This is a genomic window from Plasticicumulans lactativorans, assembly GCF_004341245.1.
Taxonomy (GTDB): Bacteria; Pseudomonadota; Gammaproteobacteria; order Competibacterales; family Competibacteraceae; genus Plasticicumulans_A; species Plasticicumulans_A lactativorans.
On the sequence record NZ_SLWY01000008.1, the window covers coordinates 54,732 to 110,408 of the forward strand.

General features: G+C 72.1%; 56 protein-coding genes and 1 CRISPR repeat array (1 of these 57 cut by a window edge). Of the genes, 27 read left to right on the forward strand and 29 right to left on the reverse strand.

The window, feature by feature from the left end; genetic code table 11:
- Positions 1-24 precede the first annotated feature (24 nt).
- The 5 genes from EV699_RS08105 to rsmD form a co-directional block, all read right to left on the reverse strand.
- The gene (locus EV699_RS08105; protein WP_132541286.1) at positions 25-771 is read right to left on the reverse strand and encodes a diguanylate cyclase; all 747 of its coding nucleotides are present in this window, start codon (positions 769-771) and stop codon (positions 25-27) included.
- Positions 772-856: 85 nt separating this feature from the next.
- Positions 857-1,360 (reverse strand): TIGR00645 family protein, encoded by a 504-nt coding sequence (locus EV699_RS08110; protein ID WP_132541289.1) that lies wholly within the window; start codon positions 1,358-1,360, stop codon positions 857-859.
- Positions 1,361-1,485: 125 nt separating this feature from the next.
- Positions 1,486-1,740 (reverse strand): YfhL family 4Fe-4S dicluster ferredoxin, encoded by a 255-nt coding sequence (locus EV699_RS08115; RefSeq protein ID WP_132541292.1) that lies wholly within the window; start codon positions 1,738-1,740, stop codon positions 1,486-1,488.
- Positions 1,741-1,776: 36 nt separating this feature from the next.
- Positions 1,777-2,271: a pantetheine-phosphate adenylyltransferase gene (gene coaD / locus EV699_RS08120; RefSeq protein ID WP_132541295.1), complete on the reverse strand. Its 495-nt coding sequence runs from the start codon at positions 2,269-2,271 to the stop codon at positions 1,777-1,779.
- 58 nt (positions 2,272-2,329) lie between these two features.
- Entirely contained in the window at positions 2,330-2,896 is a 567-nt protein-coding gene (rsmD, locus tag EV699_RS08125) for a 16S rRNA (guanine(966)-N(2))-methyltransferase RsmD (protein WP_243662596.1), read from the reverse strand.
- A 111-nt stretch (positions 2,897-3,007) separates the two neighbouring features.
- Between rsmD and ftsY the strand changes: the two genes are divergently transcribed.
- From ftsY to EV699_RS08145, 4 genes are all read left to right on the forward strand, one after another.
- A complete protein-coding gene (gene ftsY, locus EV699_RS08130; protein WP_132541298.1) occupies positions 3,008-3,973 on the forward strand; it encodes a signal recognition particle-docking protein FtsY in 966 nt (321 codons plus the stop codon).
- A gap of 101 nt (positions 3,974-4,074) precedes the next feature.
- Positions 4,075-4,935 (forward strand): RNA polymerase sigma factor RpoH, encoded by an 861-nt coding sequence (rpoH, locus tag EV699_RS08135; protein WP_132541301.1) that lies wholly within the window; start codon positions 4,075-4,077, stop codon positions 4,933-4,935.
- 113 nt (positions 4,936-5,048) lie between these two features.
- Positions 5,049-6,683, forward strand: coding sequence for an NAD-binding protein (locus tag EV699_RS08140; protein ID WP_132541304.1), 1,635 nt, complete (start codon positions 5,049-5,051; stop codon positions 6,681-6,683).
- The gene (locus EV699_RS08145; RefSeq protein ID WP_132541307.1) at positions 6,680-7,396 is read left to right on the forward strand and encodes a potassium channel family protein; all 717 of its coding nucleotides are present in this window, start codon (positions 6,680-6,682) and stop codon (positions 7,394-7,396) included. The genes EV699_RS08140 and EV699_RS08145 overlap by 4 nt, the downstream gene beginning before the upstream one ends.
- A 10-nt stretch (positions 7,397-7,406) precedes the next feature.
- On the opposite strand, the gene EV699_RS08150 is transcribed toward EV699_RS08145, so the two are convergent.
- The 6 genes from EV699_RS08150 to EV699_RS08175 all read right to left on the reverse strand — a co-directional run bounded on the left by EV699_RS08150 (position 7,407) and on the right by EV699_RS08175 (position 14,083).
- A complete protein-coding gene (locus EV699_RS08150; protein WP_132541310.1) occupies positions 7,407-8,630 on the reverse strand; it encodes a lytic murein transglycosylase in 1,224 nt (407 codons plus the stop codon).
- A 102-nt stretch (positions 8,631-8,732) separates the two neighbouring features.
- A complete protein-coding gene (locus tag EV699_RS08155) occupies positions 8,733-10,058 on the reverse strand; it encodes an ATP-binding cassette domain-containing protein (RefSeq protein ID WP_132541313.1) in 1,326 nt (441 codons plus the stop codon).
- Positions 10,058-10,819 carry an ABC transporter ATP-binding protein gene (locus tag EV699_RS08160; protein WP_132541316.1) on the reverse strand — a complete coding sequence of 254 codons (762 nt, stop codon included), beginning with the start codon at positions 10,817-10,819 and terminating at the stop codon, positions 10,058-10,060. Before EV699_RS08160 ends, EV699_RS08155 begins: the two co-directional genes overlap by 1 nt.
- A complete protein-coding gene (locus tag EV699_RS08165) occupies positions 10,816-11,757 on the reverse strand; it encodes a branched-chain amino acid ABC transporter permease (RefSeq protein ID WP_132541319.1) in 942 nt (313 codons plus the stop codon). The genes EV699_RS08160 and EV699_RS08165 overlap by 4 nt, the downstream gene beginning before the upstream one ends.
- Position 11,758: 1 nt before the next feature.
- Complete coding sequence (locus tag EV699_RS08170; protein ID WP_132541322.1) at positions 11,759-12,631, reverse strand: branched-chain amino acid ABC transporter permease; 873 nt, start codon at positions 12,629-12,631, stop codon at positions 11,759-11,761.
- Positions 12,632-12,931: 300 nt separating this feature from the next.
- Positions 12,932-14,083 (reverse strand): ABC transporter substrate-binding protein, encoded by a 1,152-nt coding sequence (locus tag EV699_RS08175; RefSeq protein WP_132541325.1) that lies wholly within the window; start codon positions 14,081-14,083, stop codon positions 12,932-12,934.
- Between the two features lie 522 nt (positions 14,084-14,605).
- Here EV699_RS08175 and paaX point away from each other — a divergent pair.
- Positions 14,606-15,526: a phenylacetic acid degradation operon negative regulatory protein PaaX gene (gene paaX, locus EV699_RS08180; protein ID WP_132541330.1), complete on the forward strand. Its 921-nt coding sequence runs from the start codon at positions 14,606-14,608 to the stop codon at positions 15,524-15,526.
- Positions 15,527-15,703: 177 nt separating this feature from the next.
- On the forward strand, positions 15,704-16,666 hold the full coding sequence (gene arsS, locus EV699_RS08185) for an arsenosugar biosynthesis radical SAM (seleno)protein ArsS (RefSeq protein ID WP_132541333.1): 963 nt from the start codon (positions 15,704-15,706) through the stop codon (positions 16,664-16,666).
- 7 nt (positions 16,667-16,673) lie between these two features.
- On the opposite strand, the gene EV699_RS08190 is transcribed toward arsS, so the two are convergent.
- The 10 genes from EV699_RS08190 to EV699_RS08235 form a co-directional block, all read right to left on the reverse strand.
- Positions 16,674-17,309, reverse strand: coding sequence for a DUF3047 domain-containing protein (locus EV699_RS08190; protein WP_243662597.1), 636 nt, complete (start codon positions 17,307-17,309; stop codon positions 16,674-16,676).
- A 26-nt stretch (positions 17,310-17,335) separates the two neighbouring features.
- Positions 17,336-18,730: a hypothetical protein gene (locus tag EV699_RS08195; protein ID WP_132541336.1), complete on the reverse strand. Its 1,395-nt coding sequence runs from the start codon at positions 18,728-18,730 to the stop codon at positions 17,336-17,338.
- A 72-nt stretch (positions 18,731-18,802) separates the two neighbouring features.
- Entirely contained in the window at positions 18,803-19,735 is a 933-nt protein-coding gene (hemF, locus tag EV699_RS08200; RefSeq protein ID WP_132541339.1) for an oxygen-dependent coproporphyrinogen oxidase, read from the reverse strand.
- 98 nt (positions 19,736-19,833) lie between these two features.
- The gene (locus tag EV699_RS08205) at positions 19,834-20,688 is read right to left on the reverse strand and encodes a PEP-CTERM sorting domain-containing protein (protein ID WP_132541342.1); all 855 of its coding nucleotides are present in this window, start codon (positions 20,686-20,688) and stop codon (positions 19,834-19,836) included.
- A gap of 229 nt (positions 20,689-20,917) precedes the next feature.
- A complete protein-coding gene (locus EV699_RS08210; protein WP_132541345.1) occupies positions 20,918-21,730 on the reverse strand; it encodes a hypothetical protein in 813 nt (270 codons plus the stop codon).
- Between the two features lie 57 nt (positions 21,731-21,787).
- Complete coding sequence (gene tsaC, locus EV699_RS08215; protein ID WP_132541348.1) at positions 21,788-22,342, reverse strand: L-threonylcarbamoyladenylate synthase type 1 TsaC; 555 nt, start codon at positions 22,340-22,342, stop codon at positions 21,788-21,790.
- A gap of 17 nt (positions 22,343-22,359) precedes the next feature.
- Positions 22,360-24,690, reverse strand: a complete 2,331-nt coding sequence (locus tag EV699_RS08220) for a DNA topoisomerase I (protein WP_132541351.1) — start codon at positions 24,688-24,690, stop codon at positions 22,360-22,362.
- Between the two features lie 78 nt (positions 24,691-24,768).
- Positions 24,769-25,239, reverse strand: coding sequence for a Smg family protein (locus tag EV699_RS08225; RefSeq protein ID WP_132541354.1), 471 nt, complete (start codon positions 25,237-25,239; stop codon positions 24,769-24,771).
- 9 nt (positions 25,240-25,248) lie between these two features.
- Positions 25,249-26,379, reverse strand: a complete 1,131-nt coding sequence (dprA, locus tag EV699_RS08230; protein WP_132541358.1) for a DNA-processing protein DprA — start codon at positions 26,377-26,379, stop codon at positions 25,249-25,251.
- A 14-nt stretch (positions 26,380-26,393) separates the two neighbouring features.
- Positions 26,394-27,548 carry a LysM peptidoglycan-binding domain-containing protein gene (locus tag EV699_RS08235; RefSeq protein ID WP_132541361.1) on the reverse strand — a complete coding sequence of 385 codons (1,155 nt, stop codon included), beginning with the start codon at positions 27,546-27,548 and terminating at the stop codon, positions 26,394-26,396.
- Between the two features lie 191 nt (positions 27,549-27,739).
- On the opposite strand from EV699_RS08235, the gene def reads away from it, so the two are divergent.
- The 9 genes from def (at position 27,740) to EV699_RS08280 (ending at position 37,140) form a co-directional block, all read left to right on the forward strand.
- A complete protein-coding gene (gene def / locus EV699_RS08240; protein WP_132541364.1) occupies positions 27,740-28,252 on the forward strand; it encodes a peptide deformylase in 513 nt (170 codons plus the stop codon).
- Positions 28,253-28,322: 70 nt separating this feature from the next.
- Complete coding sequence (gene fmt, locus EV699_RS08245; protein WP_132541367.1) at positions 28,323-29,273, forward strand: methionyl-tRNA formyltransferase; 951 nt, start codon at positions 28,323-28,325, stop codon at positions 29,271-29,273.
- Positions 29,270-30,643: a 16S rRNA (cytosine(967)-C(5))-methyltransferase RsmB gene (gene rsmB, locus EV699_RS08250; protein ID WP_132541370.1), complete on the forward strand. Its 1,374-nt coding sequence runs from the start codon at positions 29,270-29,272 to the stop codon at positions 30,641-30,643. Before fmt ends, rsmB begins: the two co-directional genes overlap by 4 nt.
- A gap of 12 nt (positions 30,644-30,655) precedes the next feature.
- A complete protein-coding gene (locus EV699_RS08255) occupies positions 30,656-31,237 on the forward strand; it encodes a DUF4390 domain-containing protein (RefSeq protein ID WP_132541373.1) in 582 nt (193 codons plus the stop codon).
- Positions 31,234-33,429, forward strand: coding sequence for a sensor histidine kinase (locus tag EV699_RS08260; protein ID WP_132541376.1), 2,196 nt, complete (start codon positions 31,234-31,236; stop codon positions 33,427-33,429). The genes EV699_RS08255 and EV699_RS08260 overlap by 4 nt, the downstream gene beginning before the upstream one ends.
- Complete coding sequence (locus EV699_RS08265; protein ID WP_132541379.1) at positions 33,426-34,802, forward strand: sigma-54-dependent transcriptional regulator; 1,377 nt, start codon at positions 33,426-33,428, stop codon at positions 34,800-34,802. Before EV699_RS08260 ends, EV699_RS08265 begins: the two co-directional genes overlap by 4 nt.
- A gap of 36 nt (positions 34,803-34,838) precedes the next feature.
- On the forward strand, positions 34,839-36,233 hold the full coding sequence (gene trkA / locus EV699_RS08270; RefSeq protein ID WP_132541382.1) for a Trk system potassium transporter TrkA: 1,395 nt from the start codon (positions 34,839-34,841) through the stop codon (positions 36,231-36,233).
- The gene (locus EV699_RS08275; RefSeq protein ID WP_132541385.1) at positions 36,230-36,820 is read left to right on the forward strand and encodes a class I SAM-dependent methyltransferase; all 591 of its coding nucleotides are present in this window, start codon (positions 36,230-36,232) and stop codon (positions 36,818-36,820) included. Before trkA ends, EV699_RS08275 begins: the two co-directional genes overlap by 4 nt.
- Positions 36,817-37,140: a tetratricopeptide repeat protein gene (locus tag EV699_RS08280; RefSeq protein WP_132541388.1), complete on the forward strand. Its 324-nt coding sequence runs from the start codon at positions 36,817-36,819 to the stop codon at positions 37,138-37,140. Before EV699_RS08275 ends, EV699_RS08280 begins: the two co-directional genes overlap by 4 nt.
- 9 nt (positions 37,141-37,149) lie before the next feature.
- Here the strand turns inward: EV699_RS08280 and EV699_RS08285 are convergent, their stop codons facing one another.
- Positions 37,150-38,055 (reverse strand): lysophospholipid acyltransferase family protein, encoded by a 906-nt coding sequence (locus EV699_RS08285; RefSeq protein WP_132541391.1) that lies wholly within the window; start codon positions 38,053-38,055, stop codon positions 37,150-37,152.
- A 43-nt stretch (positions 38,056-38,098) separates the two neighbouring features.
- Positions 38,099-38,845: an MlaA family lipoprotein gene (locus EV699_RS08290; RefSeq protein WP_132541394.1), complete on the reverse strand. Its 747-nt coding sequence runs from the start codon at positions 38,843-38,845 to the stop codon at positions 38,099-38,101.
- Positions 38,846-39,041: 196 nt separating this feature from the next.
- On the opposite strand from EV699_RS08290, the gene EV699_RS08295 reads away from it, so the two are divergent.
- Both EV699_RS08295 and EV699_RS08300 read left to right on the forward strand, forming a co-directional pair.
- Complete coding sequence (locus tag EV699_RS08295) at positions 39,042-39,578, forward strand: glutathione peroxidase (protein ID WP_132541397.1); 537 nt, start codon at positions 39,042-39,044, stop codon at positions 39,576-39,578.
- Between the two features lie 23 nt (positions 39,579-39,601).
- Complete coding sequence (locus EV699_RS08300; protein WP_132541400.1) at positions 39,602-40,066, forward strand: DUF3429 domain-containing protein; 465 nt, start codon at positions 39,602-39,604, stop codon at positions 40,064-40,066.
- A gap of 4 nt (positions 40,067-40,070) precedes the next feature.
- Here the strand turns inward: EV699_RS08300 and EV699_RS08305 are convergent, their stop codons facing one another.
- Together EV699_RS08305 and EV699_RS08310 are read right to left on the reverse strand one after the other, a co-directional pair.
- Entirely contained in the window at positions 40,071-40,529 is a 459-nt protein-coding gene (locus EV699_RS08305; protein WP_165904079.1) for a DUF1499 domain-containing protein, read from the reverse strand.
- Between the two features lie 96 nt (positions 40,530-40,625).
- Positions 40,626-41,360, reverse strand: coding sequence for a 16S rRNA (uracil(1498)-N(3))-methyltransferase (locus EV699_RS08310; RefSeq protein ID WP_132541406.1), 735 nt, complete (start codon positions 41,358-41,360; stop codon positions 40,626-40,628).
- Between the two features lie 152 nt (positions 41,361-41,512).
- Here EV699_RS08310 and xth point away from each other — a divergent pair, with 152 nt between their 5' ends.
- Positions 41,513-42,280 (forward strand): exodeoxyribonuclease III, encoded by a 768-nt coding sequence (gene xth, locus EV699_RS08315; protein WP_132541409.1) that lies wholly within the window; start codon positions 41,513-41,515, stop codon positions 42,278-42,280.
- A 20-nt stretch (positions 42,281-42,300) separates the two neighbouring features.
- On the opposite strand, the gene EV699_RS08320 is transcribed toward xth, so the two are convergent.
- From EV699_RS08320 to EV699_RS08335, 4 genes are all read right to left on the reverse strand, one after another.
- Entirely contained in the window at positions 42,301-42,537 is a 237-nt protein-coding gene (locus tag EV699_RS08320) for a DUF2798 domain-containing protein (protein ID WP_132541412.1), read from the reverse strand.
- 48 nt (positions 42,538-42,585) lie between these two features.
- Complete coding sequence (gene yddG, locus EV699_RS08325; RefSeq protein ID WP_132541415.1) at positions 42,586-43,458, reverse strand: aromatic amino acid exporter YddG; 873 nt, start codon at positions 43,456-43,458, stop codon at positions 42,586-42,588.
- 116 nt (positions 43,459-43,574) lie between these two features.
- On the reverse strand, positions 43,575-44,456 hold the full coding sequence (locus EV699_RS08330) for a pirin family protein (protein ID WP_132541418.1): 882 nt from the start codon (positions 44,454-44,456) through the stop codon (positions 43,575-43,577).
- Between the two features lie 31 nt (positions 44,457-44,487).
- Positions 44,488-45,087: an FMN-dependent NADH-azoreductase gene (locus tag EV699_RS08335; RefSeq protein ID WP_132541421.1), complete on the reverse strand. Its 600-nt coding sequence runs from the start codon at positions 45,085-45,087 to the stop codon at positions 44,488-44,490.
- A 106-nt stretch (positions 45,088-45,193) separates the two neighbouring features.
- Here EV699_RS08335 and EV699_RS08340 point away from each other — a divergent pair, with 106 nt between their 5' ends.
- The 9 genes from EV699_RS08340 to cas2 all read left to right on the forward strand — a co-directional run bounded on the left by EV699_RS08340 (position 45,194) and on the right by cas2 (position 54,661).
- Positions 45,194-46,117, forward strand: coding sequence for a LysR family transcriptional regulator (locus tag EV699_RS08340; RefSeq protein WP_132541424.1), 924 nt, complete (start codon positions 45,194-45,196; stop codon positions 46,115-46,117).
- 220 nt (positions 46,118-46,337) lie between these two features.
- Positions 46,338-48,620 carry a CRISPR-associated endonuclease Cas3'' gene (locus EV699_RS08345; protein WP_132541428.1) on the forward strand — a complete coding sequence of 761 codons (2,283 nt, stop codon included), beginning with the start codon at positions 46,338-46,340 and terminating at the stop codon, positions 48,618-48,620.
- Positions 48,621-48,684: 64 nt separating this feature from the next.
- Positions 48,685-49,395 carry a Fic family protein gene (locus EV699_RS08350; RefSeq protein WP_132541431.1) on the forward strand — a complete coding sequence of 237 codons (711 nt, stop codon included), beginning with the start codon at positions 48,685-48,687 and terminating at the stop codon, positions 49,393-49,395.
- A gap of 10 nt (positions 49,396-49,405) precedes the next feature.
- Complete coding sequence (gene cas5c / locus EV699_RS08355) at positions 49,406-50,059, forward strand: type I-C CRISPR-associated protein Cas5c (RefSeq protein ID WP_132541434.1); 654 nt, start codon at positions 49,406-49,408, stop codon at positions 50,057-50,059.
- Positions 50,056-51,807: a type I-C CRISPR-associated protein Cas8c/Csd1 gene (gene cas8c, locus EV699_RS08360; RefSeq protein ID WP_132541437.1), complete on the forward strand. Its 1,752-nt coding sequence runs from the start codon at positions 50,056-50,058 to the stop codon at positions 51,805-51,807. The genes cas5c and cas8c overlap by 4 nt, the downstream gene beginning before the upstream one ends.
- Entirely contained in the window at positions 51,804-52,682 is an 879-nt protein-coding gene (cas7c, locus tag EV699_RS08365; protein ID WP_132541440.1) for a type I-C CRISPR-associated protein Cas7/Csd2, read from the forward strand. Before cas8c ends, cas7c begins: the two co-directional genes overlap by 4 nt.
- A 3-nt stretch (positions 52,683-52,685) precedes the next feature.
- The gene (cas4, locus tag EV699_RS08370) at positions 52,686-53,342 is read left to right on the forward strand and encodes a CRISPR-associated protein Cas4 (protein WP_132541443.1); all 657 of its coding nucleotides are present in this window, start codon (positions 52,686-52,688) and stop codon (positions 53,340-53,342) included.
- Positions 53,327-54,361, forward strand: a complete 1,035-nt coding sequence (gene cas1c, locus EV699_RS08375) for a type I-C CRISPR-associated endonuclease Cas1c (RefSeq protein ID WP_132541446.1) — start codon at positions 53,327-53,329, stop codon at positions 54,359-54,361. Before cas4 ends, cas1c begins: the two co-directional genes overlap by 16 nt.
- 9 nt (positions 54,362-54,370) lie before the next feature.
- Complete coding sequence (gene cas2, locus EV699_RS08380; protein WP_132541449.1) at positions 54,371-54,661, forward strand: CRISPR-associated endonuclease Cas2; 291 nt, start codon at positions 54,371-54,373, stop codon at positions 54,659-54,661.
- A gap of 186 nt (positions 54,662-54,847) precedes the next feature.
- Positions 54,848-55,677: a CRISPR direct-repeat array (repeat unit 37 nt; unit sequence ATTCCAGCCGCTCGATTGAGCGGCTGAGGGTTGAAAC) (it continues 3,847 nt past the right edge of the window).

Genomic DNA, 55,677 nt, shown 5'->3' on the forward strand with positions numbered 1-55,677 from the left:
ATACCGCCACCCGGCTGGCGCGACTCAGGGCGGGTCCGCCACCTCGGCGAGCCGCACGCAGTCGCCGCCCGCCGCCTGCGCCCGTTCTAGCGCGCCCAGCGCGGCCTGCCACAGCGGTGCCGCGTCGCCCGCGCCGGCGGCGAGCCCGGCGCTGAAACCGGCCACGTAGCCCAGCGCGCGCTCGCGCTGGCGTCGCTGCAGGTACTCGATGCGCAGGCGCTCGATCACCGTGAGCGCCGCGGCGGCGTCGGTTTCGGGGAGGATCAGCGCGCAGCGCAGGCCGCCGCCGGCACCGACGACGTCGGTGCGGCGCAGCCGCCGCTGCAGCCATCCGCCGAGCTCGTCGACCTCGCCGCGCCCCGCGCGCTCGCCGAAGCGGTGCGCCAGCGCCGCGGCACCGTCGGGTTCGAGCAACGCGAGGGCGAGCGTGTGGCGGTAACGCGCGCAGCGCGCGAGCTCCTGTTCCAGCCGCTCGCGCATGGCCGCATCGGCCGGGCGCACGCCCTCCGGCGCCTCGGCGATGGCCGTGCCGGCGGTCAGCAGGGCGAGGCCCAGCACGTCGCCGCCGGTGGGCGGTGCGCCGAGCCAGCCGGCCAGCGCCTCGGGCCGCAGCGGCGTGGGGAACGCCGTGAAGGCGAGCGCCGGCACCACGACCGGCACGTAGCCCTGCGCGCGCAGGGCGGCGAGCGCCGGCTCGGCGTCGGCGGGAACGGCCGCGATCAGCAGGGCGCGCGCGGCGGCGGGAGAGACTGCGGGACGATCTTCGGACACGGCGACGGATTCCCTGCCAGCGGCGCCGCCACCGTGGCGGCGCTTCGCCCGCAGAAGTATCGGCGACGCCGCCGGCGCGTGCCGCTCAGTGATCGTGCCCGCCGAAGGCGATGCGATCGACCCAGGCCATCAGCAGCGCCGACAGCACGAACACCATGTGCACGATCGCCAGCCACATCACCTGCGTGATGTCGTACTTGGGCAGGTTCATGAACACCTTGAGCAGGTGGATCGAGGAGATCGCCACGATCGAGCCGGCGAGCTTGATCTTGACCGCTCCGGCGTCGATCTTGCCGAGCCAGGCCGGCTTTTCCGTGTCGTGCCCGACGTCGATGCGGGACACGAAGGTTTCGTAGCTGGACAGCATCACCATCACCAGCAGGTTGGCGACGAGCACGAAGTCGATCAGCGACAGGATGCCGAGCAGCAGCTCCGACTCGCTCAGCACCATCACCTGCTGGAACAGGTGGGTGATCTCCAGCAGCGCCTTGCCGGCGAACAGCAGCAGCACCGCCGCGAGGCCGAGGTACAGCGGCACCAGCAGCCAGCGGCTGCCGAAGATCAGGGTTTCGATCGCGCGTTCGAGCATGACCGGAATCTCCGAAGGCTAGGGGGAAAGCGGTTGGTGTCGCGGCGGTGGCCGTCGGCAGGCGGGCGCGAGCAAGCGAAGGGCCCCGTGCGGGGCCCTCTGGGACGACGGCGGCGACGCGCCGCTCAGCCGGAGGAAGCGCTCAGGCGCTGGTACTTGGCCTGCAGCTCCTCGCGGGTCTCGCGGTGCTCGGGATCGAGCGGAATGCAGTCGACGGGGCACACCAGCTGGCACTGCGGCTCATCGAAATGGCCGACGCACTCGGTGCACAGCTTGGGGTCGATCACGTAGATTTCCGGCCCCACCGAGATCGCGCCGTTCGGGCACTCCGGCTCGCACACGTCGCAGTTGATGCATTCGTCGGTGATCATCAGCGCCATGGTCAAATCCTCCGGGTACGGGAGCGCTCGCCCGCGTCAGGTGCGGACGGCGGCGCCGAACTTCGCGTTGAGCGCTTCCTGCACCAGCGGGTTGACGAACGCCGAGATGTCGCCGCCGAACTTCGCCACCTCGCGCACCAGCGTCGAGGAGATGAACGAGTACTGCTCGGCGGGCGTCAGGAACACCGTTTCGATCCCCGGATGCAGGCGCCGGTTCATGCTGGCGAGCTGGAATTCGTACTCGAAGTCGGAGACCGCGCGCAGGCCGCGCAGGATCACGTTGGCGCCGATCGTCTTCGCGAAGTTCACCAGCAGCACGTCGAAGCCGCACACCTCGACGTTCGGCAGGTCGGCGAGGACGATGCGGGCGTGCGCCACGCGCTCGTCCAGCGTGAACAGCGGGCTCTTGCCGGGGTTGGCGGCGACGGCGACCACCAGCCGGTCGAACATGCGCGCGCCGCGCTCGACGAGGTCGACGTGGCCGTTGGTGAGGGGATCGAAGGTTCCCGGATACAGGGCGGTTACCGTCATGCGCGAGGATCCGGCAGGTTCGAAGTGACGGGATTATGGGCGTGGGTTTTGACGCAGATCAAGGCGACCCGCCGGGCGGCGGCAGCGCCAGCCGGTAGCCCACCTGGCCGGCGCGCTTGTCGCGCAGCAGCGTCCAGGCGGGTGGCAGCGCCGGCGCCGGCAGCTCGGACTCGACGTAGACGCGGGCGTCGGCGGCGAACCAGCCGCCCGCGTCCAGCTGCGCGCAGGTCGGCGCGAGCAGCCCGAGGCCGAACGGCGGGTCGAGGAAGACGACGTCGAAGGCCCGCGCCGGGCCGGCGAGGTAGGCCAGGGCGTCGCCCGCCACGACCTGCCCGTCGGCGCCGGCCCCCAGGTGCGCGAGATTCGCCTGCAGCGCACGCGCCACGGCACGCTGGCGCTCGACGAACACCACCTCGGCGGCACCCCGCGACAGCGCCTCGAACCCCAGCGCGCCGCTGCCGGCGAACAGGTCGAGGCAGCGCGCCCCGGCGATGCGCGGCGCCAGCCAGTTGAACAGGGTTTCGCGTACCCGGTCGGGCGTCGGGCGCAGACCCTGAGCGTCGGGGAAGGCCACGCGACGTCCGCGCCAGCGTCCGCCGATGATGCGCAACTGGTTGTCGGCCAAGCTCCCGCCTCCACGCTGCCCGGCCGGCGGCGGCCGGCTATGGTGTGCCGGGGGCGGATGATACGATCTGCGCCCCGCCCCGACACCCTCGTCGTTTCCCGGTAAGCCGCCATGTCCAGCGCCCGCGACCCCGCCCCGCCCACCGAGACCTCGTGGCTCGCACGCCTGCGCAGCCGCCTCGGCAAGACCCGCGCCGGCCTCACCGACGGCCTCGCCACGCTGTTCCTGGGACGCAAGGCGCTCGACGCCGAGCTGCTCGAGGAGCTCGAAACCCGCCTGCTGCTCGCCGACGTTGGCATCGAGGCCACGCAGACCATCATCGAGCGGCTCGGCGAGCGGGTGTCGCGCCGCCAGCTCAGCGACGGCGCGGCGCTGATGGCGGCCCTGCGCGACGAGATGTGCGCGCTGCTCGCGCCGGTCGCGGTGCCGCTCGTGCCCGACCCGGCGCGGCGGCCGTTCGTGCTGCTGATGGTCGGCATCAACGGTGCCGGCAAGACCACCACCATCGGCAAGCTCGCGCAGCGCTTCCTCAGCGAGGGCCGCAGCGTGATGCTCGCCGCCGGCGACACCTTCCGCGCCGCGGCGGTCGACCAGTTGCAGGTCTGGGGCGAGCGCAACGGCGTGCCGGTGATCGCCCAGCCGAGCGGCGCGGATGCCGCCTCGGTGATCTTCGACGCGATGACCGCCGCGCGCGCGCGCGCCACCGAGGTCCTCATCGCCGATACCGCCGGGCGCCTGCACACGCAGCACAACCTGATGGAAGAGCTGCGCAAGATCAAACGGGTGATGGGCAAGGCCGACGCCAGCGCTCCGCACGAGACCCTGCTCGTGCTCGACGCCGGCACCGGCCAGAACGCGCTCGCCCAGGCCGTGCAGTTCCACGAGGCGATCGGCCTCACCGGGCTGGTGCTGACCAAGCTCGACGGCACCGCCAAGGGCGGCATCGTCTTCGCCATCGCCCGCCGCCTCGGCCTGCCGATCCGCTACATCGGCGTCGGCGAAGGCCTCGACGACCTGCGCCCGTTCGAGGCCGCGACCTTCGTCGACGCGCTGCTCGGCGACACCGGCCACGCTTGAGCCCACCGCCGCGTGCGGGCCTGCACGGAACCCCGGCGTGTTTTGGCACTCTGAGGGAGCGAGTGCTAGACTTGACACGCTTTCGAAGAGGGGGGCATTCCATGACTCAAGCGCTGGTTCCCAAGCTCACGCATCTGCCGGTCGCCCGCGGCGACCTCGACGGCTACATCCAGGCGGTGGGCGGGATTCCGATGCTCGAAGCCGAAGAGGAACAGCTCTTCGCGCGCCGGCTGAAGGAGCACAACGATCTCGAAGCCGCGCGCGCGCTGATCGTGTCGCACCTGCGCTTCGTCGTGCACGTCGCGCGCGGCTACACCGGCTACGGCCTGCCGCTCGCCGACCTGATCCAGGAAGGCAACGTCGGCCTGATGAAGGCGGTGAAGCGCTTCGACCCCGACCACGGCGTGCGCCTGGTGAGCTTCGCGGTGCACTGGATCCGCGCCGAGATCCACGAGTTCATTCTGCGCAACTGGCGCATCGTCAAGGTCGCGACCACCAAGGCGCAGCGCAAGCTGTTCTTCAACCTGCGCAGCTCGAAGAAGCGCCTGGGCTGGTTCTCGCGCGAGGAGGTCGAGTCGGTCGCCAGGGACCTCGGCGTGTCGCCCGAGGCGGTGCTGGAGATGGAATCCCGCCTGGCCGGGCAGGACGTGTCGTTCGACCCCGCGCCCGAGGATGACGACGGCGGCGGCGTCGCGCCGGCCGCCTACCTGCAGGATGCGCACGCCGATCCGGCGCTGCAGGTCGAGCGCGAGGACTGGGAGGCCAAGACCGGCCGCCACCTGCTCGCGGCGCTGGAAAACCTCGACACCCGCAGCCGCGACATCCTGATGCGCCGCTGGCTCGACGAGCGCAAGCCCACGCTGCACGAGCTCGCCGCCGAGTACGGCGTCTCCGCCGAGCGCATCCGCCAAATCGAGGCCGCCGCGATCAAGAAGCTCAAGTCCGCGCTGCCGGCCCGCTGAGGCCGGCGCCACGACTCCCCGCGGCCCGCGGCGGTCCCCCGCCCGCGGGCCGCATGCTTTCCGCCCCGGCTCGCCGATAATGGGTGCCCCGCGCCCTGCCGGACGTCGCCCGCATGAGCCCCACACCGCCCCTCCACCTGATCGTGCGCCTGTGCTACCGGCTCGACGATTCGGCCCGCTACCGCCGCTGCAAGCGCTTCGCCTACGACCTGCTGGAGAACCCCGACTCGCCGCTGCGCCCGTACGTCGACGTGACGATGTGCCTGCTGATCCTCGCCACCGTGTTCCTGATGATCTACGAGGTCCGCCACCCGCTCGGCGAGCTGGCGCGCGGCTTCGAGGATGCCGTGATCGGCGTGTTCATCGTCGAATACCTGGCGCGCGGCTGGCTCTATTCCGACGTCCGCCGCAGCGTGATCGAGGCCCACGAGGAGGCCGAGTTCCTCGGCATCCGCCTGCAGCTGCGCCCGGTGCTCGCGCGCGTGCTGCGCCGCAAGTGGGACTACGCGCGCTCGCCGCTCGCGATCATCGACCTGCTGGCGATCCTGCCGAGCTATCGCCCGCTGCGGATGCTGCGCTTCTTCCTGCTGTTCCGCGTGTTCAAGCTGTTCCGCTACACGCGTGCGATCAGCGAATTCGCCAAGGTGCTGGCCGAGAAGCGCTTCGATCTCTACACCCTGGCGATGTTCATCGGCTTCGTCCTGTTCGCTGCCTCGACCGCGATCTACATCTTCGAGGCCCACGTCGAAACCAGCCACATCAACACCCTGTTCGACGCGGTGTACTGGGCGGTGATCACCCTGTTCACCGTGGGCTACGGCGACATCACGCCGAAGACGCCCGAAGGCCGCCTGGTGGCGATGCTGCTGGTGGTCACCGGGGTGGCGGTGATCTCGCTGTCGACCTCGATCGTGGTCACGGCCTTCGGCGAGAAGATGCAAGCGCTGCGCGACCGGCGCGTGTTCGCCGACGTCGACAAGCTGCGCGACTACGTGATCGTCTGCGGCTACGGGCGCGTCGGCGAGATGGTGGTGGCGCGCCTCGCCGAGCAGAAACGGCCGTTCGTGATCGTCGACAAGCTCGCGCCGAACATCGCCCGGGCCAAGGCGTGCGGCCACCTGGCGCTGTGCGAGGACGCCACCCAGGCCGAGGTGCTCGCCAACCTCGGCATCACCCGCCACGCCGGCAGCATCCTGTGCATCACCGGCGACGACATCACCAACACCTACATCACCTTGAGCGCGCGGCAGATGAACCCCCGCCTCAGCGTGATCTCGCGCGCCAACCGCGCCGAGACCATCCACAAGCTGCGCCTCGCCGGCGCCACCCACGTGGTGATGCCCTACGAGGTGGTGGGGCTGATGGCCGCCGAGTACATCCACCAGCCGGTGGCCTCGACCGCGCTCGCCGGCATCCTCAGCGGCGAGCGCGGCATGTCGATCGACATCGTCGCCGTGCCGCCGCGCTCGATGCTCGCCGGGCAGCGCATCGGCGCGATCGCCCTCGCCCGCCACAAGCTCACGCTGCTCGGCGTGCTCACCGGCGTCGACGGCGGCGCGCAGCGCGACGTGCGCGGCGCGATCGAGCTGCGCGCGAGCCTGCAGGGGCGGCGCTTCTGCTTCAACCCGCCGCCCGACTTCAGCCTCTGCGCCGAGGACCTGCTGGTGGTGCTGGGGCGCAGCGTCAGCATCGAGCACTTCCGCGCCCAGGTGGAAGGCAGCGCGCTGCACGCCGGGGCGGGCGCGTGAAGCCGCGGCGCATCGGCCTGTTCGGCTACGCCAAGCTCGGCATGGAGGTCGCCAACCACCTGTGCCGCACCGGCTGCGAGCTGCTGGTGGTCGACCGCGACGACGGCAACCTCGCCCGCGCCGCCGAGCGCGGCCTGCAGACGCTCAAGTGCGACTACACCGACGACCTCGAACTCGCCCGCGCCGGGGTCGGGGGCGGCCTCGACCTGATCTTCGTGCTGCTGCCCGAGGACGCCGAGAACGTCTTCCTCACCATCTCGGCGCGGGCGCTGGCGCCGCGGCTGACCATCGTCGCGGTCAGCGACTCGCCCGGCTCCGCGGCCAAGCTGCTCGCCGCCGGCGCCGACAAGGTGATCGACCCCTTCGAGATCGCCGCACGCCGCATCACCGACCTGATCCGCAAGCCGCTGGTCGTCGACATGCTCGACCAGACGGTGTTCGGCCAGGCCGACCTGGAGCTCGCCGAGGTCGAGGTGCTGCCGGGCAGCGGCCTGGCGGGGCTCGCCCTGGGCGCGGTCGACCTGCGCGAGGGCTACGAACTGGTGGTGATCGGCGCGGTGGTCGACGGCGCCGAGCGCCACCTGCGCTTCGCCGCCGAGGACGCCGGCTACCGGCTGCGCCGCGGCGACGTGCTGCTGGTGGCCGGGCCGAGCGGCGACGTGGTGCGCTTCCGCGCCGATTTCGCCCCGCCGCGGACCGACGGGCAGCGCTGACGCCGCGCCCTCACTCGCCGCGCAGGCGCGCGAGCACGCCGGCGTCGGGGTAGCCGTCGGGCACCAGCCCGGCCACCTGCTGGAAGGCCCGCGTCGCCCGGCGCGTGCGCTCGCCGGCGAAACCGTCAGGGGTACCGGGGTCGAAGCCGCGCGCCGCGAGGCGCGTCTGCAGCTCGCGCACCTCGGCCGGGGCGAGCGGTGGCAGGTGGCGCGGCCAGGCGGCGACGAACGGCCCGGCGCCGGCGATGCGGTCGGCCAGGTGGCTGACCGCCAGCACGTAGGACAGCGCGTTGTTGTACTGGCGCAGCACGCTCAGGTTGCCGGTGACCAGGAACACCGGCCCCGCGCGCCCGACCGGCGCCAGCAGCGCCGCCTCGCCCTGCGCCGGCCAGGCCCCGCCGTCGGCGCGCGCCACGCCGAGCGCGGCCCAGCGCGCCAGCGGCTGCGCCCGCTCCGGCTCCACCGCGGCCCAGTCGAAGCCGGCCGGCAGGCGCACCTCCCAGCCCCAGGGCTCGCCGCGCCGCCAGCCCGCATCGGCCAGGTAGTGCGCGGTCGACGCGAAGGCGTCCGGCAGGCTGCGGAACAGGTCGCGGCGCCCGTCGCCGTCGCCGTCGACGGCGTGCGCGAGCCAGGTGCTCGGCATGAACTGCGTCTGCCCCATCGCCCCGGCCCAGGAGCCGCGCAGTTGCGCGGCGGTGGCGTCGCCGCGGTCGATCAGCTTGAGCGCGGCGATCAGCTCGTCGCGGTAGAAGTCGCTGCGCCGGCCGGCGAAGGCGAGCGTGGCGAGCGCGTCGGGCACCGGCGTGCGGCCGAGGTTGCCGCCGAAGTCGGTCTCGATGCCCCAGATCGCGACGACGACCTCGGCGGGTACGCCGTAGCGCGCCTGCGCCGCGTCGAGCGCCGCGGCGTGGCGCGCGCGCAGGGCCTGGCCGCGCGCCACGCGGGCGTCGTTGACGGCGTTGTCGAGGTAGTCCCACAGCGGACGGGTGAACTCCGGCTGGCGGCGGTCGAGCACGAGCAGCTCGGGCAGCCGCCGCAGCCCCGGCACCACCGCCTGCACGGTCGCCGCGGAAACCCCGGCGGCCTGCGCCGTCACCGCGAAGTCGCGCTTCCAGCCGGCGAAGTCGGTGGCGGCGACGCGCTCGTCGGCACCGCCCGACGGCGGCGTGCCGGCGCAGGCGGCGAGCAACAGGAGCGGCAGGCAGGCGAGCACGGGCGAGCGGCGCAACGACATGCGGGGGTGACTCGGGTGGCGGCAGGGGGGCGCTAGCGTCGCACGATCCGCCCCCCGGCCGCAGCCCTCCCCCACGCCTTCGCGGCGCACGCGGGGTGCGCCTCACATGCCGAGGTAGGCTTCCTTGACGCGCTCGTTCTCCAGCAGCCGCGGGCCGGCGTCGGAGAGCACGATCTCGCCGGTCTCGATCACGTAGCCGGTGTCGGCGATCGACAGCGCCGCGGCGGCGTTCTGCTCGACGAGGAAGATCGTCATGCCCTGGCCGCGCAGCTCGCGCACCACGGCGAAGATCTCCTCCACCAGCAGCGGCGCGAGGCCCATGCTGGGCTCGTCGAGCAGCAGCAGCTTCGGGCGCGCCATCAGCGCGCGGCCGATCGCGAGCATCTGCTGCTGGCCGCCCGACAGCGTGCCCGCCGGCAGCCTGCGCTTCTCCTTGAGGATCGGGAAACGCGCGTAGACCTTCTCGAGGTCGGCGGCGACGCCGACCTTGTCCCTGGCGTGCAGGAAGGCGCCGAGCAGCAGGTTGTCCTCGATCGACAGCGGGCCGAACACCTGCCGCCCCTCCGGGCTCTGGCTGATGCCGCGCACCACGCGCCGGTCGGCGCGCTCGCGGGTGATGTCGACGCCGTCGAACAGGATCTGCCCGCCGGAGGCCGGCTGCAGGCCGGAGATGGTGCGCATCAGCGTGGTCTTGCCGGCGCCGTTGGCGCCCACCAGCGCCACCAGTTCGCCGGCGCGCACTTCGAGGTCGATGCCGCGCAGCGCCTGGATGCGCCCGTAGTGGCTGGTCAGGCCGCGGATGGCGAGGACCGGCTGGACCTCGGCGCGCGCCACCGGGCGCGGCGGCACGTCGCTCGCGCCGAGCCCGAACGGCGCCGGGGCGAGGTGCACCAGCCGCGTGTGCAGCGCGCGGAACTCGGCCCTGACCTCGTCGCCGAACAGCGGGTCGTCGTTGGCGGCGAAGGCGCGGTCGATCTCCGCCCAGTCGATCGTGGTCAGGCGCTGCTCGGCGAGCGGCATCAGCTCGCGCTCCTCCAGCGCCATGTGGCTGCGGCTGAGCTGCACGTAGCGGGTGAGGCGCTCGAGGAACTCGTCACGCGCCGGCGCGCCGAGCTCGGCGAAGCGCTGCAGGCTCTGCGACAGCTTCTCCATCGCGCGCGGCCCCTCGCGGTGGTGGTGTTCGAGCTCCTCGATCAGCGCGTTGGCGGCCGGGTCGCGGGCGCGCAGGGCCTTGAACAGGTACTCGTCCTCCTTCGGGTGGTGCAGGCGGTCGCCGAACGACATCAGGTACTCGAACACCGACTCGAACAGCTCGACGTCGGGACGCGCGTCGGCGTCGGCGGCGAGCTCGTCGCGCAGGCGCTCGAGCAGGTCGAGCAGGCGGGTCATCGAGACGTGCTCGTTACGGATGATGCGTAGCGCTTCCATCAGGCGGCCCCCAGGTAGGCGGCGATGACGTCGGGGTTGGCGCGCACCTCGGCGGGCGTGCCTTCGGCGAGCTTGCGTCCGTAATCGAGCACCAGGATGTGATCGGAGATGTGCATGACCAGCTTCATGTCGTGCTCGACCAGCACCACGGTGATGCCGGTGGCGGCGATCTTCTGGATCAGCTCGTCGATCTCCACGGTCTCCTTCGGGTTGAGCCCCGCGGCGGGTTCGTCGAGCAGGAGGATGCGCGGCTCGGCGGCGAGCGCGCGGGCGATCTCCAGGCGCTTCAGCACGCCGTAGGAGAGGCTGTTCGCCTGCGCCCTGACGTGCTTGCCGCAGCCGACGAACTCCATCAGCCCGGCGGCGTGCTCGCGCGCCGCGGCGTCGCCGCGGGTGATCGCCGGCAGCCGGAACATCGCCTTGAAGAAGCTGCGGTCGAGGTGCAGGTGGCGCCCCACCAGCACGTTCTCGAGCGCGCTCATGTTGAAGCAGATCTGCAGGTTCTGGAACGTGCGGTTCATGCCGCGCGTGGCCAGCACGTCGGGGCGCATGCCGCCGATCTCCTCGCCGTCGAGGCGGATCGAGCCGGCGCTGGGCGTGTAGACGCCGGTGATCAGGTTGAACAGCGTGGTCTTGCCCGCGCCGTTCGGGCCGATCACCGAGTGGATCGAGCCCTTGGCGACGCTGAAAGAGACGTCCTGCACCGCCTTGACGCCGCCGAAGGTCTTCGACAGCCCCGCCACTTCGAGCATCGCGCTCATCGTGCACCCCCGGTGAAGCGCGCCTGCAGACTGGGCACCAGGCCGCGCGGCATGAAGATCATCGACGTCATCAGGATCAGGCCGAACACGACCATCTCCCAGTCCTCCAGGCCCGACAGCACCTGCGGCAGCAGCGTCAGCAGCGCCGCGCCGACCACCGCGCCGAAGGTGGAGGCCATGCCGCCCACCACGACCATGGTCACGAACTCCACCGAGTGCATGAAGCTCGCCTTGTCCGGGGTGATGAAGGCGCCGTAGTGCGCGGACAGCGAGCCGACCAGCGTCGCGAACACCGCCGAGACCACGAACACCAGCACCTTGTAGCCGGTGGTGTCGATGCCGGCGACCTGCGCGGCCACCTCGGAACCGTGCACCGCGCGCAGCGCGCGGCCGACCGGCGAGTCGATGATGTTCAGCGCCACCCACACCGCGAACACCAGCAGCACGGCGAACACCCCGTACCAGGTCTGCTCGCCGTACAGGCGCAGGCCGAAGACCTCGAAGTCGGGCACCACCATGCCGTCGGGCCCGCCGGTGAGCCACGACTCGTTGGTGATGACGATCGACACGATCATGCCGAGGCCGAGCGTGGCCATCGCCAGGTAGTGGCCCTTGAGGCGCAGGATCGGCCGCGCCACCACGTAGGCGAGCAGCGCCACGCCGACGCAGGCGACGAGCAGCGCGGCGAGCGGCGGCCAGCCGTAGTTGGCGGTGAGCACCGCCGAGACGTAGCCGCCCAGGCCGAAGAAGCCGGCATGGCCCATCGAGATCTGCCCGGCGTAGCCGATCAGCAGGTTGAGGCCGACGGCGACGATGGCGTTGATGGCGATGCGGTTCGCCACGTCGAAGTAGAAATTGTTGGGCAGCGCGAGCGGCAGCAGTGCGAGCACCAGCGCGAGCACGCCCAGCCCGGTCCAGCGGGAGTTGGCGAGGTTCATGTCAGACGCGCTCCGTTCCGCGCTTGCCGAACAGGCCGTTCGGCAGGAAGAAGAGGATCAGGAAGATCAGCACGAAGGCCACGGCGTCCTTGTAGCTCGACGAGACGTAGCCCGCGGTCATGGTCTCGGCCACGCCGAGCACCAGGCCGCCGACCACCGCGCCGAGGCCGTTGCCGAGCCCGCCGAGCACCGCCGCGACGAAGCCCTTGAGCCCCATCATCAGGCCCACGTCGTACGAGGTCGGGGCGATCGGCGCGATCAGGATGCCGGCCACGGCGCCGAGCAGCGCCGACAGCGCGAACGAGAGCATCAGCATGAACTTGACGTTGATGCCGACGAGCTGCGCCGCACCGCCGTTGAACGCCGTGGCGAGCATCGCCTTGCCGAGCAGCGTGCGGTTGAAGAACCAGCCGAGCGCGACCACCACGACCAGGCTCACGCCCATCACCCACAGGCTCTGCGGCAGGATCGCCGCGCCCAGGAACTGGATCGGCGTATCGCCCGAGAACGGCGCGAGCGCGTGGAACTTCTTGTCCCACACCACCTGCGCCAGCCCGCGCAGCGTCAGCGACGCACCGATGGTGATGATGATCAGCGTCACCACCTCGGCCTTGCCGGCGGGCTCGACGGCGAACTTCTCCAGCGCGATGCCGACCGCGACGGCCAGCGCCATCGCCAGCACGATCGCCAGCGGCAGCGGCACACCCGCCGCGAGCAGCGAGACGGTGGCCATGCCGCCGATCATCATGAATTCGCCCTGCGCGAAATTGATGACGTGGCTGGCGTTGTAGATGATCGTGAAGCCGAGGCCGGCGAGCGCGTAGGTCGCGCCCACCGTGATTCCCGACAGCAGGAACTGCATGAAATCGGACATGGTTCGTCTCCCCGCCGTGCGGGTGGGTCGAAAGAGGTCCTGCGCCGCGCTTGCGCGCGCAGGGCCGGTTCCGGGGTCGCGCGCGCTCAGCGGCGACCGCTCACGCCCCCGGCGCGGGCGCGCGCGGGCGCCGTGGTGCAGGCACCGGGGGCTGACGTGGGCGCAGGGGCAAAGGGCCCGAGGCGGGCAGGCGGCAGGCTCATGGTGTTTCTCCTCAGGTCGCGCTCCCGCCGCGGCGGCGGCGGGAAGGCCCGGTGCGGGGCACCGCCCGGGCTTCTCGTATGCGGTCCGGCGGGCCGCTCAGGGCACCAGCGTCCAGTTGCCGTTGCGGATCTCGAGCATGCGGAAGGCGCTGAGATCGAGGCCCATGTGGTCGCTCGGCGACATGTTCACGACCCCACCGGTGCCGACGTAGCCCTTGGTGGATTCGAGCGCCGCGCGCACCTTTTCCTTGTCGGTCGAACCGGCGCGCTTGATCGCGTCGACAGCGAGCATCAGGCCGTCGTAGGCGTGCCCGCCGAAGGTCGAGACGTCCTCGTTGAACTTGGCCTTGAACTCGCGGGTGTAGTCGACCACCACCGGCTTCTGCGGATCGTTGCCGGGGAGCTGGTCGGCCACCAGCAGCGCCGAGGCGGGCAGGCGCACGCCTTCGGCGGCAGCGCCGGCGAGCTGCAGGAACTCCTTGGACGCCACGCCGTGCGACTGGTACTGCGGCAGCTTGATGTCGAGCTGGGCGACGTTCTTGGCGACGATCGCCGGGCTCTGGCCGAGGCCGAACACCAGCAGCGCCTGCGCCGCGCTGCCCTTGACCTTGGCGAGCTGCGCGGTCATGTCGGTGTCCTTCGGCCCGTAGGTTTCGTCGACGGTGATCTCGACACCCAGCTTCGGTGCCACCGCGACGCACTGCTCGCGCCCCGACTTGCCGAAGCCGCTGGTCTCCGACACCAGCGCGACCTTGCTCAGGCCGCGCTTCTTGACGTCCTCGAACACCTTCTCGCAGGCCATCCTGTCGGTGTGCGGGGTCTTGAAGACCCACTTCTTCACCGGGTCGATGATCACCACCGCACCGGCCAGCGAGACGAACGGCACCCCGGCGCGCTCCACCAGCGGCACGGCGGCCATGGTGCCGCCGGTGGTGGTGCCGCCGACGATGACATCGACCTTGTCGTCCTCCAGCAGGCGCTTGACGAAGGTGTTCGCCTTAGCGGCGTCGCCGGCGTCGTCGTAGTGCACGAGTTCGAGCTTGCGCCCGAGCACGCCGCCGGCAGCGTTCAGCTTGTCGACGTACAACTGCAGCGTCTTCAGCTCCGGGTCGCCGAGGAAGGCGGCCGGTCCGGTCACGGACAGGAACGAACCGATCTTGATCGGTCCCTCCGCGGCGAGCGCCGCCGACAGGCACCCCAGGGAGGCGGCGAGGACGAGCGCGCTGCGGCGCATACGCGATTGCTTCATGGACGTTGCTCCTTCGGTGTTGGTGGACCGTGCCGGCCGCTGCCTGTCACGGGCAATATCGTTTTAAACTTTTTGTTTTTATTTTCATTCAGCGTGTTACAGACTGAATTTATATTTTCATTTGAAACCATTCCGCGCCGCTTGGCAAGCCCCGCGCGCCCGGCGCACGCCAATACTAGGCAGTGCCGGATCGGGCCACAGGCGCCCGCCCCCGCCGGCGCCGGAACCGCCCTCCGCGCCGGCGCCGGCCACCTTCCCGCCGGCCGTGGTGGTGACGCCGCTCCTGCGCGTCACCCGCTGACGGGTCGCTCCTGATCAAGATCAATGAAAGCGACACATCATTGTGCGTTGACGACAAAATTAGTGTGTCACTTTAAACAAGTCAATAGCTAGATTCAGCCTGATACGCTAAACCGTCACCGCCAGCGTGTGGCAGACACACAGGTTTTCGCGTATCACGATCGCGGCTACCATAGGCGCACCCGGCCCGACCCGCTGTCGGTGGCAGAGACGCCCGCCCGCATGCCCGAACTGATCCCCCGCCTCATCGAAAACTTCCGCGAGAACAAGCCGGTGCGCGCCGGATCGCTGATCATCACGATCTTCGGCGACGCCATCGCCCCGCACGGTGGCACGGTCTGGCTCGGCAGCCTGATCAAGCTGTTCGAGGCCTTCGGCCTCAACCAGCGGCTGGTGCGCACCTCGGTGTTCAGGCTGTCGCAGGAAGGCTGGCTCAGTGCCGAGCAGGTGGGGCGGCGCAGTTACTACAGCCTCACGCAGAGCGGCCGGCGGCGCTTCGAGAGCGCCTTCCGCCGCATCTACTCGGCGCCGGCGACGCAGTGGAACGGGGAGTGGTGCCTGGTCTTCGCCGGGCATTCGGCGCTCGGCGCGACCGAGCGCGAGAAGCTGCGCCGCGAGCTGACCTGGCAGGGCTTCGGCATGCTCGCGCCGGGGGTGCTCGGGCATCCGGCGATGGACGCCACCGACATCCTGGCGACGCTGCAGGAGCACGCGGTCCAGGACAAGGTGGTGGTGATGCGCGCGCACGGCATGACCGAGCTCGGCGGCCTGCCCCTGCACGAGCTGGTGGCCGAGTGCTGGCACCTCGACGAGCTCTCGCAGGCCTACCGCGACTTCCTCGACCGCTACCGGCCGATCCTGCGCCAGCTGCAGGGCGTGGAGGCGCTCGAACCGCTCGACTGCCTGCTGGTGCGCACCCTGCTGATCCACGACTACCGGCGCGTGCTGCTGCGCGACCCGCAACTGCCCGACGAGCTGCTGCCGGCGGACTGGGCCGGCACCGCGGCGCGCCTGCTCTGCCGCAACCTCTACCGGCTGACGCAGGAGCCCGCCGAGCGCTACCTGCTCGCCAACCTCGAAACCGCCGACGGCCCGCTGCCGGAGGCCGCGCCCTACTTCTACAACCGCTTCGGCGGCCTGTGAGGCCGACCGCGGGCCACGTCCGGGAACCCGCCCCGCATCCGCGCGGTCGCCATCGGCGTACACCCTGCGTGCGCCGGCCACGGCCGACGGCGATGACCGGCGCAGTCGACAGGTGTCTCCGACCCGGCGCGCACGCGCCGGCCGCGACGCCGCCGCCCCTTACCGAGGGAACCCGCGATGCACGACGTCCTGCCCCGCCTGCGCGCGAGCGCCTTCCCGGCGCTCACGCGCGCGCGCCTGGAAACCCTGCAGGTCAACCTGGGCTACCGCTGCAACCAGGCCTGCCTGCACTGCCACGTCAACGCGGGCCCGAAGCGCACCGAGCAGATGGACCGCGCCACCGTCGACGCCGTGCTCGAACTGCTCGACGCGAGCGGCGCCCGCAACCTCGACATCACCGGCGGCGCCCCCGAGCTCAACCCGCACTTCCGCCACCTGGTGTGCGCCGCGCGCGCGCGGGACGTGCAGGTGATGGACCGCTGCAACCTGACGATCCTGCTCGAACCCGGCTTCGAGGACCTCGCGGCGTTCCTCGCCGCGCAGGGCGTGCACGTCGTCGCCTCGCTGCCCTGCTACCTGGAAACGAACGTCGACGGCCAGCGCGGCGACGGCGTGTTCGCCAGGAGCATCGCCGCCCTGCAGCGCCTCAACGCCCTCGGCTACGCCGCTGCCGACACGCGGCTCGAACTCGACCTGGTCTACAACCCCACCGGCCCCTACCTGCCGCCGCCGCAGGCCGCGCTCGAGGCCGACTACCGGCGCGAACTCGGCGTGCGCCACGGGGTGCGCTTCAACCGCCTGTATACGCTGGCGAACATGCCGATCCAGCGCTTCGGCAGCACGCTGATCAGCCGCGGCGCGTTCGACGCCTACCTGCGCCTGCTGCGCGACGCCCATCGCGACGAGAACCTCGTCGGCGTGATGTGCCGCACGCTGGTGTCGGTGGCCTGGGACGGCAGCGTCTACGACTGCGACTTCAACCAGATGCTCGGCCTGCCGCTGCGCCTCGACGGCCGCCCGCGGGTGCACGTACGCGACCTGCTCGGCGTCGACCTCGACGGCAACCCGATCATGGTCGCCGGGCACTGCTACGGCTGCACCGCCGGGCAGGGTTCGAGCTGCGGCGGCGCGCTGAGCTGACGCCCGCTCACGGCGGCGTGAAGCGCAGGTCACCGTACCAGCCGGCGACCGTCTGCCCGCTGTTGTCGCCGTCGCTCATCACCGCCACCGCGTCGATCCGGCGGATGTCCTCGCCGAACAGCGCGCGGAAGTCGACACGCACGTCGCGGGATTCCTCGACCCAGCGCCCGGCCTCGCGCGACCCCGAGCGCAGCGCCAGCACCTGCGCGTTCGCGGTGAAGGCGTTCGGCCAGTGCGCGCCCGCCGGCTCGTGGCTCGCCCACACGTACACCAGCGTGCGCGTGCGCCAGAACGCCACGCCCCCCGACACCACCACGTAGACCCGCACCGCGTAGTCGTCGCCGGCCTTGCTGCGCTCGTCGAGCCCGACCGGCAGGCGCTCGGCCCGCCACCACCAGCGCAGCCGCGGCGTGCGTTCGAGGTCGACGGCGATCTCCCGGTACAGCCCCGAGGCGCTGCCGTGCGCCTCGGCGTGCAGGCCGGCGCGCCCGTCGATGCTGCCCGGGCGGTACGTGGTCTCGCCCTTGAACACCTGCGGCTTCCAGCCCGCGAGGTCGCCGGCGGAGAACGCCCCGACCACCATCTCCTGCGCCTGCGCTGCACCCCAGACGAGCAGCAGCGCCAGGCCCCATCCGCTTCGCATCGTCGCTGCCCTCCCGCCGCGTGCCCTCATGGCGCCGCCGGCGCCGGCTCCAGCCAGGCGTCGAGCAGCGTGGGATCATCGAAGTGGCGCTCGCCGACGAAGGCGATCGCGTGCCGCCCGCGCTCGCGCATCGTCCCCGCCGAGGGCACGCCCATCGGCCACAGCAGCCAGCGCTCGGGGCGCTCGCTCCCCGCCACCAGGCCGTCGGCATCGAACAGCGACGCCGCGCCGCGCGCCGCGTACAGCTCGGCGTCGTCGGCGAGGCGGTAGGGCGTGCCGCTGGCGTCCCCCGCCGTCACCGCTTCGAGGTAGTGATGCCCGGCGCCGAGGCGCACCACCACGCGCTGCCCCGCGGCGAGCGGCGGTGCCGGGTACGGCAGCAGCGGCGCCTCGGCGAGCGCCGCCGCCGCGGCCCGCAGGCGCAGCCCCGGGCGCGGGAACAGCACGTGGTAGCAGCCGCAGGCGTGGATGCTGTCGTAGGCGAGCACGGCGCCGTCGGCATCGAGCGTCACCCGCCAGATCACCCCGTCGAGCGCCCCCGCGTACAGCGCCCCGCCCGCCTCGGCCGGGCGCGCCGCGAACCAGATCAGGTAGTCGAGCTGCAGCACCGGCCGGCCCTGCCAGAACGCGTAGCCACCCCAGCGGTAGACGACCGGCTCGGGCGCCACCGTCGGGCGGCCGGCGGCACCGCGCAGCGGGCGGCCGGGCAGGTCGTCCGCGCTCGCGGTGTCGACCTCGAACACCGGCGCGTGGCGCGCGAACAGCACCGTCCACTGCGCCGGGGTCGGCGCCGGCACCCCCAGCGCGTCGCGCGCCGGGGCGAGCTTCGTGAGGGATGCGGCCGGGGGCCGGTAGCGCAGGCGCTCGCCCCGCGCCGGCGGCGGCGCGGCGAAGCGCGCGAGCGTGTCGCGCTGGTAGCCGTGCAGCGTCGCCAGCACCGGCAGCACGGTCAGCGGCCACAGCCCGGCGACGCGGGCGCCGCCGCGGTATTCCGACGGCACCTGGGCGGCGGCGTGCACGCGCGCGAGCCCGTCGGGCGTGTCCGGCACGCCGGCGAGCGTCGTTGCGCGGCAGACCGACAGGCGCCCCGGCAGCGTCGACAGCGGCGCGAGCGGCGGCCCGACGTCGGCCGCCACGCGCGCGGCGCGGCGCGCGTCGAGCTCGGCGCCGGCCGCCGCGAGGCGCCCGAGCCACGCCGCCTGCGCCGGTGCGGCGAGCGCCGGCGGATCGAAGGCGGCGAGGAAGCGGTCCGCGGCAAGGCCGGGGAAGCCGGGCAGCGGGCGCGGCGACGACGGCGAGCCGCCGGCCGCGTCGGCCAGCGCCCGTTGCAGCGCGGCGCAGTCGTCGGCCACGGGTGGCGGCGCGCCGAGGCTCGCGCAGCCGCCCGCGGCGAACAGCAGCAGCAGGGTCCAGAGCCTCATGCGCACTCTCCGGCGGGGCGATCACCGGCATACGCACCGCGGCCGGCGGCGGACGCACCCCGCCGCGGCGCTTCAGGCGCCGGCGGCCCAGTCGCGCGGCGTCAGGAACACCTCGTACAGGCGCGCCTCGGCCGAGCCCGGCTCGGGCTGCCAGCCGTAGCGCCAGCGCACGCGCGGCGGCAGGCTCATCAGGATCGACTCGGTGCGCCCACCCGACTGCAGGCCGAACAGCGTGCCGCGGTCCCACACCAGGTTGAACTCGACGTAGCGCCCGCGCCGGTAGAGCTGGAACTCGCGCTCCCGTTCGCCGTAGGGCGTGGCGCGGCGGCGGCGCACGATCGGCAGGTAGGCCGCGAGGTAGGCGTCGCCGACGCTGCGCATGAAGGCGAAGGCGCGCTCGAAGCCGCCCTCGGCGTAGTCGTCGAAGAACAGCCCGCCGATGCCGCGCGGCTCGTTGCGGTGCTTGAGGAAGAAGTACTCGTCGCACCAGCGCTTGAAGCGCGGGTAGTGGGTGTCGCCGAAGGGCGCGCAGGCCGCCTGCGCGCTGCGGTGCCAGTGCACGCAGTCCTCCTCGAAGCCGTAGTACGGCGTGAGGTCGAAGCCGCCGCCGAACCACCACACCGGCGCCTCGCCGGGTTTCTCGGCGACGAAGCAGCGCACGTTCATGTGCGAGGTCGGCACGTAGGGGTTGAGCGGATGCACCACCAGGCTCACCCCCAGCGCCGCGAAGCCGCGCCCGGCGAGCTCCGGCCGCGCGGCGCTCGCCGCCGGCGGCAGGCGCGCGCCGCGCACGTCGGAGAAGTTCACCCCGGCCTGCTCGAACACCGCGCCGTCAGCCAGCACGCACGAGCGCCCGCCGCCCTGCAGACCGGGCCCCTCGGCGGGGCGCTCCCAGATGTCCTCGACGAACGCCGCCGCGCCGTCCTCGGCGGCGAGGGCGGTGCAGATGCGGTCTTGAAGCGCCAGCAGATATTCCCGGACGGCGGGAAGGCGAACGTCAGACATCGATGCAACCCTTGGATATGGCGGTACAACGCCTGGCACCATCGTACCGTGCCGTCGTGCCAACCCGAACGGCGCTGTCCGCCCCCGTTCGGCCCCCCTCAACCGTTCGGCCTGCGACGCTGACGCAGGCCCACCAGCGCGAGCCCCCCGCCCAGCAGGCCGAGCACGGACGGCTCGGGAAGCGTGGTATCTGGCGTTTCGACCCCCGCAAGCGAGAAAGCGGCGTTGAAGGCCACGCCGCCGATGATATCGGTGCCGATGCGCAACCAGTCGGGGGCGAGATTCCCGTTGCGTATCCAGCTCTGGAGGTCTGGCGTGAGGGGATCGCCCGGTGGAACGATCGGTCTGGGGGCCGACAGCCAGAGGAAATCGCCACCACTCACGTCGACCTGCGGGATGAAGAAATAGTGATCGGGCGCGAGCTGGAACGGCGTGGAGAACGTCACGTCGAACTGGACCTCCTGCCCGGTCGCCGGCCCCTCGCCGCCCGTAGTCTGATTCGGCAGCTTGTTGATGCCGTTCAACACCGTATTGGCGGCCGTGAAGCTCGGACTCAACACCGTGGTGGTGAAGCTGAGCGTCGACGCGGTGCTGTCACGGCTGTCGAAAGCGACATCCGATGGCGAATTGACGCGCGTGGGGACGTTACCCGACGGCGGGCTCTGCGAATCCCGGGGAAACACGCGGTAGATTTCGGCCACCACCGAGTTGATCGTGGCCCCGCTCGGCAGCAGGCCGATGAAGCGCGCATGGTCGACCGCAGTGGGCGTCGTGATGATGAAATCGTCGCCCGTTTCGATCTCGTTCTTGCCCGCAGCGGGATTGTCGGGTCGTGAGCCGGTCGCCATCCGGCCGTCGGGATCGCCTGTACTGAACGAGAACAGTCCGGCGTTAGCCGACGTCGTCGCGGCCATGCCGATGCAGACCGTTGCAAGCAGTTGTCTGGGGTTCATGTCGCCCACCTTTCCGAAACCGACTGATTGGATGATCGGCGACGCCCCTGTGGCCGGCCCATCCCGAGGATGGACAAGTCATTTCTAGTACAAACGGGAGCCCGCCGCGGGTGCGCCCGCACCCGCCGAGCCGGTAACGGCGAACGGCGAACGGCGAACGGCGAACGGCGAACGGCGGCGATGGTGGCCGTCGGCGGAGCGGCGGGTGGCGGTTGGAAGCGCCTCGCGGCTAGGTGCTGCAGAGCAGATGGCCCTCGCGCGCCACCGGTGCGAGGCACCAGCGCTCGAGCGCGACCGGGTAGGCGCTGTCGCGCACCCGCTTCTGCAGGGCCGGCAGGGCGCCGCGCGCGTCGGCCTCGCGGGCGAAGATGACGACGGTGCGAAACCATGCGCCGCGCTGCAGCACGCGCACGTCGAGCGCCGGCAGCGCGGCCTGCGCCACCGCCTTGCGCGCCCGCGCCACCTCGTCCTGCGCCGATGCCAGATCGACGTCGCCGCCGACGACGATGCCCCAGCCGCCCGCCGGCAGCGCCGCCGCCAGCGCCCCGTCTGCGGCCGCGGGCGGCGCGGGCACCGGAGCCGGCGGCACCGGCTCGGTGGCCGGCGGCGGCGCCACGCCGGGCGCGGCGGGCGTGACGGCGAGTGCACGCGTCACCGCACCGCCGATCTGCGCGTCGATGCGCTCGGTGCCGCTGGCGGCGGCCCGCAGCTGCTTCGACAGCCCGTCCAGAGTCTCGCGCAGCGCCGGATCGGTGGCCTTCGGCGCCGCCGCATCGAGCACGTTCACCGCCTCGCCGAGCGCCCGGCCGACGCCCGCGACCATCTGGCGGGTGTCGTCGATCTCGAACTCCAGGCCACCGAGGTTGGCCTTGCGCAGGCGGATGCCGGCGTCGTCGAGCGTGGTCAGCACGGCGAGGGTCAGGTCCCGGAAGGTGGCGGCGAGCGGTTCGCGCCAGAACAGCAGCATCAGCAGGATCAGCGCGCCGATGACCTTGATCAGGAGGCGCACGCCCGCCTCCAGGGTTTCGATCCACTCCTTCACGCCCCGCCCCTCCGCGCCGCGCCCACGCCGTCCAGCATAGCCGCGGCGGGGCGGTTCTCAGCCGCGCAGCAGCGCGCCGCTGGCGAGGTCGCGGATCGTGCTCGGCTGCCGCGCGCCGCCGAGCGCACCGGGCAGGATGTAGTCGACGCCCGCCCCCAGGCGGGTGCGCACCTGCAGCGCGCTGCGCGCCGGCGGGCGCGCGGCGCGGTTGGCGCTGGTGGAGACGATCGCGCCGCCGAAGGCCCGGCACAGCGCCGCGGCGAGCGGGTGCGCGGTGACGCGCACCGCGAGGGTCGCGTGCGCGCCGCGCAGCAGCGGCGACACGCCGCTCCGGCACGGCACCAGCCAGGTGTTCGGCCCCGGCCAGGAGTCGCCGATCCGCGCGCGCTGGCCGGCGTCGAGCGGCTGGATGTAGGGGGTGAGCTGGTCGATCGCGGCGGCGATCAGGATCAGGCCCTTGTGCGCCGGGCGCCGTTTCAGCGCCAGCAGACGGGCCAGCGCGGCCTCGTCGCGGGGGTCGCAGCCCAGCCCCCAGACGGCCTCGGTGGGATAGGCGATCACCCCGCCGCCGCGCAGGACCCGCACCGCCTGCGCGAGGTGCAGCCGCGACACCGCTGGCACCGCGCGCCTCAGCCGGTCTTCGCGCGCCCGCGACGCGGCGGGCCGGCCTTCTTCTCGGGGGCGGCGGCGAGCAGTTCGAGGCACTCGTCGAGGTTGAGCGAGGCCGGCTCGCGGTCCTTGGGGATCTTCGCGTTCTTCTTGCCGTCGGTGATGTAGGGGCCGTAGCGCCCGTTCAGCACCTGCACCGGCGAGCCCTCGAACACGCGGATGTACTTGTTGGCCTCGGCGGTCTTGTGCGCGGCGATGAGCTCGAGCGCGCGCTCGCGGCTGACCGAGTACGGGTCGTCCTCCTTCAGCGACACGTACTTCTTGCCGTACTGGACGTAGGGGCCGAAGCGCCCGACGTTGGCCTTGATCGGCTCGCCCTCGGCGGTCTTGCCGAGCTCGCGCGGCAGCTTGAACAGTTCGAGCGCGTCGTCGAGGCTGATCGTGTCCATGCGCTGGTCGGGGCGCAGGCTCGCGAAGCGGGGCTTGTCGGCGTCGTCCTTGGTGCCGATCTGCACGAACGGGCCGAAGCGCCCGATGCGCACGCTGACCGGCTTGCCGCTCTTCGGGTCGGTGCCGAGTTCGCGCGCCTGCGCCGCCTCGGTGCGCGACACCGAGCCCTCCTTTTCCTCCAGCAGCCCCTTGAACGGCTCCCAGAAGGCGCGCATCAGCGGCACCCACTCCTTCTCGCCGCGCGAGACGTCGTCGAGCTCGTCCTCGAGCCGCGCGGTGAAGTCGTAGTCGACGTAGCGCGTGAAGTGCTGGGTCAGGAAGCGGTTGACGATGCGGCCGACGTCGGTCGGCACGAAGCGGCGGTTCTCGAGCACCGCGTACTCGCGCGCCTGCAGCGTGGAGATGATCGCGGCGTAGGTCGACGGCCGGCCGATGCCGTACTCCTCCAGCGCCTTCACCAGGCTCGCCTCGCTGTAGCGCGGCGGCGGCTCGGTGAAGTGCTGCACCGCCGCGAGCGCCTGCAGCGCGACCGTCTCGCCCACCGCGAGCGGCGGCAGCACGCGCCCCTCGTCGTCGTCGGCACCACCCTTCCTGGCGTCGTCGACCCCTTCCTCGTAGACCGCGAGGAAGCCCGGGTCGGCAACGGTCGAGCCGCTCGCGCGGAACACCCCGACGCTGCCGGCGGCGAGGTCGACGGCGACGGTGTCGAGCGTGGCCGGGATCATCTGGCAGGCGACGGTGCGCTTCCAGACCAGCTCGTAGAGCCGGAACTGGTCGGCAGTGAGGTGGGCGCGGATCGCGTCGGGCTCCACCGCGACCGCGGTCGGGCGGATCGCCTCGTGGGCCTCCTGCGCGTTCTTGGCCTTGGTCTTGTACACGCGCGGGGCGTCGGGGACGTTGTGCGCACCGTACTTGGCGGCGATCAGCGCGCGGATCTCGACGAGCGCCTCCTGCGCCAGGTTGACCGAGTCGGTGCGCATGTAGGTGATCAGGCCGACCGCGCCGCCGCCGGTGTCGATGCCCTCGTAGAGCTGCTGCGCGGTGCGCATCGTGCGGTTGGCCGAGAAGCCGAGCTTGCGCGAGGCCTCCTGCTGCAGCGTGCTGGTGGTGAAGGGCGCGGCCGGATTGCGCTTGCGCTGCTTCTTCTCGACCTTGGCGACCCGCAGCGCACCGCCGGCGGCCTCCAGCAGCGCCGTGCGCATCGCGTGCGCCTGCTCGCCGTTCTCCACGCTGAACTGCGTGAGCTTGTCGCCGGCGTATTCGATCAGCTTGGCGCCGAAGGCCTGCCCGGCCTTGGCACAGTCGGCGTCGAGCGTCCAGTACTCGCGCGGCACGAAGCGTTCGATCTCCTCCTCGCGCTCGCAGATCATGCGCAGCGCCGGCGACTGCACGCGCCCGGCGGAGAGCCCGCGGCGGATCTTCTTCCACAGCAGCGGTGACAGGTTGAAGCCGACCAGGTAGTCGAGCGCGCGGCGCGCCTGCTGCGCGTTGACCATGTCCATCGACAGCTCGCGCGGATGCTCGATCGCCTCCTGCACCGCGCGCTTGGTGATCTCGTTGAACACCACGCGCTGCACCGGCTTGTCGTGCAGCAGGCCGCGGTCCTTGAGGATCTCGTGCAGATGCCAGGAGATCGCCTCGCCTTCGCGGTCGGGGTCGGTCGCGAGGTAGAGCGCCTCGGCCTTGCCGATTGCCTTGGCGATCGCCGCGACGTGCTTCTCGTTCTTGTCGATGACCTCGTACTTCATCGAGAAGTCGCGCTCGGGATCGACCGCCCCCTCCTTGGGGATCAGGTCACGCACGTGCCCGTACGAAGCGAGCACCTCGAAGTCCTTGCCGAGGTACTTCTTGATGGTCTTCGCCTTCGCCGGCGACTCCACGATCACCAGGTTCTTGCTCATGCTCGCTTCGCTGCGGGCGCCCGCGAGGGCGGGAGGGAGGATGCGCGGCCGCGTGGCGGCCGGCGGACCTGCGGAACTCTAGTGGAGATAGCCCGTGAATTCATCGAAGAGCATGTCTTCGACGCAGGCGTAGGCGTCCTCGTGACCGGGCTGGTTGAACAGCACCATGAGGATCACCCATTTGAGCTGGGTGCTGTCGATCTCCTCGGCGTCGAGCGCCATCACCCGGTCCATGACCAGTTCGCGGGTCTCCGGGGTGAGCACGCCGGTCTGCTCGAGGTAGAGGATGAAGCCGCGCTCCTCGACGCCGAGCCGCGCGCATTCGGCGGCGACGAACACGCGGAACGAGCGCGCGCCCCCGGCGAGCGGCGCCTGCTGGCGGGCGGCGAGCCCGTCGAGCCATTCGAACGCCTGATTCACTTCGCGGGAGGGAAAGCCGGCATCCAGCAGTTCGGACTGCATGGATTCACGGTCGGTCTCGGTGTCGGAGTCGTCGGCAAGGAAGTTCTGGAACAGGTACATCAGCACGTCCAGGACGTTTTCTTTCATCACATCCTCTCAGCGGCCGAGCTTCGAGTAGAGGCCGCCGGGGGCGCTGGCCACATACCCTTCGAGCTCGAGGATCAGCAGCATGGAGGAAACGACTTCGGCCGTCAATCCGCTGCGCTGCACAAGAAGGTCCACGCCGACCGGTGCATCACCCATTGAATCCAACAGCTTACGGTAGTCGTCGGCGAGCTCCGGCAGGGCCTGCGCGGGCCCCGCGGGGGCTGTCGCAGGGGCTGCCGCGGGGGTCTCGGCGAGCGCCGCGGCGACCTGCGGCGCGAGCGCGTAGAGGATGTCGCCGGCGGTCTCGACCAGCGTCGCCCCCTCGCGGATCAGCGCGTGGCAGCCGCGCGCCATCGGGTTGTGGATCGAACCGGGAATGGCGAACACCTCGCGCCCGGCCTCGGCTGCGAGGCGCGCGGTGATCAGCGAGCCGCTGCGTGCCGCGGCCTCGACCACCAGCACGCCGAGGGCGAGGCCGGCGATGATGCGGTTGCGGCGCGGGAAGTTCTCGGCCAGCACCGGCGTGCCGGTCGGCAGCTCGCTGACCAGCGCCCCGCCGCTGTCGACGATGGCATGCGCGAGTTCGCGGTGGCGGGCCGGGTAGACGCGGTCGGGCCCGGTGCCGAACACCGCGAGCGTGCGCCCGCCGGCCGCCAGCGCCCCCTGGTGCGCCTCGGCGTCGATGCCGAGCGCAAGCCCGCTGGTGATCGCGAGGCCGTCGCGGGCGAGGTGGCCGGCGAACTCGCGCGCGATGCCGGCACCGACCGGGGTCGGGCGGCGCGTGCCGACGATCGCGAGCTGCGGGTCGGCCAGGCAGGCCGGATCACCGCGCACGAACAGCAGCGGCGGCGCGCGGTCGATGCCGCGCAGGCGCGCCGGGTAGGCGGGATCGTCGCTGCGCAGCAGGTGGTTGCCCGGGCGTTCGGCCCAGGCGAGATCGCGCTCGGCGCCGGCCCAGTCGGGCGCGGCCAGCGCATCGGCGACCGCCTCGGGCAGCCCGGCCGCGAGGCGCTCGCGGCGCGAGGCCGCGAACGCCGCCGCCGGGCTGCCGAAGGCCGCGAGCACCTGGGCGAAGCGCGCCGCGCCGATGCCCGGCACGCGCAGCAGCGCGAGCCAGGCGCGGTCGTCCTCCCGCACCATCGCCGGACCGGCGTTCAGGGGGCGCCGACGGTGTCGCCGACGCTCAGCGGCCGCGTCGCGCTCATCACCAGCGCGTAGCTGACGCGGTCGAACACGCGGTAGACCATCACCACGGCGGCCTCCTCGTCGGGCAGGCGCACCATCGGCAGCGCGGCCGGCAGCGGGTCGGCGACCATCGCGTCGCCCCCGGTCGGCACGAAGGCGACCGACTGCGGTGCCACCTTGGCGAAGCGGTCGTGCATCAGCGCGCCGCGCTGGTAGGCGCCGAGCACGTGCCCGGGCGCGAGCCCCTGGCAACTGCCGACGTTCAGCACGACCGTGGCGTACTGGCCGATCCGCGAGACGCTGTCCATCACGCCGATGATGCGGCCGCTGAATCCGGCGGCGACCGGATGCGGCGTGAAGCGGTAGAGATCGTCGTCGTCGCTGGTCGCGAGCAGGCGGTCACCGGGGTAGGCCTCGCGCCGCGAATGCGTCAGCAGCAGCGTGGCCGGGTCGCCGGGCCGCACCAGCTCGGCGTCGGCGACGTCGATCGCGTAGTAGCCCAGCACCTCGCCGGTGTCGGGGTCGACGTAGCGGCCGCTCGGGCGGAACACGCGGTACACGCGCTGGCCGCCGTCGAGGTTGCGGGCGTAGACGCGGTCGCCGGCGCCGAGCGTCACGCGGCCGTCCTGCGAGGCGATCAGGTAGGGGACGTCGTCCCAGGTGTTGGTGGCCAGCACCGGCGCCGAGCGCAGGAAGGGCTGGATCACGTCGCGCGGCACCGTCGGCAGCGCTTCGAGCGATTCGGCGCGGATCTGCGGGGTCAGCCTGACCACGCCGCGCTGGCCGGCGGCCACGCGCAGGCGCGGCTGGCCGCGCTCGTAGAAGACCTCGATGACGTCGCCGGGGTAGATGCGGTGGGGGTTGCGGATCTGCGGGTTCTGCCGCCAGATCTCGGGCCAGCGCCAGGGCTGCGCCAGGAAACGCCCGGCGATGCCCCAGAGGGTGTCGCCCGGCACCACGGTGTATTGCGTCGGGTGGCCGGGGCGCAGCGCCACCGGCTGGTCCGCCGCCGCCGCCGCCGTGCCATCGGCGCGCGCCGCACCCGGATCGCACGGCTGCACCACCGGGGACTCCACCGCCACGGGCACCTGCGCGCAGCCCGTGGCGAGGAACGCACCCAGCATCAGGGGGGTCAGAGTCCTTCCGCAGGGGATCATGACGGGCGGGTTCCTTGTGGTTCCGGACGCGGGCGTCGGCAGTTTATCCAATGCCCCCGACGGCGCAACTTTGCACCGCCGCCGCCGCCCGATCCGGTATTCTTGCCGTCATCTTCGCAAGGCGCGCGGCGGTGGGCCGCGCGCAGGAACCGAACGCCATGGCACTGCTCAACATCCTGCACTTCCCCGACCCGCGGCTACGGCTCAAGGCCGTGCCGGTGACCGGCGTCGACGACGCCCTGCGCCAGCTGCTCCGCGACATGTTCGACACCATGTACGCCGCTCCCGGCATCGGCCTCGCGGCGACGCAGGTCAACGTGCAGAAGCGGCTGATGGTGATCGACGTCTCCGAGGACAAGAACGAGCCGCGCGTGTTCATCAACCCGGTGGTCACCGAGCGGCGCGGCGAGGAGGAGATGGACGAGGGCTGCCTGTCGGTGCCCGGCTTCTACGAGACCGTGCGCCGCGCCGAATGGATCCGCGTCAGCGCGCTCGACGCCGACGGCAGGCCGTTCGAGCTGGAAACCGACGGCCTGCTCGCGGTGTGCATCCAGCACGAGATCGATCACCTCGACGGCAAGCTGTTCGTCGACTACCTGTCGACCCTCAAGCGCGACCGCATCCGCCGCAAGCTGGAGAAGGATGCCCGCCACGAGACCGCGTCGCGCTGAGCCCGCGCCCGCATCCGCCACTGCGACGGCGCCACTGGGCGCCGTCGGTCGTTTCGAGGGAGGCCCGTGCATGACCCGCCCGCAGCGCATCGTTTTCGCCGGCACGCCCGACTTCGCCGTCCCCACGCTCGACGCCCTGCTCGACAGCCGCCATCCCGTGGTCGGCGTCTACACCCAGCCCGACCGGCCGGCCGGTCGCGGCCGCCAGCTCACCGCGAGCCCGGTGAAGCAGCGCGCCTGCGCCGCCGGCGTGCCGGTGTGGCAGCCCGCCAGCCTGCGCACGCCGGCGGCGCAGGCGGCGCTGGCGGCGCTCGCGCCCGACCTGCTGGTGGTGGTCGCCTACGGCCTGATCCTGCCGCCGGCGGTGCTCGCGCTGCCGCGGCACGGCTGCGTGAACGTCCACGCCTCGCTGCTGCCGCGCTGGCGCGGCGCGGCGCCGATCCAGCGTGCGCTGCTCGCCGGCGACACGCTGACCGGCGTGACGCTGATGCAGATGGACGCCGGCCTCGACACCGGGCCGATGCTCGCCTACGCCACCTGGCCGATCGCCCCCGGCAGCACCGGCGGCGAGCTGCACGACGTGCTGGCCCGGCTCGGCGCCGAACTGCTGGCGGCAAAGCTCGACGCCCTGCTCGCCGGCAGGCTGACGCCGGTCGCGCAGGACGATACAAGCGCCTGCTACGCCGCGAAGCTCGACAAGGCCGAGGCCGAACTCGACTGGACGCAGCCGGCCGCGACGCTCGAACGCCGGGTGCGGGCCTTCAACCCGTGGCCGGTGGCGCAGACGCAGCTGCCCGACGGCACCGTGCTGCGCGTGTGGCGGGCCGAGGCGCTGGCCGCGCCGACCACGGCCGCGCCGGGACAGGTGCTCGGCAGCGACCGCGACGGCATCGAGATCGCCTGCGGCAGCGGCCGGCTGCGCCTGACCGAACTGCAACTGCCGGGGCGCAAGCCGCAGCCGGCCGCCACCTTCATCAACAGCCGCCCGCTCGCCGGGCTGCGCCTGGGAGCCTCGACATGAACCGCCCGCCCGCGCGCCGCGGCCGCCCGACCCGGCCCGCGCGCACCGCCGTCGCCGCCGCCCCGGCGGCGCACGATGCGCGCGCCGCCGCCGCGCTGACGCTCGCCGAGGTGCTCGCCCGCGGCGCCTCGCTCGCCACCGCGCTGCCACGCTTCGCCGCCGCGGTACCGCCGCGCGACCGCGGCCTGCACGCCGAACTCTGCTACGGCACGCTGCGCTGGTATCCGCGCCTCGCCGCGACGCTCGACCTGCTGCTCGACCATCCGCTCAAACCCGGCAACGACGACCTGCGCGCGCTGCTGCTGCTCGGCCTGTACCAGCTCGAACACCTGCGGGTGCCCGAGTACGCCGCGGTCAGCAGCCTGGTCGACGCGGTGCGCGGGCTCGGCAAGCCCTGGGCCGCCGGGCTCGCCAACGCCGTGCTGCGCAACGCCCTGCGCCGGCACGACGAGCTCGAGGCACGCCTCGCCGCGGTGCCGAGCGCGGCGCACGCGCACCCCGACTGGCTGCTCGCGGCGTTGCAGGCGGACTGGCCGCAGGACTGGCCGGCCGTGGTGGCGGCGAACAACCGCCAGGCGCCGTTCGCGCTGCGCGTCAACCTCGCGCGGCAGTCACGCACGGCGTACCTCGACGAGCTCGCCGCCGCGGGGCGCCCGGCACATGCCCACGCGCACGTCGCCAGCGCCGTGGTGCTCGACACCCCCTGCGACGTCGACGCGCTGCCGGGCTTCGCCGACGGCCGCGTGTCGGTGCAGGACGCCGCCGGCCAACTCGCCGCCGAACTGCTCGACGCCGCCCCCGGCATGCGCGTGCTCGACGCCTGCGCCGCGCCCGGCGGCAAGACCTGCCACCTGCTCGAACGCACCCCGGGGCTCGACCTGCTCGCGCTCGACATCGACGGCGAGCGCCTCGGGCGCGTGCGCGCCAACCTCGATCGCCTGGGCCTGCACGCGGAGCTGCGCACCGCCGACGCCCTGGCCCCGGTCACCTGGTGGGACGGCCGCGCCTTCGACCGCATCCTGCTCGATGCGCCCTGCTCGGCCACCGGCGTGATCCGCCGCCACCCCGACATCAAGGCGCTGCGCAGCGCCGCGGACATCGCCGTGCTGGCCGAGCGCCAGCTCGCGCTGCTCGGGGCGCTGTGGCCGCTGCTGCGGGTGGGCGGTATGCTGCTGTATGCGACCTGCTCGATCCTCAGCCGCGAGAACGATCAGACCTTGGCCGAATTCCTGCGCACCCACCCCGATGCCCTGGCGCTACCGATCACGGCGGCGTGGGGGCGTGGTGGCGAGCACGGCCGCCAGATCCTGCCGGGGGGGGAGGACATGGACGGCTTCTACTACGCCCGCCTCGTCCGGCGCGCCGCCTGAGCCGCGCCGCCCGTGACGCCCTCGCCTGCTCCGCACCGCCGACCGCTCGCGTTCTGGCTGCTGGTGGTCGCGGCCGCGCTGTCGGCGTCGCTCGCCTGGGCCGAGGGCGGCTTCCGCGTGGCGCGCGCGATCTCGCAGGTGCGCGAGGGCGTGGTGCTGCTCGATGCGCGCATCGACTACGACTTCAGCAAGGCGACGCTCGACGCCCTGCACAACGGCGTGCCGCTGACCGTCGAGATCGAGATCGAGATCCTGCGCAGCCGCGACTGGGCGTGGGACGAGACCGTCGCCGCGCTGACCCAGCGCTACCGGCTGGAGTACCACGCGCTCGCCCGCCAGTACGTCGTCGTCAACCTCAACAGCGGCGAGTTCCGCAGCTTCCCGACGCGCGCCGCGGCGCTCGTCTACATGGGTGAGCTCAACGACTTCCCGGTGCTCGACGCCGCGCTGCTCGACGGCCGCAGCAGCGGCAGCGTCTACGGGCGCATCCGCGCCGGGCTCGACATCGAGGCGCTGCCGCCGCCGCTGCGCCCGGTGGCCTATCTGTCGAGCGCCTGGCGGCTCGGCAGCCCCTGGCTGGTGTGGTCGCTATGAAGCGCTGGCTGCGTCGCGACTTCCTCGCCATCCTGCTGCTGCTGGCGATCCTGCTGATCACGCTGGCGCTGATGAGCGAGGCGACGTCGAACTCGGCGCGCTTCGGCGAGAACTACTCGACGCTGCTGATCGCGAGCGGCGTGGGCTTCCTGCTGCTCACCGCGCTGATCGGGCGCAACCTCTGGCAGCTGGCACGCCAGGTGCGCAGCAACGAGCCCGGCTCGCGCCTGACGCTGCGGCTGATGACGCTGTTCGTCGCGATCTCGCTCGCGCCGGTGACGGTGGTCTACTACTTCTCGGTGCAGTTCCTGTCGCGCAGCATCGACTCCTGGTTCGACGTGCGCGTGGAGCGCGCGCTGGAGGATGCGCTGGAGCTGTCGCGCACCGCGCTCGACCTGCGCATGCGCGAGGTGCTGAAGCAGACGCTGCGCATCGCCACCCAGCTCGCCGACATCGGCCCGGCGGTGACGTCGATCACGCTGTCGGAGCTGCGCGAGGACTCCGACGCCATCGAGCTGACGCTGATGGACCTCAACGGCATCGCCCGCGTGGTCGACGGTGCCGAGGCAACCACGCTGGTCCCCGAGCGCCCCGAGGAGGCGGTGCTGAGCCAGGTGCGCCAGGGCCGCGCCTGGGTCAACCTGATGCCGACCGGCGATGCGGGGCTGCAGCTGCGCACGCTGGTGCGTATCCCCACGGTGATGCGTGCCGGCAGCAACGAACGCATCCTGCAGGCGCTGTTCCCGGTCGCCGACCGCTTCAACACGCTCGGCAGCTCGGTGCAGTCGGCGTTCGATTCGTACAAGGAACTGGTGTTCCTGCGCGGGCCGCTGAAGACGAGCTTCATCCTCACGCTGTCGCTGGTGCTGCTGCTCGGCATCCTCACCGCGCTGTCGGCGGCGGTGCACTCGGCGCGGCGCCTGGTGCAGCCGGTGCGCGACCTCGCCGAGGGCACCCGTGCGGTCGCCGCCGGCCAGTACGACAAGCAGCTGCCGCAGGGGCCGAACGACGAGCTCGGCTTCCTGGTGCAGTCCTTCAACGACATGACCCGCCGCCTCGCCCAGGCGCGCGACAGCGCGGCCGAGAGCCAGCAGCAGGTGGAGGCGCAGCGCACCTACCTGGAGACCGTGCTCGCACGGCTGTCCTCGGGCGTGCTGACGCTCGACCACGGCGGCCATCCGCGCACCTTCAACGCCGCCGCGCTGCAGATCCTCGGCATGGACACCACGCAGCCGCCTGCCGACGCCCACGGCGCGCCACTCGCCCACCTGCTGGAGGCGATCGCCCACCACCTCGCCGGCGAGGCCGCCGAGTGGCGCCAGGAGGTCACGCTGTTCGTGCCCGGCGGGCGCCGGGTGCTGATGTGCCGCGGCTCGCAGCTGCCCGACGGCGTCGGCCTCAAGGGCGGGCACGTGCTGGTGTTCGACGACATCACCACGCTGGTGCAGGCCGAGCGCGATGCCGCCTGGGCCGAGGTGGCCCGCCGCCTCGCCCACGAGATCAAGAACCCGCTGACGCCGATCCAGCTCGCCGCCGAGCGCATCCGCCACAAATACCTCAGCAAGCTCGGCGCCGAGGACGGCCGCGTGCTCGACCGCGGCACCCACACCATCGTGCAGCAAGTGGCGGCGATGAAGGACATGGTCGACGCCTTCAACGACTACGCCCGCGCCCCGCAGCTGCGGCTGACGACGATCGCGCTGAACGACTTCATCACCGACGTGCTCTACCTCTACCGCGACTACCCGGCGGGGGTGGAGATCCAGCTCGCGCTCGACCCCGCCGCGCCCGCCATCGAGGCCGACAAGGGGCGGCTGCGGCAGCTGCTGCACAACGTGGTCAAGAACGCCATCGAGGCGATCCGCGACGGCCACGGCTCGCTGCTGCGCATCAGCACGCAGCTCACCCACGATGGCGCCGAGCTGGTGTTCGAGGACGACGGGCCGGGCTTCCCCGAGGGCAGCAACGTGTTCGAGCCCTACGTGACTACCAAACCCAAGGGCACCGGGCTAGGCTTGGCGATCGTCAAGAAGATCGTCGAAGAGCACGGTGGCCTGATCCGCGCCGAAAACCCGCCCGAGGGTGGCGCCCGCATTTCGATCCGCTTCCCCCTCAGCCCCGGCGCCGACGCCCACGTGCCGTCGGTGCCACCCGCTGTCGTTCCACTGGTACAACCGCAGGAGGCAGGATGAGCACAGCTCACATCCTGGTCGTCGACGATGAGCCGGACATCCGCGATCTGGTGAAGGAAATCCTCGAGGACGAAGGCTACGAGGTTTCCATCGCCGAGAACGGCGCCAGCGCGCGCGAGGCGCGGCGGGCGCGCCGCCCCGACCTCATCCTGCTCGACATCTGGATGCCCGACATCGACGGCATCAGCCTGCTGAAGGAATGGGCCGAGGCCGACGGCCTGCCCTGCCCGGTGATCATGATGTCGGGCCATGGCACCGTGGAGACCGCCGTCGAGGCCACCCGCCTCGGCGCCTGGGACTTCATCGAGAAGCCGCTGTCGATGGCCAAGCTGCTGCTCACCGTCGAGCGCGCCCTCGAAGCCGACAAGCTCGCGCGCGAGAACCAGGGGCTGCGCCGCCACGCCCGCCCGGTCACCGAGCCGGTGGGCCGCAGCGAGGTGATCCAGCGCCTGCGCGCCCAGGCCGGCCGCATCGCGAGCCACGACGCGCCGGTGCTGATCGCCGGCGAGCCGGGCACCGGCAAGGAGATCTACGCGCGCTACATCCACGCGCAGAGCCCGCGCCGCGCCGGGCCGTTCGTCGACGTCGGCGTGGGTTCGATCGCGCGCGAGAACTCGGCGCTCGAGCTGTTCGGCTCGGAGGACGGCGATCGCGTGCACTACGGGCGCCTGGAGCAGGCCAGCGGCGGCACGCTGTTCCTCGACGAACTCGCCGACATGGCGCTGGAAACCCAGGCCAAGCTCGCCGGGGCGCTGGAGAACGGCTCGTTCCTGCGCGTCGGCGGCAAGGAGCCGGTGCAGGTCAACGTGCGCATCATCGCCGCCACCCACCGCGACCTCGAGGCCGAGATCGCCGCCGGGCGCTTCCGCGAGGACCTCTACTACCACCTCAACGTGCTGCCGATCCGCCTGCCGCCGCTGCGCGAGCACCCCGAGGACGTGCCGGAGCTGCTGACCTACTACGTCAACTACTTCGTCGACCAGGAGAACCTGCCCTACCGCAACTTCACGATGGCGGCGCGCAACCGCCTGCGCAATTACGGCTGGCCGGGCAACATCCGCGAGCTGAAGAACCTCGTGCAGCGCCTGCTGATCCTCGGCGGCGGCGAGGAGATCGCGCTCGAGGAGGTCGAGTCGGCGATCTCGCACAGCGCGCCGGCGCGCCCGCGCGAGCCGGTCGGCGCGATCCCGCTCGACCTGCCGCTGCGCGAGGCGCGCGAGCAGTTCGAGCGCGCCTACCTCACCCAGCAGTTCAAGGAGTGCGACGGCAACGTCGCGCGCCTGGCCGAGAAGGTCGGCATGGAACGCACCAACCTGTACCGCAAGCTGCGCGCGCTGGGCATCGACCCCAAGCGCACGCCCGAAGACGACTGAGCCGGGCCTCGCCCGGACGTCCACGGGGCCGCTGCCATGAAGATCCTCATCCTCGGTGCCGGGCAGGTCGGCGCCTCGGTGGCCTACAACCTGGCCGGCGAGACCGGCAACGACATCACCCTGGTCGACACCCGCGCCGACGTGCTCGCCGACCTGCAGGACCGCATCGACATCCGCACCGTGTGCGGCCACGCCGCGCACCCCGGCGTGCTCGCCGCCGCCGGCGCCGCCGACGCCGACCTGCTGATCGCGCTCACCTCCAGCGACGAGGTGAACATGATCGCCTGCCTGATCGCCGACCGCCTGCACCGCACGCCGAAGAAGATCGCGCGCGTGCGCGGCGCCGACTACGCCAGCGCCGAGGGGCTGTTCAGCACCAACGGCGGCAAGGACGGCGGCCTGCCGATCGACGTGCGCATCGCCCCCGAACAGCTCGTCACCGAGCACGTCCAGCGGCTGATCGAGAACCCCGGCGCGCTGCAGGTGCTCGACTTCGCCGAGGGCCTGGTGCGGCTGGTCGGCGTGCGCGCCTACCACGGCGGCAACCTGGTCGGCCACGCCCTGCTCGATCTGCCGCGGCACATGCCGGGCATCGACGCGCGCGTGGCGGCGATCTTCCGCCAGGGCAACCCGATCATCCCCGAGGGCGACACCGTCATCGAGGTCGACGACGAGGTCTTCTTCGTCACCGCCAAGCGCAACATCCGCGCGGTGATGGCCGAGCTGCGCAAGCTCGACAAGCCGGTCAAGCGCGTGATGCTCGCCGGCGGCGGCAACATCGGCCGGCGCCTCGCCAAGGCGCTGGAGGAGCGCTTCCAGGTCAAGCTGATCGAGCGCAACCCCGACTGCGCGCGGCGCATCGCCGAGGAGCTCGGCCGCACCATCGTGCTGCTCGGCGACGCCGCCGACGAGGAGCTGCTGCTCGAGGAGAACATCGAGCACACCGACGTGTTCTGCGCGGTGACCAACGACGACGAGGCCAACATCCTCTCGGCGATGCTCGCCAAGCGCCTCGGCGCGCGCAAGGTGATGGCGCTGATCAACCGCCCGGCCTACGTCGACCTGGTCGAGGCCTCGGGCACCGTCGACGTCGCCATCTCGCCGCAGCAGACCACCATCTCGGGCCTGCTCGCCTACATCCGCCGCGGCGACGTGGCCCGCGTGCACAGCCTGCGCCGTGGCGCCGCCGAGGCGATCGAGGCGGTCGCGCACGGTGATCGCAACACCTCGAAGGTGGTCGGCCGCTGCGTCGAGGAGATCCGCCTGCCACCGGGCACCACCATCGGTGCCGTGGTGCGCGACAACGAGGTCATCATCGCCCACCACGACACGCTGATTCAGGCCGAGGACCACGTGATCCTGTTCCTGGTCGACAAGCGGCGCGTCAAGGACGTCGAGAACCTGTTCCGCGTCAGCGCGACCTTCCTGTGAGCGACGCCGATCGCGAGCGCTGGGATGCGCGCTACCGCAGCGGCCTGCTGACCCAGACCCCCGCCGCCGTGCTCACCGCCAACCACCACCTGCTGCCGGCCGGCGGGCGCGCGCTCGACCTCGCCTGCGGGCTCGGCGCCAACGCCCGGGTACTCGCCGCCGCCGGCCTCGACACCCACGCCTGGGACGTCTCGCCGGTCGCCGTCGGCCAGCTCGACGCGCACGCCGCGGCGGCCGGGCTGACGGTGCACAGCGCGGTGCGCGACGTGCTGCTGGCGCCGCCGCCGCCGGCGAGCTTCGACGTCATCGTCGTCGCCCGCTTCCTCGACCGCGCGCTGTGTCCGGCGCTCGCCGCCGCGCTGCGCCCCGGCGGGCTGCTGTTCTACGAGACCTTCACCCGGCTCGCGCGCGGCGGGCCGACCAACCCGGACTGGTCGCTCGCGGAAAGCGAACTGCTCGCGCTGTTCGCCGGCCTCGCCGTGCGCTTCCACCGCGACGACTGGGACACCGGCGACCCGGCGCTCGGCCTGCGCGGCTTCGCGCAGTTCGTCGGCCAGCGCCCGCACGCCGCGGAGACCCGGCGATGAACCCCGCCCCCCTCGAAGCCATGCTCGCCCGCGGCCAGGACAACGCCCTGCTGCGCTTCAGCCTCGGCAGCGCCTGGCTCGGCCAGGGCGAGCCGGCGCGCGCCGCCGAACACCTGGCCCGCGCGGTCGAGCACGACCCGGGCTATTCCGCCGCCTGGAAGCTGCTCGGCAAGGCGCTCGCCGCCGCCGGCGACGCGCCCGCCGCCCGCGCCGCCTACGCGCGCGGCATCGAGGTGGCGACGGCGAAGGGTGACCTGCAGGCGGCGAAGGAGATGCAGGTGTTCCTGAAGCGGCTGCAGCGCGAGCCGCCGGCGCCGTAGCGGCGCGGCTCAGTCGCGGTAGAACGGCGGCGCGCCGGCGGGGCGCGTCTTGAAGCGCTTGTAGGCCCACAGGTACTGCGCCGGGCAGGCGCGCACCGCTGCCTCGACGCCGGCGTTGAGCGCGGCCAGCGAGGCGCCGAGGTCGTCGCCGCTGAACGCCGGCGCGAGCGGCGTGAAGGTGAGCCGGTAGCCGCGCCCGCGCGGCAGGCGCTCGGCGACCAGCACGCAGGCCTGCGCGCCGCTCTTCATCGCCAGCCGCGACGCCAGCGTCATCGTGCACGCGGGGATGCCGAAGAACGGCGCGAACTCGCCGTTGCCGGCGCCGGGGTCCTGGTCGGGCAGGATGCCGACCACCTCGCCGCGCTTCAGCGCGGCGAGCTGCGCGCGCACCCCGCCCTGGTCGGTGGGCACCAGCGTCGCCCCCAGGCGCTCGCGCCCGCCGCGCACCAGCGCGTCGATGCCGAGGCGCGTCGGCCGGTACAGGCTGGTGATCGGGTAATGCGCCGACATGTACAGCCCGGCGACCTCCCAGGCGCCGAGGTGCGGCGCGAACACCAGCGCCCCGCGCCCGCCGGCGCGCGCCGCGGCGAATGCCTCCTCGCCGCGCACTTCGCGCACGAGTTCCATGATGCGCGCGCCCGGCCACAGCCACAGCGCGCCGAGTTCGAGCATGCCCTTGGCGGTCTCGCGCAGCGTGGCGGCGAGCAGGCGCCGGCGGGCGCCGGCGTCGAGCGCCGGGAAGCAGGCCTCGAGGTTGCGCGCGGCGATGCGCCGCGTGGCGTTGGGCAGCACGGCGAGCAGGCTGCCGATGCCCGCGCCGAGCGCGTGCACGAGCGGCAGCGGCAGCCGCGCCAGCGCGCGCAGCAGGCCTTCGACGAGCGCCGCGCGACGCGCGCGGGAGATCAGCCGGGGCATCGGTACAAGCGCGACGCGCGCGCGACGCTGCGGTCGCGGCGCGTCACTCCTCGAAGCGGCGCGGCGCCGGCGGCGGGTTGCCGTCGTGGATCAGGCTGCGCCGGCGCTCGAGGTAGGCGTCGCGCACCTGGGTGTAGCGGTCGAGCAGCGCGCCCTCGACGACGCGCTCGCTGCGCAGCAGGTCGGCGCGGCGGTCGACCAGGCGCAGCGCGACCGCGGAGTTGCGCAGCGGGATGTTGTGGACCTCCCACACCGGGTCGATGTTGAAGGCGTCGACGGCGAGGCCGGCGGTGTCGCGCCAGGTGCTCGGGCCGAGCAGCGGCAGCACCAGGTAGCCGCCCTCGCCCAGCCCCCAGACGCCGAGCGTCTGCCCGAAGTCCTCGGTGTGCTTGGGCGAGATGGAGAGCGCGGTGGCGACGTCGAACAGGCCGAGCAGGCCGAAGGTGCTGTTGAAGACGATGCGGGTCAGGTCCCCCAGCGCCGCCTCGGGCTTGCACTGCAGCAGGTTGTTGGTGAGCACCACCACGTCGCCGAGGTTGCCGAAGAAATCGGTGACGCGATCGTCGACGAACTGCGGCGTCACCGCCTGGTAGCCCTGCGCCAGCGGCTTGACCACGGCGCGGTCGAGGGTGTCGTTGACCTCGAACATCCAGCGGTTGTAGCGCGGCAGCGTGTCGAGGGCCTCGGGGTCGAGTTCGCCCGATGCCGGCGACGAGGCGCAGGCGCCGAGCAGCACGGCGAGGCACACGCCCGCCAGGAGGCGCACGGGAGCGGCGGGTAACGGGTTCATCGGCGGGACTTCCTTGCGGGCTGGCTGGAGCGGGCGGGGCATGATAATCCGCCGGCCGCGCAGCGCACACCCTCGCCACCCGGCCGCCGGCTGCGCCCTGCCCCGCCGCGGCGCGTAAATCGTCGTCGTCGCACGAACCGCGATGCCCGCTTATCGGTCACACTGGATGCAGGCTCGATCATCGAGGGCGAGGTCCATGTTCCGCTGGCTGCTGCTCGTCTGTCTGCTGGTGCCCGGCTTCGCCGCCGCCGACGAATGCCCGGCCCTGCTCGATTACCGCTTCCGCACGCTCGGCGAGGAGCACGCGCAGTCGCTGTGCGAGGCGCACCGCGGCCAGGTGCTGCTGGTGGTGAACACCGCCAGCAAGTGCGGCTTCACGCCGCAGTTCGACGGACTCGAAGACCTGCAGCGGCGTTACGGCGCGCGCGGCTTCGCGGTGCTCGGCTTCCCGTCGAACGATTTCGCCCAGGATCCGGAAGGCGAGCACGCGATCCGCGACTTCTGCCAGCTCACCTACGGTGTCGAGTTCCCGATGTACGAGAAGACCCACGTCGCCGCGGGCACGGCGCAGCACCCGTTCTTCCGCGCCCTCAGCGCCGCGGGCGGCCAGGCGCCGGCGTGGAACTTCCACAAATACCTGATCGACCGCAGCGGGCACCTGGTTGCGAGCTTCCCGTCGCGGGTCGAACCCGGCGACCCGCGCCTGCGCGCGGCGATCGAAGCACTGCTGTGACCCACCCACCGGAGACCGCGCCCATGAGCACGCTCGCCCACCCGCTGCCCGACGCCAGCCGGGCCCCCGACTTCGCGCGCGCGCTCGCCTACCTCGGCCTGCTGCCCTTCGTGCTGCCCACCGCGACCCTGCTGCTCGGCCCGGCCGGCTGGCACGCCGCGGCGCTCGACGCGCTGCGCGCCTACGGCGCGGTGATCCTGAGCTTCCTCGGCGCCGTGCACTGGGGGCTCGGGCTGCGCGAGCCCGCGCTGGCGCAGCGCTGGCACGTGTTCGGCTGGGGCGTGCTGCCGGCGCTCACCGGCTGGATCGCCCTGCTGCTGCCGGTGGGCGGCGGGCTGACGCTGCTGATCGGCGGCTACGTGCTGCAGTACGGCGCCGACCGCCACGCCACGCTGCTCGACGCCCTGCCGCTGTGGTACGAGCGGCTGCGCCTGCGGCTCAGCGTGGTGATGCTCGGCTGCCTGGTGCTGGCGCGCGTGGCGCCGTAGCCGGCTACAGCAGGCGGTCGAGCATCGCGTGCAGGGTCAGGATGTGGCGGGTGTTGGCGGCGAGATCGGCACGCCCGACCCGCGACGCGGCCCGCACGTACAGTTCGGTGCCGCAATCGGCGACCTTGAGTTCGATGGTGACGTCGTCCTTGAACTTGAGCAGCTGCGTGCTCACCGCCGCGTGCAGCGCGTAGGTCTCCGGGTGGCGCTCGACGACGTCCCAGCCGAGCACGTTGACGGCGTGCTCGACGCGCTCGTAGAGCCGCCCCGGTGACATCCGGTAGCAGCGCAGCTCCAGCTCCGGAAACTCGTGGTGGCGGCGCGTCTCGGCGACGTTGCGGGTGAGGTAGGTCCACAGCCGCCACCCCATGCCCGGCGGATCGTTGATCGGCGGGTTGTTCAGCACGATGGCGCCGACGATCAGGCAGCCGGCGGCCGCGATCAGCGTGACCAGGATTTCCATCAGGCGTCGCCCTCCGCACATCGGACCCTACCTTCCCGCAGCCCGCGGTCGTCGGCGGTAGACCGCCGCCCCGGCGGCGCGTTCGCCGCCGCACCCTCAGCCGAGGTCGCCCCACAGCGCCTGCAGCGCCGCCAGCGCGGCGACGCCGGCGGTCTCGGTGCGCATCACCCGCGGCCCGAGGTGCACGCCCTGCCAGCCCGCCGCCGTCGCCGCGGCGATCTCGCCGTCGCCGAGCCCGCCTTCGGGGCCGATCAGCAGCGTCACCGCGCCGCCCGGTGCCGGCAGCGCGCGCAGGCCGGTGCCGGCCTGCGGGTCGAGCAGCAGCCGCAGGCCTTCGCCGCCGCCCGCGGCCAGCCAGTCGCCGAGCCGCGCCGGGGCGGCGAGCGGCGGCACGCGGTTGCGCCCCGACTGCTCGCACGCCGCCACCAGCACGCCCTGCCAGTGCTCGACGCGGCGCGCCAGGCGCTCGCCGTCGAGCTGCACCACCGAGCGCTCGGCGAGCAGCGGCTGCACCGCCGCCACGCCGAGCTCCACCGCCTTCTGCAGCGTGTAGTCCATGCGCTCGCCCTTCGACACCCCCTGCGCCAGCACCACGCGCAGCGGCGACTCCGCCTCGCGCGCATGCGCCGCGAGCACCCGCGCCGTCGCCGCGCGCCGCTCCACCGCCACCAGCTCGGCCGCGTACTCGCCGCCGTGGCCGTCGAACAGCGTCAGCGCATCGCCCACGCGCAGGCGCAGCACCCGCACCGCGTGGTTGAACGCGTTGGCGTCGAGCGCGACCCGCTCACCGGCGGCGAGGGGGGTGGGCAGGTACAGGCGCGGCGGCTTCATGCGGCATCCCCGGTGACGGACCGCGGCGGATTGTACGGGGCGACCGCGGCGCTGGCTTTCACCGGGATGCGGATTCGCGACATCATCCGCCGCCACACCGCCGGCCACCCCACCCCGCAGGAGGCCGCGCCCGCGCCGGCGCGGACAAGCCCTTGAAGATCGCCACCTGGAACGTCAATTCGCTGAAGGTGCGCCTGCCGCAGGTGCTCGACTGGCTCGCCGCGGTCGAGCCCGCGGTGCTCGCGCTGCAGGAGACCAAGCTGCAGGACGCCGACTTCCCCGCCGAGGCGATCCGCGCCGCCGGCTACCACGTGGTCTACGCCGGGCAGAAGACCTACAACGGCGTGGCGGTGCTCGCCCGCACCGCGCCGGCGGAGGTGCACACCGATCTGCCGGGGCTCGCCGACCCGCAGCGGCGCGTGCTCGGCGCCACCGTCGGCGACGTGCGCGTGCTCGACCTGTACGTGCCGAACGGGCAGGCGGTCGGCAGCGACAAGTACGCCTACAAGCTCGACTGGCTCGACAAGCTCGCCGCCTACGTCGAGGCGCAGCTGGCCGCGCACCCGCGGCTGGTGGTGCTCGGCGACTTCAACATCGCCCCCGAGGACCGCGACGTGCACGACCCCGAGGCCTGGCGCGGGCAGATCCTGTGCTCGGAGCCTGAGCGCGCGGCCTTCCGCCGCCTGCTCGGCCTGGGGCTCGTCGACAGCTTCCGCCTGTTCGAGCAGGCGCCGGCGAGCTTCTCGTGGTGGGACTACCGCCAGGGCGGCTTCCGCCGCAACCTCGGGCTGCGCATCGACCACATCCTGGTGTCGCCGGCGCTCGCCGGCGCCTGCACCGGGTGCGGCATCGACACCGCGCCGCGCAGGCTCGAACGCCCCTCCGATCACGCGCCGGTGGTCGCCGAGTTCACCGACTGACCCCGCCGCCCCCGCGCGCGTCAGGACCCGGACGGCGGGCGCGTCAGCGCGGTGACGATGCGCCGCACCAGCGGCGTCACCACCAGCGCGCAGGGAAAGGCGATGACCCAGGCGACGCCGAAGGCGTGCAGCCACAGGCGCACGAAACCCGGCACCGGGCCGAGGTTGACCAGCGTCAGCACGCCCGACATCAGGAAGGACATGAACAGCGACATGAACAGCGCGAACAGCCACGGGGCGAAGCGCGCAGGCAGCATGCGGGGCTCCCGGAAGGCGGTGGCCGGCGCGGGCCGCCCGCTCGCGGCTCAGGCGGCCGTGGCGCGCGGGCGCCACGAGGCCAGCAGCGCGCCGCCAACGATCAGCGCGCAGGCCGCGCCCACCTGCCAGCGCGGCTCGGCGTGCCCGGCGAGGATCAGCAGCAGCGTCGACAACAGCGGCGCGGCGTAGCTGAACACCCCGAGCAGCTGGATGTCGCCGTGCTTGGTGCCGTGGTCCCAGACGAAGAACGCCGCACCGAGCGGCCCGAGCCCCATCACCAGCGCCGCCAGCCACTGCCCGGCCGAGGGCACCACGGTGCGCTCGAAGGCGAGGTGGCTGAGCAGCCCGAGCAGCGCCACGGCCAGGCAGATGCCGGCGACCACGCCGGTGGGCGTGTGCGCGTAGCGGCGGTTCGCCACCGAGTATGCGGCCCAGGTCAGCGCGCAGCCGAGCGCGGCGAGGTAGCCCGGCAGGTACTCCAGGCGCAGGCGGGTGTCGCCGCCGGCGACGATCAGCCAGGCGCCGGCCAGCCCGCACAGGCTGCCGGCGACGTGGCGCGCGCGCAGCCGCTCGCCCGGCAGCAGCGCCGAGAACAGCACGATCAGCGTCGGCCACAGGTAGTTGATCAGGTTGGCGTCGACCGGCGGCGCCTTGGCCAGGGCGATGAAGTACAGCGCGTGGTAGCCGAACAGCCCGCCCACCCCCAGCGCCCACACCGGCCAGGGCTGGCGCAGCGCGCCCAGGCCCTCGCGCCGCGCGAGCACCGCGAGCCCGAGCCCGCCGCCGATGGCGAAGGTGATCGCGAGCAGCTGGAACGGCGGCAGGCCGCCGGCGAGGGTGGTCAGCAGGGCGAGCAGCGCCCACAGCAGGATGGCGGTGGCGCCGATCAGCGTGGCGCGCAGGCGGGGGGTGACGGGCATGGCGCTGCGGGTTCCGGTCGCGGGCGGGTGCGCAGTGTGCCGCAAGCGCGTGCCGCCGGGGGGCGTGCCGCGCCCGCGCGTGCCGACGGGTTGACGGCACGCGCGGGCGACGGCGTTCAGGCGCCGAGGCGCCCGGCGCGGTAGTCGGCGACCGCCTGCTGGATCTCGGCCTGCGTGTTCATCACGAACGGGCCGTACTGCACGATCGGCTCGCCGAGCGGGCGGCCGGCGATCAGCAGCGCGCGGGCGGGGCCGTCGGCGTGCAGCACCACGCCGTCGGCCTGCGCCGCGTTGGCGAGGATCGCCATGCGCTGCGCCGGCACCTCGGCGCCGTCGATGCGCAGCGTCCCGCGGTAGACGTAGACGAAGGCGTTGTGCCCCGCCGGCAGCGCCTGCGCGAAACGCGCCCCGGCCGGCAGGTGCAGGTCGAGGTAGAGCGGCTCGGTCACCGGCCGCTCGACCGCGCCGGCCGTGCCGTGGCTCGACCCGGCGATCACCCGCACCGTGACGCCGTCGGCGGTGACGAACTCCGGGATCTCCGCGCTCGGGATGTCGCGGTACCAGGGCGCGGTGAGCTTGTCGCGCGCCGGCAGGTTGAGCCAGAGCTGGAAGCCCTCCATCAGCCCCTCCTCCTGCTCCGGCAGCTCGGAGTGGATCACCCCGTGCCCGGCCACCATCCACTGCACGCCGCCGTTCTGCAGCAGGCCCTCGTGGCCGGCGCTGTCGCGGTGGCGCATACGCCCGGCGAGCATGTAGGTGATGGTCTCGAAGCCGCGGTGCGGGTGGTCGGGGAAGCCGGCGATGTAGTCGTCGGCCCGGTCCGAACCGAAGGCGTCGAGCATCAGGAAGGGGTCGAGGCGGCGCTGCAGGGTGTGGTCGAGCACCCGCGTGAGCCGCACGCCGGCACCGTCGGAGGTCGCCTGCCCGGCGACCAGGCCCTGCACCGGGCGCGGCCGCCGCACGGTTTCGGCGGCCACAGGGATGGCGTTTGCATTCATGGTCTGCACCTCGTGGACGGGGTTCGGGGTTTCAGGCGGCCAGCGCCGCGATCTCGGTCTCGGCCTGCGCGAAGGCTTCGCGCTCGGCGTCGGCGCCCATCGCCAGCCCCTCGGCGTAGATGAACTGCACGTCGGTCATGCCGAGGAAGGCGAGCACGGTCTTCAGGTACGGCACCTGCGAGTCCTTGGCGGTGTCGCGGTAGCGCCCGCCGCGGGTCAGCGCGACGTAGACCTTCTTGCCGGTGAGCAGCCCCTCGGGGCCGTTCTCGGTGTAGCGGAAGGTCACCCGCGCCCGGGCGATCGCGTCGATCCAGTTCTTGAGCTGCGCCGGCACGCCGAAGTTGTACATCGGCACGCCCAGCACCAGCGCGTCGGCGGCCTGGATCTCGGCGATCAGCGCGTCGTCGAGCGCGACCCGCGCGGCCTGCTCGGCGGTGCGCTCCTCGGCCGGCGTGAACAGCGCGGCGAGCGCGGCCTCGTCGAGCGCCGGGTGCGGGGTGCGCGCCAGGCTGCGCACCGTCAGCGTCGCCTCGGGCGCCGTCGCGCGCAGGCTGGTCACGATCGCGTTGGCGAGGCGGGTCGACTGGGAGTTGTCGTCGCGGGCGCTGGAGTTGATCTGCAGGATGTTCATGGCGATCTCCGGATTGGCGGGTGGTCGATGGGCATACGTTAGGCGTTCCACCCATGCGCCAGAAGACGCTGGAATGGATAAGATCGTTCCACCGGAGGAACAATCCATGCACATCGACCCCAACGACCTGCTGCTCTTCGCCCGCGTCGTCGAAGCCGGCAGCTTCAGCCGCGCCGCCGAGCGCGTGGGCCTGCCAAAATCCACCGTGTCACGGCGCGTCGCCGGGCTCGAAGCGGGCTTCGGCGAGCGCCTGCTGACGCGCACCACGCGCAAGCTGGTGCTCACCGAGTTCGGCCTGAGCCTGCTCGACCACGCCCGCCAAGTGGTCGCCGAGGTCGACGCCGTCGCCGCGCTCGCCGAACACCGCCAGGCCGAACCGAGCGGGCACCTGCGCGTGTCGATGCCCGGCGACTTCGCCTGCCTGGTGATCGCCCCGCTGCTCACCGAGTTCATCGCGCGCTACCCCGCGGTGGTGCTCGACATCGACCTGTCGCCGCGGCGTGTCGACCTGATCGGCGAGAACTTCGACCTCGCGCTGCGCATGGGCGAACTCCCCGACGATGCCACCCTCGCCGCGCGGCGCGTCGGCGTGTTCAGCGTCGGCCTGTACGCCGCGCCCGCCTACCTCGAGCGCCGCGGCACCCCCGCCGGGCCCGACGAGTTGCTGCACCACGACGCCCTGCGCCTGCTGCCCCCCCACGGCGAGCCGCTGCCGTGGAGCCTCGGCCGCGGCCCCGAACGCTGGGAGCAGATCCCGCCCGGCCGCGCCGGCGCCAACTCCCCGGAACTGCTGGTGCGCCTGGCCCGCCTCGGCGCCGGCATCGTCGCCGTACCCGACCACTACGCCCAGCCCTACGTGGACGGCGGCGAACTCGTCGCCGTGCTCCCCGACTGGCGCCTGCCGCCGGTCACCGCCTGGGCGGTGTTCCCCGGCCGCCGGCTGATGCCGGCCAAGACCCGCGTGTTCATCGACCTGCTGGAAGAGCGCTTCACCCGCCGCTGCCCGCCACCACCCCCGGAGGGCGGCTAGGCGGGCGCCGCGCGGCCGGCTATTTTTCTTCGGGGCCGGCGGCGACAGGTGCAGGTTTTGAGCCTGTCGCCGGCGAGGATGATGCCGCGCCCCACGGTAAGGAGCCCCCGATGCACCGCACCCCCGTTTCCGCCCCGCCCGTGCCCTGCCAACGCTCACGCGCCGCCGGCCTGGCCCCGCACCGTGCCGGTGCCGCCCATGCGCGGCCGAGGCAGCGCGCATGACGGCGGAGCGCACCACTCCGGTCGCACTGGCGCACCTGGCCCCGGACGCGGAAACCGGCTGGCGCGAGCACGCGCTGGACGAGCACCTGCGCGAGGTCGGCCGGCTCGCTTCGCAGTTCGCTGCCGCCTTCGACGCCGCCGACTGGGGCGATCTCGCCGGGCGCTGGCATGACCTCGGCAAGTACCACCCGGACTTCCAGCGCTACATCCGTGCGGTGAACGGCGCCGATGCCCACGTCGAAACCGCGCGCGACGGCGGTGGTCCGCGCAAGGTCGACCACTCCACCGCCGGCGCGCTGCACGCGATCGACCGCTTCAAGGGGCATGGCCGGGTGCTCGCCTACCTGATCGCCGGCCACCACTGCGGCCTCGACAACTGGCACGACGGCCTCGCCCCCCGGCTCGCCAACCCCGAAAAGCGGGCGCGGCTCGATGCGACCAAGGCGGCACTGGCCGACGCCACCGTGCTGGACGGCGCGCAGCCGCGCAGCGGCGTACGCGGCGCCCGCGAGCCCGGCAGCTTCGCGCTGTGGCTGCGGCTGCTGTTCTCGTGCCTGGTCGATGCCGACTTCCTCGATACCGAAGCCTTCCTGCAGCCGCATCGCGCGCAGGCGCGGGCCGGTTTCCCCGCGCTCGGCGAACTGCTGCCGGCGTTCGATGCGTTCATGGCGGACAAACAGCGACGTGCCGGGCCGAGCCCCGTCAACGCCGCGCGCGCCGAGGTGCTGGCACAGTGCCGCGCCGCCGCCGCGCTCCCGCCCGGCGTGTTCACGCTCAACGTGCCGACCGGCGGCGGCAAGACGCTCGCGTCGATGGCCTTCGCGCTGGAGCACGCCCGCCACCACGGCCAGCGGCGCGTGGTCCACGTCATCCCCTACACCAGCATCATCGAGCAGACCGCCGACGTGTTCCGCGGCATCTTCGCCGACGCCGTCGTCGAGCATCACGCCAGCGCCGAGGTCGACACCGCGCACGAGGACGCCCGCTCGCGCCTCGCCTGCGAGAACTGGGACGCGCCGGTGATCGTCACGACGACGGTGCAGCTGTTCGAATCGCTGTTCGCCGCGCGCCCCGGCCGCTGCCGCAAGCTGCACAACCTGATCGGCAGCATCGTCGTGCTCGACGAGGCGCAGTTGCTGCCGGTCGCCCTGCTGCAGCCGATCCTCGACGTGCTGCGGCTGCTGACGCGCCACTACGGCGTCACGCTGGTGATCGCCACCGCGACGCAGCCGGCGCTCGCCTCGCAGTCCTGGTTCGGCGGCCGGCTGCGCGGCCTCGACGCCGTGCAGCCCATCGTCCCCGACCCCGACGCGCTGCACCGGCGGCTCGACCGCGTGCGCTACGAATGGCCGGCGGATTTCGGCGTTCGCCGCTCCTGGGCGGAAATCGCCGACGAACTCGCCGGGCATGGCGCCGTGCTCGCGATCGTCAACCGTCGGGCCGATGCCGCGGCCCTGCACGGGCTGCTGCCGCACGAGGGCCGCGTGCACCTGTCGGCGCTGATGTGCGGTGCCCACCGCGCCCGCGTGATCGCCGACATCCGCACCCGCCTCGCCGCCCGCCGCGACGGCGACGCCACACCGCTGCACGTGGTCAGCACCCAACTGGTCGAGGCCGGGGTCGACGTCGACTTTCCGGTGGTCTACCGCGCGCTGGCCGGGCTCGACTCGATCGCCCAGGCCGCCGGCCGCTGCAACCGCGAAGGTGTGGCCGGGCACGGCCGCATGGTGGTCTTCGTGCCGCCACAGCCGGCCCCGCGCGGCCTGTTGCGCGCTGCCGAGCAGATCACGGTCGGCCAGATGCACGGGCGGGCACCGCACACGCTCGCGCCGGCCGACTTCGGCGAGTTCTTCGGCCGGCTCTACCGCGAACGGCCGGTCGACGCGCAGGACATCTGCACGATGCTGCAACCCGACAGCCAGCTCGGCGTGCGCCTGCGCGATGCCGCCGAGGCCTTCCGGCTGATCGACAACGAGGAAAGCGGCTACCGCACGATCTACGTCCACTACCCGCCGCCGGCACCGGGCGATGACGACGGGCGCGAGATCAAAAAGCTGCTCGCGACGCTGGCAAAGGAGGGGCCCGAACGCTGGCTGATGCGCCGCCTGCAGCGTTACGCGGTGAGCCTGCCGCCGTGGTATTTCCAGCAGTTGCTGGCCAACGGCGACCTCGACCAACTGCGCCCCGACCTCTACGCGCTGCGCGACGGCCTCTACGACGCCGACCTCGGCGTGCCGCTGAGCGAGCGGCCGAGCGATCCCGGGAGCCTGGTGTTATAGGCAGGACCGCCGATTCCGTCGGCTGTACCAACGTTGAGCGACATTCCGTCGCACGAGACAGGACATGACTTCCGCCCTTGGCTTCACCTGGAACACCGCCGTCCTCCCCGCACCGCCGCCGCCCGGCCGCATCGACCGCGCGCTGTTCCGCGTGCGCAAACTGCTGTCGGAGTTCGTCTTCGACGTGACCTGGCTGGAGGACAACCCTTTCACCTTCCCCGAGGTGCAGACACTGCTCGACGGCATCACCGTCGGCGGCCACAGGATCAGTGACGCCGAGCAGGTGCAGAACACCGCGAAGGCGTGGCGGCGGCTGGTGGCGCTGGTCGAGTCCGGCCGTTTCGTGCTCGACAAGACGAGCTTCTGCGAACTGCACGCGCTGGCGGCGTTCGAGGAGGCACTGACCTGGGGGCGGTTCCGCGACGGTGCCGTCTACGTCGCCGGCACCGCCTGGCAACCGCCGGCGGCCGAGACGCTCGACGCGGTGTTCGACGCCGGGCTCGCCGAACTGCAGGCGCTGGCGAATCCGCTCGAACGCGCGCTCGCCTTCTTCCTGTTCGGCGCGCTGCAGCAGTTCTTCTACGACGGCAACAAGCGCACGGCGCGGCTGATGATGAACGGCGAACTGCTGCGCCACGGCTGGGACGCAATCAGCATTCCGGCCGCCCGCAAGCTCGCCTTCAACCAGGCGATGCTGCGCTTCTACGACGGCCGCGACGGCACCGAGATGATGGCGTTCCTGCTGGACTGCGGCGGCTATCCGCCAGTGCACTGAAGGAGGAGGTATGGAACGGTTCTGCCTGGAGGTGCGCGGCGACTTCGCCTGCTTCACGCGCCCCGAGATGAAGGTCGAGCGGGTCAGCTACAACGTGATCACGCCCTCGGCGGCGCGCGCGGTGTTCGAGGCCATCCTGTGGAAACCGGCGCTGCGCTGGCATGTCGAGCGCATCGAGGTGCTGCGGCCGATCCGCTGGATCTCGCTGCGCCGCAACGAGGTCGGCGCAGTGGTGTCGACGCGCCTCGCACAATCGGCGATGCAGTCCGGCCGCGGCCAGCTCGGGCTCTACGTCGAGGACGAACGCCAGCAGCGCGCCGGCCTGTTCCTGCGCGACGTCGCCTACCGCCTGCACGCCCGGCTCGACGTGCTGAGCGACGAAGCGCCGCAGAAGTACGCCGAGATGTTCCGCCGCCGCGCGGCGAAGGGGCAGTGCTTCCACCAGCCCTACCTCGGCTGCCGCGAATTCGCCTGCGACTTCCGCCTGGTCGACGATCCCGCCGCCGAAGCGCCACCCGAGGCGATCGACGCCGAACTCGGCTGGACGCTGTTCGACCTGGACTTCGCCGATCCCGCCGACCCGAAGCCGCGCTTCTTCCGCGCGGCGCTGAAGGGGGGCGTGCTCGACGTGCCGGCCCACGACAGCGTGGAAGTGCGGGGATGATCCTGCAGGCGCTGCACGCGTATTACGAACGGCGGGAGGGGACCGACAGCCCGCTCGCGCCGATCGGCTTCGAGCTGAAGGAGATCCCCTTCGTGCTCGAACTCGCCGCCGACGGCCACCTGATCCAGGTGCGCGACCTGCGCGAGAAGCAGGGCAAGAAGCTGATGGCGTCGCCGCGGCAGGTGCCGCGCGGCGTCAAGCGCACCGTCGGCATCGCGGCCAACTTCCTGTGGGACAAGGCCGACTACGTGCTCGGCTTGGTGCCGGAGCAGGGCAAGCCGGAGCGTGTCGCCGAGCAGCACGCGGCGTTCCGTGCGCGCATCGAGAGCCTGCCCGAGGTGCTGCGTGCCGATGCCGGCATCGCCGCGGTGCTGGCCTTCTATGCCGACCACCTGCAGGAGGTGCGGCTGCGTTATCCCGACGCGTGGCAGGCATGGGTGCAGGCCAACCCGCTGCTCACCTTCCAGCTCCAGGGCGATGCCGAGTGGGTCTGCCAGCGCCCGGCGGTGCGCGCGGCCTGGGCGGCGCTCGGCGCAGAGGCCGATGCCGACGGCATGTGCCTGATCACCGGAGAGCCCGCGCGCATCGCCGAGACACATCCGGCGATCAAGGGCGTGTGGGGCGCGCAGACCTCGGGGGCGAACATCGTCTCGTTCAACCTCGCGGCCTTCGGCTCCTACGGCAAGGCGCAGGGGCGCAACGCGCCGATCGGCGAAACCGCCGCCGAGCGGTACGTCACCGCCCTCAACGAGGGCCTGCTCGCCCGCGATTCGCGCCGGCGCCTGCAGCTCGGCGACGCCTCGACGGTGTTCTGGGCGGCGGAAGGCGGCGAGCCGCTGGAGGACGCCTTCGCCGAACTGCTCGGCGAACCCGCCGGCACGCCGGACGACCCGCACCGCGACACCGAACAGGTGCGCGCGCTGTACGAGTCGCTGAAGACCGGCGCCTACCAGCCGGTGCACGGCGGCAACCGCTTCCACGTGCTCGGGCTGGCACCGAACGCCGCGCGCCTCAGCATCCGCTTCTGGCTCACGGCACCGCTCGACGAACTCGGTGCACGCATCGGCCAGCATTTCCGCGATACCGACATCGTCCACGGCGAACGCCAGCCGGCGCGCCTCAGCCTGTTCCGGCTGCTGGTCAGCACCGCGCCGCAGGGCAAGGCCGACAACATCCCGCCGAACCTCGGCGGCGAACTCGCGCGCGCCGTGCTCGAAGGCCGGCCGTATCCGGCGACGCTGCTGCAGGCGGCCATCCGCCGCATCCGCGCCGAACGCCTCGTCGATTACCCCCGCGCCGCGCTGATCAAGGCGGTGCTGGTACGCAACGCCCGCTTGCAGGAGCGGCCACAACAGGAGGTAGGCGTGTCCCTCGACCCCGACAACATCAATCCGGGCTATCGGCTCGGGCGGCTCTTCGCCGTGCTGGAACGCATCCAGGAAGAGGCCAGCCCCGGCCTCAACGCGACCATTCGCGACCGCTACTTCGGCGCCGCGTCGAGCACGCCGGTAACGGTGTTCCCGCTGCTCAACCGGTTGAAGAACCACCACCTCGCCAAGCTCGAAAACCGCGGCCGGGCGAAGAACCTCGAAGCGCTGGTCGGGCGCATCGTCGACGGGCTCGACGCCGCGAACCCGTTTCCGCCGCACCTGAACCTCGCCGACCAGGGCCGCTTCGCGGTCGGCTACTACCACCAACGCCAGCACCCCTCGACCTACAAGGCCGAAAGCCAGGGAGAACCCGCATGAGCCTGCAGAAGCGCCACGACTTCGTCCTCCTCTTCGACGTGCAGGACGGCAACCCCAACGGCGACCCGGACGCCGGCAACCTGCCGCGCATCGACCCGGAAACCGGCGAGGGGCTGGTCACTGACGTCTGCCTCAAGCGCAAGGTGCGCAATTTCGTCGGCCTGACGCACGGCGAGCAGCCACCGTTCGAGATCTACGTGAAGGAGAAGGCCGTGCTCAACGCGCAGCACGAACGGGCCTATGCCGCCCTCGGCATCGACCTCGCCGCCGACGACAAGAAGCGCAAGGGCGGCGACAAGTCCGAAGAGGCCAAGCGCTGGATGTGCCGGAACTTCTACGACGTGCGCACGTTCGGCGCGGTGATGAGCACCGGCGTCAACTGCGGACAGGTGCGCGGGCCGGTGCAACTCACCTTCGCCCGCTCGGTGGCGCCGATCGTCGCCACCGAGCACTCGATCACCCGCATGGCGGTGACCACCGAAGCCGAAGCCGAAAAGCAGTCCGGCGACAACCGCACGATGGGCCGCAAGTTCACCGTGCCCTACGGGCTCTACCGCGCCCACGGCTTCGTTTCCGCGCACCTCGCGCAGCAGACCGGGTTCGGCGAGGACGACATCGAACTGCTGTGGCAGGCGCTCGAAAACCTCTTCGAGCACGACCGCTCCGCCGCGCGCGGGCAGATGGCGACACGCGGCCTGTACGTGTTCGAGCACGATTCGGCGCTCGGCAACGCCCCCGCGCACCGGCTGTTCGAACGCATCACCGTCACCCGCCACGATGCCGACAAGCCGGCGCGCGGTTTCGGCGACTTCACGGTGAACGTCGATGCGACCGGCCTCCCCGCCGGCGTCACGCTGCACCGCAGGGTGGGCTGAGCGGTGCGGGCCTCGGAGGACGAGGACGACGGCGTCGTCCCGATCTCGGCCCTGCAGCACTACAGCTACTGCCCCCGCCAGTGCGCGCTGATCCACGTCGAGCAGGCCTGGAGCGAAAACCTCTACACCGAGCGCGGCAAGGCGGTGCACGCCCAGGTCGACACCCCCGAGTCGCGGCAGGAGGACGGCGGGCGCGTGGAGCGCGCCCTGCCGTTGTACTCGCGCCGCCTCGGGCTCAGCGGCCGTGCCGACGTGGTCGAGTTCCGTGCCGACGGCACGCCGTACCCGGTCGAGTACAAGCACGGCCCGCGGCGGCCGCGCGAGCACGACGACCTGCAACTGGCGGCACAGGCGCTGTGCCTGGAGGAGATGACCGGCCGCGACGTGCCGGCGGGGGCGATCTTCCACCACGGCTCGCGGCGGCGGCGCGAGGTGCCGATCACCCCCGCGCTGCGTGAGGAGGTCGCGCGCGTGAGCGCCGCGGTGCGGGCGCTGATCGCCGCCGGCGAACTGCCGGCACCGGCCAACGACGACCGCTGCCGGCATTGCTCGCTGTTCGACATCTGCCAGCCCGCGGCCGTCGCCGCCAAGGCCCGGCTGCGCGACCTGCGCGCGGAGCTCTACGGCGCCGGAGGAGACGACGAATGCGCCAGTTCCTGAACACGCTCTACGTCACCACGCCGCACGCCTACGTGCGCCTGGAAGGCGACACGCTGGTGGTCGAGATCGAGCGCGAGAAGAAGCTGCAGGTGCCGCTGCACCACCTCGGCGGGCTCGTCACCTTCGGCGACGTGCTCATCAGCCCCGCGCTGCTGCACCGGTGTGCCGACGACGGGCGCGGCGTGGTGCTGCTCGACCGCAACGGCCGCTTCAAGGCGCGCCTCGAAGGCGCCGTCAGCGGCAACATCCTGCTGCGGCAGGCGCAGCACGCCGCGGCGTCCGACCCCGGGCGCACGCTCGAACTCGCACGCGCCTGCGTCGCCGGCAAGCTGCGCAACTCCCGCCAGGTGCTGCTGCGCGGCGCCCGCGATGCCGCCGACGCCGAAGACGCCGCAGCGCTGCGCCAGGCGGCCAGGCTGATCGCCGGGCACCTGCGGCGGGTGCCCGAGGCCGGCGACGCGGATACCCTGCGAGGGCTCGAGGGCGACTCCGCCCGGGTCTACTTCGGCGTGTGCAGCCGCCTGATCCGGCACGATCGCCGCCCGGCCTTCGGTATCGACGGGCGCAGCCGCCGACCGCCACTGGACCGCTTCAACGCCCTGATCTCATTCCTCTACACGCTGCTGACCCACGACTGCCGCTCGGCGCTCGAAGGCGTCGGGCTCGATCCGCAACTCGGCTACCTGCACGTGGTTCGCCCCGGCCGGCCGGCGCTCGCGCTGGACCTGGTGGAAGAATTCCGCGCCACGCTCGCGGATCGCCTGGCCGTCACGCTCGTCAATCGCGGGCAGCTCGCCGAGCGGGATTTCGAGTTCCGCCCCGGCGGGGCCGTGTACCTGCGTGACGACGCCCGGCGCAACGTCATCGTCGCCTACCAGCAGCGCAAGCAGGAGGAGATCGCACACCCCCTGCTGGGACAGGCCGTGCCCATCGGCCTGCTGCCGCATCTCCAGGCCCGGCTGTTCGCGCGGGCCCTGCGTGGCGACATGGAAAGCTACGTTCCGTATCTGCACCGCTGAGGAGGGACGATGCTGATCCTGGTGTCCTATGACGTTTCAACCGAAACACCGGCCGGCCGCCGTCGCCTGCGACGTGTCGCGAAGATCTGCCTGAACTACGGCCAGCGCGTACAGAAATCGGTGTTCGAATGCCAGGTCGATCAAACCCGCTACGAAGCCCTGGAACGCGCCCTGCTCAGGGAAATCGACCTCGGCGAGGACAATCTGAGGCTTTACCGCTTGCGTGAACCACTGGAAAAGAACATCAAAGAATACGGAAAATTCCGCTCCGTCGATTTCGACGGTCCCTTGACGATCTAGACTTCCTCCCGCGAACCCCTAGCGAGGGCGAAAACCCCGCCAAGTTCGCGCGGACACCAACTCTTTCAAAATCAGGAACATATTCTTGTCCACCCTCCTCCCGGCCCTGCACCCCCCTACCACCCCTGACCGGTTCGCGCAAACCAAGCGCCACCTGCCCCACGATCACACACTTGGCGCAATGCCATTCCAGCCGCTCGATTGAGCGGCTGAGGGTTGAAACGGTGATGTGGTGAGCTACAAGGCCGGCGACGGTTATTCCAGCCGCTCGATTGAGCGGCTGAGGGTTGAAACTTGTGCTTGATGGCACCTTCCGAAGCGCCACGAAATTCCAGCCGCTCGATTGAGCGGCTGAGGGTTGAAACGTGACGACCGGACGACCATCCTTGACCGCCGAGAATTCCAGCCGCTCGATTGAGCGGCTGAGGGTTGAAACCGCCCACTCACTGACCATCCGGCGCGGCGGCGGTCATTCCAGCCGCTCGATTGAGCGGCTGAGGGTTGAAACTTTGATGCGCCGCAGCTTGCATCCAAATATCACCAATTCCAGCCGCTCGATTGAGCGGCTGAGGGTTGAAACTGGAAAATCAGCGGCTTCAGCGCGCGCGACGTGTCATTCCAGCCGCTCGATTGAGCGGCTGAGGGTTGAAACGCCTACCACCCCCGCACCGGTGCGGTGATGCAGATCATTCCAGCCGCTCGATTGAGCGGCTGAGGGTTGAAACGCCGCCGAGGCCGATCCGGCCACCGGCACGCCGTATTCCAGCCGCTCGATTGAGCGGCTGAGGGTTGAAACCAGCAGGCCCAGGCCGCCACGCCGACGCACTGGCATTCCAGCCGCTCGATTGAGCGGCTGAGGGTTGAAACCATGCGCGGCGGCGCCGAACAGCGCGAGAGCGACATTCCAGCCGCTCGATTGAGCGGCTGAGGGTTGAAACTGGGCGGGGCGGGTGCCCCCCGTGGCGCTCAGGCCATTCCAGCCGCTCGATTGAGCGGCTGAGGGTTGAAACTTCGTT

Coding starts and splice junctions, on each gene's coding strand:
- EV699_RS08115 (WP_132541292.1), bottom strand. CDS start 1,740: ATGGCGCTGATGATCACCGACGAATGCATCAACTGCGACGTGTGCGAG.
- EV699_RS08335 (WP_132541421.1), bottom strand. CDS start 45,087: ATGAACATCCTGCAGATCAACTCCAGCGCCCGCGACGACAACTCCCAG.
- EV699_RS08320 (WP_132541412.1), bottom strand. CDS start 42,537: ATGCTGCCTGCGCGCTTCGCCCCGTGGCTGTTCGCGCTGTTCATGTCG.
- EV699_RS08290 (WP_132541394.1), bottom strand. CDS start 38,845: ATGAACCCGTTACCCGCCGCTCCCGTGCGCCTCCTGGCGGGCGTGTGC.
- dprA (WP_132541358.1), bottom strand. CDS start 26,379: ATGGTGCGGGAGGACGACCGCGCCTGGCTCGCGCTGCTGCGCGTGCCG.
- EV699_RS08350 (WP_132541431.1), top strand. CDS start 48,685: ATGACTTCCGCCCTTGGCTTCACCTGGAACACCGCCGTCCTCCCCGCA.
- EV699_RS08160 (WP_132541316.1), bottom strand. CDS start 10,819: ATGAGCGCGATGCTCGAAGTGGCGGGGCTGTCGAAGACCTTCGGCGGC.
- EV699_RS08220 (WP_132541351.1), bottom strand. CDS start 24,690: ATGAGCAAGAACCTGGTGATCGTGGAGTCGCCGGCGAAGGCGAAGACC.
- EV699_RS08305 (WP_165904079.1), bottom strand. CDS start 40,529: ATGGAAATCCTGGTCACGCTGATCGCGGCCGCCGGCTGCCTGATCGTC.
- EV699_RS08310 (WP_132541406.1), bottom strand. CDS start 41,360: ATGAAGCCGCCGCGCCTGTACCTGCCCACCCCCCTCGCCGCCGGTGAG.
- EV699_RS08140 (WP_132541304.1), top strand. CDS start 5,049: ATGAGCCCCACACCGCCCCTCCACCTGATCGTGCGCCTGTGCTACCGG.
- EV699_RS08150 (WP_132541310.1), bottom strand. CDS start 8,630: ATGTCGTTGCGCCGCTCGCCCGTGCTCGCCTGCCTGCCGCTCCTGTTG.
- EV699_RS08225 (WP_132541354.1), bottom strand. CDS start 25,239: ATGAAAGAAAACGTCCTGGACGTGCTGATGTACCTGTTCCAGAACTTC.
- EV699_RS08110 (WP_132541289.1), bottom strand. CDS start 1,360: ATGCTCGAACGCGCGATCGAAACCCTGATCTTCGGCAGCCGCTGGCTG.
- hemF (WP_132541339.1), bottom strand. CDS start 19,735: ATGTCTGACGTTCGCCTTCCCGCCGTCCGGGAATATCTGCTGGCGCTT.
- EV699_RS08190 (WP_243662597.1), bottom strand. CDS start 17,309: ATGCGAAGCGGATGGGGCCTGGCGCTGCTGCTCGTCTGGGGTGCAGCG.
- EV699_RS08205 (WP_132541342.1), bottom strand. CDS start 20,688: ATGAACCCCAGACAACTGCTTGCAACGGTCTGCATCGGCATGGCCGCG.
- yddG (WP_132541415.1), bottom strand. CDS start 43,458: ATGCCCGTCACCCCCCGCCTGCGCGCCACGCTGATCGGCGCCACCGCC.
- EV699_RS08330 (WP_132541418.1), bottom strand. CDS start 44,456: ATGAATGCAAACGCCATCCCTGTGGCCGCCGAAACCGTGCGGCGGCCG.
- EV699_RS08235 (WP_132541361.1), bottom strand. CDS start 27,548: ATGCTGGGTGCGTTCCTCGCCACGGGCTGCGCGCAGGTGCCCGTGGCG.
- cas2 (WP_132541449.1), top strand. CDS start 54,371: ATGCTGATCCTGGTGTCCTATGACGTTTCAACCGAAACACCGGCCGGC.
- cas5c (WP_132541434.1), top strand. CDS start 49,406: ATGGAACGGTTCTGCCTGGAGGTGCGCGGCGACTTCGCCTGCTTCACG.
- EV699_RS08260 (WP_132541376.1), top strand. CDS start 31,234: ATGAAGCGCTGGCTGCGTCGCGACTTCCTCGCCATCCTGCTGCTGCTG.
- arsS (WP_132541333.1), top strand. CDS start 15,704: ATGCACGACGTCCTGCCCCGCCTGCGCGCGAGCGCCTTCCCGGCGCTC.
- coaD (WP_132541295.1), bottom strand. CDS start 2,271: ATGACGGTAACCGCCCTGTATCCGGGAACCTTCGATCCCCTCACCAAC.
- EV699_RS08170 (WP_132541322.1), bottom strand. CDS start 12,631: ATGTCCGATTTCATGCAGTTCCTGCTGTCGGGAATCACGGTGGGCGCG.
- EV699_RS08265 (WP_132541379.1), top strand. CDS start 33,426: ATGAGCACAGCTCACATCCTGGTCGTCGACGATGAGCCGGACATCCGC.
- rpoH (WP_132541301.1), top strand. CDS start 4,075: ATGACTCAAGCGCTGGTTCCCAAGCTCACGCATCTGCCGGTCGCCCGC.
- trkA (WP_132541382.1), top strand. CDS start 34,839: ATGAAGATCCTCATCCTCGGTGCCGGGCAGGTCGGCGCCTCGGTGGCC.
- fmt (WP_132541367.1), top strand. CDS start 28,323: ATGACCCGCCCGCAGCGCATCGTTTTCGCCGGCACGCCCGACTTCGCC.
- EV699_RS08195 (WP_132541336.1), bottom strand. CDS start 18,730: ATGAGGCTCTGGACCCTGCTGCTGCTGTTCGCCGCGGGCGGCTGCGCG.
- rsmB (WP_132541370.1), top strand. CDS start 29,270: ATGAACCGCCCGCCCGCGCGCCGCGGCCGCCCGACCCGGCCCGCGCGC.
- EV699_RS08345 (WP_132541428.1), top strand. CDS start 46,338: ATGACGGCGGAGCGCACCACTCCGGTCGCACTGGCGCACCTGGCCCCG.
- EV699_RS08165 (WP_132541319.1), bottom strand. CDS start 11,757: ATGAACCTCGCCAACTCCCGCTGGACCGGGCTGGGCGTGCTCGCGCTG.
- EV699_RS08280 (WP_132541388.1), top strand. CDS start 36,817: ATGAACCCCGCCCCCCTCGAAGCCATGCTCGCCCGCGGCCAGGACAAC.
- paaX (WP_132541330.1), top strand. CDS start 14,606: ATGCCCGAACTGATCCCCCGCCTCATCGAAAACTTCCGCGAGAACAAG.
- EV699_RS08295 (WP_132541397.1), top strand. CDS start 39,042: ATGTTCCGCTGGCTGCTGCTCGTCTGTCTGCTGGTGCCCGGCTTCGCC.
- def (WP_132541364.1), top strand. CDS start 27,740: ATGGCACTGCTCAACATCCTGCACTTCCCCGACCCGCGGCTACGGCTC.
- cas1c (WP_132541446.1), top strand. CDS start 53,327: ATGCGCCAGTTCCTGAACACGCTCTACGTCACCACGCCGCACGCCTAC.
- EV699_RS08155 (WP_132541313.1), bottom strand. CDS start 10,058: ATGGAAGCGCTACGCATCATCCGTAACGAGCACGTCTCGATGACCCGC.
- EV699_RS08285 (WP_132541391.1), bottom strand. CDS start 38,055: ATGCCCCGGCTGATCTCCCGCGCGCGTCGCGCGGCGCTCGTCGAAGGC.
- EV699_RS08340 (WP_132541424.1), top strand. CDS start 45,194: ATGCACATCGACCCCAACGACCTGCTGCTCTTCGCCCGCGTCGTCGAA.
- cas7c (WP_132541440.1), top strand. CDS start 51,804: ATGAGCCTGCAGAAGCGCCACGACTTCGTCCTCCTCTTCGACGTGCAG.
- ftsY (WP_132541298.1), top strand. CDS start 3,008: ATGTCCAGCGCCCGCGACCCCGCCCCGCCCACCGAGACCTCGTGGCTC.
- EV699_RS08175 (WP_132541325.1), bottom strand. CDS start 14,083: ATGAAGCAATCGCGTATGCGCCGCAGCGCGCTCGTCCTCGCCGCCTCC.
- EV699_RS08300 (WP_132541400.1), top strand. CDS start 39,602: ATGAGCACGCTCGCCCACCCGCTGCCCGACGCCAGCCGGGCCCCCGAC.
- cas8c (WP_132541437.1), top strand. CDS start 50,056: ATGATCCTGCAGGCGCTGCACGCGTATTACGAACGGCGGGAGGGGACC.